This window comes from Paenarthrobacter sp. NPDC057355 (assembly GCF_042667405.1).
Lineage (GTDB): Bacteria > Actinomycetota > Actinomycetes > Actinomycetales > Micrococcaceae > Arthrobacter.
Genome location: NZ_JBHVAL010000004.1, coordinates 56,840 through 113,542, shown reverse-complemented (window position 1 = coordinate 113,542; position 56,703 = coordinate 56,840). Strand labels below are relative to the sequence as shown.

Below are 56,703 nucleotides of genomic sequence, written 5' to 3'. Positions count from 1 at the left end.
TGCGGCAACTTCAGCGAGGTCATCGAGCAGCTTTACAAAGCCCAGGACAGCATTGACCGAGCGTGTGGCCATGCCGGGCGCCTGGTCCGCTCGACGGGCAGCGGCCATGAAGGACGTGCGTTCGCGCTCGGCAAGGGCGGCAACGGCACCTTCGGCACGGTCACCGATTCCGCGTTTGGGTTCGTTCAGCACGCGGCGGAGGTTGACGTCGTCGTCCGGGTTCACCAGGACGCGCAGGTACGCCAAAGCGTCCTTGATTTCCTTGCGTTCGTAGAAGCGGGTGCCACCCACCACTTTGTACGGCAGGCCTACCCGGACCAGGACGTCTTCAATGGACCGCGACTGGGCGTTGGTCCGGTAGAAGATCGCAACGTCTCCCGGACGAAGGCCTTCCTCGTCCTGCAGCCGGTCGATTTCCTTGGCAATGAACTGGGCTTCGTCGTGCTCGTTCTCCCCGACGTAACCGATGATCTTTTCGCCATCGCCTTCGGCGGTCCACAACCGCTTTTCCTGGCGGTTGGGGTTGCGGGAGATCACGGAGTTCGCCGCGCTGAGGATGTTCTGGGTGGAGCGGTAGTTTTGCTCCAGCTTGATGGTCCGCGCGTTCGGGTAGTCGGCCTCGAACTCCACGATGTTCCTGATGTCCGCCCCGCGGAAGGCGTAAATGGACTGGTCGGAGTCGCCCACCACTGTGAGTTCGCTGGGCTGGACGTCCGTATCGGTACCGAGCCCGACAATTTCCCGGACCAGCGCGTACTGGGCGTGGTTGGTGTCCTGGTACTCGTCCACCAGGACATGGCGGAAGCGCCGGCGGTAAGACTCCGCGAGCGCCGGGAAGGCCCGGAACATGTAGACGGTTTCGGCGATGAGGTCATCGAAATCCATGGCGTTGGCTTGGCGCAGCCGCTGGGCGTAGCCCTTGAAGACCTCTGCCACGGCCTGCTCAAAGGGATCGTTGTAGTTCGCCGAAGATGAGTAGGAATCGGCGTCGATGAGCTCGTTCTTAAGCGCGGAGATCTTGTGCTGGATGGCCTTCGGGGCGAACTTCTTGGGGTCGAGGTCCAGGTTCTTCGCCACGAGCGTGATCAGGCGCAGGGAGTCGGCGGAGTCGTAGATGGAGAAGTTTGAATTCAACCCCACATTGGCGGCCTCGCGCCGAAGGATGCGCACGCAGGATGAGTGGAAGGTCGAGATCCACATGCCCTTGGCCCGTGCCCCCACCAAGGCTTCGATGCGCTCCCGCATCTCCGCTGCCGCTTTGTTGGTGAAGGTGATGGCCAGGATTTCGCCGTGGTGGGCACGCTTGGTGGCTATCAGGTAGGCGATCCGGTTACTGAGCACGCGGGTTTTGCCGGAGCCCGCACCGGCCACGATAAGCAGCGGACTTCCGGCGTGCTTGACGGCTTCTTCCTGCTGCGGGTTCAGCCCTTGAAGCAGGGCATCCGCGGAAGGGAGTCCGGACGTGTTCGGGTTGCCCCATCCCCCCGAGGCCGGAGAATCTTCCCCGCCCCCTTCCTGCAAACGGGCGCCCGAAGGACCGCCACCTGAGCGTGAAAACTCCGGGGCAGCCTTGACTGCGGCTTTGGTTCCAGCTTTGAAGGGTCCGTCTGCGTAGGGGTCAAACAACATATCCATGGTGCCTACCAGTCTAGGCGGTGCCCCCGACACTATAGGGCAGTGCGTCCACAGCCCGGCCTGCCAGCCGCGCCCCACAGCCCTGCTACCGCCGGGGCTCCTCCAGCAACCACCCGCCGGCGGTGAGCCGTTCACGCAGCCCCAACCTCGTCAGAGGCTCCGGACCGTCCTGGAACTTCCGCCGCACCGAGGCGAGGTGTTTCTTCACGCCGTCCACTGAAATGCCCAGCAATTGGGCGGTCTCAGCCATGGTCCCCGCCGCTCCCCCGAGGTACACCGACACCACTTGGTGTTCCCGCGCCGACAATTGCGGCTCCCCCAGCCCGGCGGCCATGGCCTCAGAGACTTCAGGGGTCACGTATTGCGTACCCTGCGCTGCACACCTGAGCGCATCCTCCACCACGCTGGCCGAGGCAGTTTTGGGAATGTAGGCCAAGGCACCGGCCGCCATGGCCTGGCGGATCACAGCCGGGTCCACGACAGAACTGCAGACCACAACCTGGGGGCCGGTCGAAAGGATCGCCTGGATTTTGGCCCGCAGCGGCACTTGGTCGCCAAGGAGGACATCGAGGATAACGACGTCGGACAAAGCGCCCAGGCGGGCGGCGGCTTCGGCCCACGACGTGTACCGGCCCACAACGCGGATACCCGTGGTGTTGTCCAGGAGCCACTGCGAGAGCCCTTCCAGCAGGACCGCATGGTCTTCCACGATGTCCACCTCAATAGTGGGTTGGGACACCGGGTATCGCATTTAAACTGGTCCTCCCCACATATGATGCTGCCTAAGTGGTCATCTTATTCCGATGACAGGTTTTGGGGAGACATTCATGGGGGCATGGATAACGAGGCTGGCAGGTTGCCGGGCGACCTTGGAGCGCTCGGATCTGCTGGCCCGGTCCGGGACAGTGGTGGGTTTTGTTTTCGTTGCGGCCTCGTGGCTGTACATGTTCCCGATCATGGATGGACCGTTGTGGCACCGGGCCTTGGCCTGGGCAATCGTAATTGTGCTGGTGCTTTGCTTCGTGCTGATGCTGGTGACCGATGTCTGGCCGCTTCGGCTGGTGATCGTAGCCGCGCTGATCATTTTGTCAGAGCTGCTGGCAGGTGTCAGTTACCGTCAGGATTCGGACTCGCTGCTCTTGGCGCACAGCCTGCTCATCGGTGCCAGCTCCACGGTCGCATTGTCCTTGCGCGGCACATGGCAGTCGGGGGTCTTTACCGGGCTGCTGGGCATCCTGGTTTTCGGGCATACCGTAGCGACATCAATGACCCACCGCCTCGGACCCACAACATTCTTGATCCTCCTTGGATTCTGGCTCATCATGCTCGCCATCCGGCATTCCGTCCCCAGGGCCTTGGATGTCTATCTGCGCGACCAGGCCGTAAAAGCGGAGTCCCTGGCTGCCCAGGCAGTTGCCCGGGACAGAATCCGCGCCGCGTCCCAGGATGCGCGGCATATCCATGACACCGTCCTCAGGGGACTGACCCTCCTGGCCAGAGGCGGTGCCGGTGTTGCGCCCCAAGACGTCCGGGGAATGATCACCACGGAGCCTTACGACGACGGCGGTCCGTCCAGCCGGAACGTCGGCAACGTTGGGACAACTTCTGCGGGGGACGCTGGGCAGGTGACGGCCCATGCCGGCGGCCGCCTGGCCGTCGTCGAGCCTTCCGCTGTCACCGAGGTGGCCTCCTTGCTGAAGGCGCGTGCCCGCCAATACAGCCGGGACGGCTTTTCTGTGGAGGTTTTCGGTGAGGGCGGGACGCTGCCCCCGGACATCGTGCTGGCTGTGGCCGACGCAGCCTGCGAATGCATGGTCAACGCTGCCCGGCACGCCGGAAGCGACCACGTGGATGTGCTTATCTCCCGAACCGGTCCCGTGGTGTCCGTACTGGTCAGCGATGCCGGGTGCGGCTTCGATTCCGAGTCCCTCCCACCGGAGAGTTTCGGGGTGAGGCATTCGGTGGTTGAGCGAATGGCCCAGGTAGGCGGAAGGGCCAGGCTGTTGTCGACGCCGGGACGTGGAACCACGGTGGTCCTCGAAGTAGAGGCAGCATGAGCCGCGTCTGCCCGGAGGCTCCCGGCGCTGTGACCGGGCCCCTTTTCCTGTCCCGGGGTGTCCTGGTAACGGCCAGCGTGACGCTGTGGATATTCTCGGCGGTGACGCAGGTGGGGTCCTTGGACGGGACCAATCTGGATGATTCACGGCTTGCAGCGGTCGCCTTCGACCTGGCCGGCTGCGTGCTGGCCGTCCTGGCATCGGCCCCCACAACCGCCCGGCGTAAGCTTCCGCTGTTGCGCTTGCTCTGGCTTGCTACCTCCATTGGCTCGGGCGTCATGACTGCCCACGTGGTGACGTTGTCCTCGGGCTACCTCGCGCTCGCCTTCAACGTCATGCTGGGCACTGCTTTGGTCTTCCTCGTGTGCCTGCGGTGGGACCTGCTGGGATTCATGCTTCTTTGCGCAGCCAACTCCCTGCTGAGCAGCACTTACTACGCCATCACCCCCAGATTGGGCTCCGGGGAGGGCTTGTTGATTTTCTTCATCACCATGGTCCCCGGACTCCTGGGAGTGTTGATCGTGGTTGGAATCCGGAGCCGGATGGAGGAACAGATGGCCCGGCATGTCTCCCAGGCCCTGGCAGCGCTGACGCATCAAGCGGACACCCTCGATTCGGCCCGCACCCGGGAGTTGTCAGCCACGCACCTGCAGATCCAGGAGCTCTTCGCCAAGGCGGCCCGAAGCGAAGCCCTTGGACTCTCGCCGGATCTGGCGGAGGAAGCACAACGGCTGGCATCGAGGTTGCGTTCACAGTTGATGGTTGTGCAGAGCAGCAACTGGTTCAAGGAGTCGTTGGTCTTGGCGGGTCTGGATTCCAGGATTTCAGTGGCTGCACAGCCGGACCTCCTGCAACGTATACCGCAGGCACAGCGCCCCGCGTTTCTCTCGGTGACCATGCTGCTCGCCACGCCCCTCCCCCGTCCTGGGCAAGAAGGCGCCGGGGAACCCGGCAGGCTGCACATCTATGTGGAGCCTGGCATGGGGGAACTGGTGCTGATCACGTGGAGAGTGACCAACCTCGATCCCGCGCGGTGCACCCCTGCCCTGTGGAGTGAGGTCGAGTCGCTGGGTGCACCGCGGGTACATACAGACCCGGGCGGAGCCAGCGTGATGGTCCACGTAAAGGCACCCAAGCTATGGTGACGAGGCTGGTGGTGGTGGAACGGCACCAATTGATGATTGACACCCTGGACGCGTGGCTGCGCCGCAATGCGCCCGACCTCGTGGTCGCGGCCAGCTTCACCGCTGTTCCAACCCATCTCCAGGAGGACGCATGGACCAGCCTTTCCGCGACCGTGGCGGTCCTGGGAACCCTTGACCACCGCGCGGACCTTGTCCCTGCAGTCCGTCATCTTGACCAGACGGGCTTACGGGTTGTGGTTCTGGCCACGGCCCTGGACCCCTGGGATGCCGACGCTGTCCGCTCCGCCGGAGCCTTGGGCTACATTCCGAAAACGGCAGGACCCGAGCACACGGAGTCGGCCGTCCGTGCGGCTGCATGCGGACAGGAGTACGTGCATCCTGATGCCGTGGGCAAGCTGGAGAACAGCGCCACGGAGCGCGTCAGGCTTTCACCGCGCGAGCAACGTCTCGCCGAACTCTACCTGGGTAGCGATCCCCTGCCCCTGCGCGGGGTGGCCGATGCCATGGGCATCAGCGAACAGACCGTTAAGGCCCATCTGCACAGAATAAGGCAGCGCTACACCACGGCTGGCGTCAAAGTCGGCAATGTGATCAGCCTCCGCAAGCAGCTAACCACCGACGGCTGGATCGGCTGAACCCCGCTCCGCCTTTGCCCGCCGGCCCCTGCGCTTGCCCGCGGACACCTTCCTTGGGTCGGAGGCAAGCAGGCTGATCACCGCAACCAACAGCGGGCCGCACAGTGCTGCCATGAACCCGGCGACAATCATGTTTTTGTAGATCTCCGACTGCCCACCGTTGAGCATGACAGCCCAGAACTGGAACCAGCATCCGAGCACCATGACCACAGCCAAGCGGCCCACGGCGCTCCGTTTCCGGAAGGCAACGGCCAGGCCCAGCAGCAGAGTCACCAGTTGCATCCCGACAAAGGCCACTGGCGCGGCTTTCACGGCGCTGAACAGACCCAGGACCACAGGGAAACGCCGTTCCTTTTCGTAGGGTCCATGGCCGGTTCCTTCAAGGTAGGAGCCAACGTAGCCCAGCTCAGGTGTCAGCATGGCGGCGATCCCCCGTTCACCCATGGTGATGAGCCGTTCGGGATGCGTCGCGTAGAAGCCGGCGATGGTGCCCAGGCTGATCTTCTCTTGGAACTGGTGGTAGAGCGGGTTGTGCACGGCCGAGCGCGTCGAGTCCACGGTAGTGTCCATGGCGTTGATGAAACTGCCGTCCAACCCCAGCCATTGGAGGTCGGCTTCGGGGGTGGGGCTGTACGGGAGAAGCTCCACGAAAACAGCGTTGTAAAGGTTCACCTCGGAGAACCTTTTGGGCTGGGCGTTGATGAAGCCTGCCGAGAACGCAGCGATGACCAGGATCGCCGTCGCGGGCAGCAACCATGTCCACCGGCGCGGACGCCGGGTGGGAGCCGGATGGGGCTCGACGGCGGTCGCGTCACCTTCAGCCGTGGCATCCCCATCTGTGGGGTCGCGCCGCAAGGGCTGCCAGAGAAGCGCCAAGGCTATGATGGGCAACCACGAGACCATCTCGGTTTTGGCCGCAACAGTGAACACTGTGGCAAGGACAACCAGCAGCACAGCCAGCCATCGCGGTCCACGTCCATTCCAGTAGTGGAGCAGTGCCACGGACACGGCCAGGATTCCCGGGAAGGCCGCGGCCTCGCTGTACGGCGAGATGAAAAAGTCAGCAAAGATGCCGTCCGCCATCACGGCCGTCACCAGTCCGGCGATCAGCACGCGGAACAAGGCCCGGCCCGGCAGTACGTTGACCAGGGCCGCGATCAGCAGCCCGAATACTGCACAGCAGACGATGCCCACAGCCCGGGTATCCAGCCCCTCCCCCCAGCCCAGCAAGGGGGTCAACAGCTTGCCCAGCCACAGGAAAAGCAGTTGGGAGGAATAGTAGCTTTCTCCGGTGCCGGTGGCCCCGCAGCCTTCGCCGTAGAACGTGTGGGGAACCCAGCTGGGGTAAAGGTATTTCGTGAACTCTGCGTAGTCCCAGGGCCGCTGGTTCATCACTCCCAGGGAGCACACCAGGCTGTGCCCGTCGCCTTGGTCGCCCATGCCTACGGGTTCCGGAATCAGCAGCCGCACCATCATGATGGCTGCCGACACCAGCCCCGCGATCAGGGCCACCCCGGGAAGGGGTCCCAGGTGCAAAGCCCCGGGTCCGAAGGTCCTGGCAAGATACCGGGCCGCACTGCTTACGGGCCGGGCTTTGCTCCGTTCCCGGCCTCGAACCGGGGCAGGGGCGAACACTTCCCGGGGTTCGGCCGTGCGCTCACGAAGCCCGGTCGCGTTTCCGTTTGCTTGCTCAACCATTGCTTGTCACTCCCCCGGTCCCGGGCACGCGCACAGGTGCCAGGCTTCCCGTCGTCAGGGCCACGGGCTGGCCGGGTGTTTGAAGGTCCGCAGGGGCCACCGCGCACCGGATGGTTCGGGCGGTGCCCACTGTACGGATGATGGGGTGGACGCTGACGCCTGCGGGCAGCTTGTCACTCTTGAGGAACTCCAGTGCGTAGGGAAGGCAGCGTGCTTCCCGGGCCTCGGGTGTTGCCAGCGAGGCGTCCTGCGCAACCCAGGCGCTGACGTCTTCAGCGGTGTGGGGTTCCGAGCACGGAACATCCGCTCCGTCCTCGGAAAGGACGCCATCTTTGAGTTCCTGCCGGTAGCAGAGCCGTACCACTGCGGAGTTCGGTCCAGCCAGCGCACCCGCGAGGTCAAGGCCCGTCTCCTGGGGTGTTCCGTGCTGGTCCGTCAGAGCGACGTCGCATCGAACCGACCGGGCACCTGCTGCCCATGCGTCACGGCTTGGGAAGTAGCTGGTGACCGTCAGTCGGGTGGTTGCATCCCGGGTGGACGCTGAGAGATAGCTACGCAGCTCCTCAGTGGTGCACACTCTCCTGCCGGCGGCCTTGAGCTGCTGCTGATTGGGGCGCGCTGCCTGGCTGGCCAGGGGTTCAGGGAACGTTGTGACCAGGAACGTCTGCGTGGTGTGCCGTTCGCTGCAGGGCACCGGCGGCCTGGATTCGCTGCCCGCGTCGTATTCCTCCGGTGATGGAACCACGTGGCACAGCCCGGTTTCCGGATTGGCCGTGTCCACGCCTGGTTGGGGTTGGTCACAGGCTGACAGCGTTGAAATCAGAACAACAGCGGCCATGATGGCCGCTTCGCGGAACGGGTTACGACGACGCACGCCGGCCCTTGCCTCGGGTGGCCGGGCGGCCCTTGCGGACGACGGCGGCCCGGACCAGGACGATGATGGCGGCCACGAACCCGAAAATCACCACGAAAGAACCCAGGAAGTGGTGCATGAGGTCAAAACCCTGCTGGCCCCAGCTTTGTTGGGCCGCTGCGATCATGAAATAGCGGGTGGCGTTGCTGATGCACACAATGGCCAGCGCAATGATTGCTGCAGGCATGAGCCGGGACACGGGGATGCGTCCCATCAGGAAAAAGATTCCGGCCAGGCCCGCGATCGGGGCGAGCAGGACCGCGCTGGAGCACAGTCCTGTCACTTGCAGGGCGAACGGCTGGCCACCGCCCACGTTGTGGAAAATGATGTCATCCACGCTGTAGGATGTGCCGCCGAGTACGCCGTCGAAAATTACGGACATAAGCCAGGCTTCGGCGGACCGGATGTGTTCCTGCTGCAGCATCGCTGCTGCTGCAGCAGCAAGGAAGACCAGCCCGATGAGGCCACCACCGCGTGCCTTCCGCACGGGGATTGCCCGGGGTCCTGAGGGGATGCTGATGTTGCCGGCTTCGGCGCTCATAACCACTACGCTTCCTTCGCTAGGAGTTTGACGTCGGCTTCCTGGTTGCGGCGGGTCTTGGCCCAGCCTTGCCGGCCTGTGATGAGGCGGTAGGTGGCCCTCAGCACCGTGATGTAGTTCTGGTACATGTAGAGCCAGTAGCCGAAGCCCCAGAGCACGCCGAGCATGAAGTTCTTCTCGGGCGCGACCTGCTTCCGGTACACCAGTCCCCACAACGCGAAGGGCAGTACGCCCGTGGCAAAGATCAAGGGAATGATGAACCAGGCCGCGCTGATCCACGCGCCGAAGCTGCCCATGGTCAGCGAACCCTGCGCCACCATGGTGATGAAGAGCGTGGGCCACAGGACCAGGCCAAGAATCTGGATGAACGGCTGGACCAGGAAGTAGCTGGATTCGATGGCGCCAACGTTGCTGAAGTAGGGCGATTCGAAGATCCGCTTCAGGTACACACTGCACTGCATGCCGCCGTGGCACCAACGGGTGCGCTGGGTCAGGAGGCGGCGCAGGTCCGGGAGCGCTTCCTGTGCCACATGCGTGTCATGCATGTAGACCGTCTTGTAGCCACCGAGCATGATGTGGATGGCGAGCTCGTAGTCTTCCAGCAATGCCCCATGCCATGGCTGTCCGGAGGTTTTGGCAATGACATCCAGGGCCGAAAGCCGCGTGAACTGGCCGTTGCCTCCCAGGCCGACCGTCAGCGTGTGGCGCCTTAGCGACTGCATGGCCGCGATGGTTGTACGGAATTCCATGTCCTGCATGAGGACCAGGTACCGCCCGAAGGACTTCTTGAGCCGCTGCAGGCCGGTGCCGCCCTCCAGCGAGGGGTCCTGCAGGTTGGACATCCAGACGGCGGTTTGGGCGGCCCCGACTTCAGGGTCGCCGAATGCAAGGGGACCAGCTGCCTGGCGGAACGCGTTGTCAGCCAGGTGACCATCGGCGTCGACCACCAGGACGATCACCGAAGAACGGTCGACGTCGGCCGGGAGCCAACCGTCCAGGGTGCGGTAGGCGGCGTTGAGTGCATCGCCTTTGCCGGTGCGTGCCAGCGGACGACGCCGGCGGACCAGGTGGATCATGGGATCCCGAAGTGAAGCGGTATCGACAATATCCGCGGTTGCGTCGTCGCTGTCGTCATCGACAACCCAGACGTGGGCTTCGGGAAATTGCTTCCGCAGCAATCCCAGTGTCTCGCCGATCACCACCTCTTCGTCCCGGCACGGAATGAACACGTGCCACGAGAAAGAGCCGGGATCACCTTCGGGATCGGGTTTGCGCCGGAGGAAGGGCACCAGAATCACCAGGATGTACGACAGAAAAACCACCAGGAGCACAAAAGCCAGCGCCTGTGCGGATTCGAGTACCGACATTTACTTCCGATGCTTGGGCGAGGGCGGGAAGGCCCGGGAAAAATGGGGGTGGCGGGACGGCCCGTGAAGAGCCGTCCCGCCGATGGTATTACGCGTTGGGATCGGTTCCCCGCTTTGCCGCTTTGAGCCTGCTGTTGCGCAGGACCACAAAGCCGGTGATCAGCAGGGCAACCCCCACCAGGATGACCCAACCGAGGGTTGGGGCACCGGTGACAGCCAGCGTGGTACCGCCTGCGGCCGTGCCGCCGGCAGTCCAGTTATTGCCGTACATTGACAGTTCTCCTTTCGCCGTTGCTTGGTCGCCGGAGCGATCAGGCAGCGGCAACCGCGGTGCGGCGGCGTGAGCGGACGAACAGCCAGCTGAGCAGTGCCAGGAGGGCCACGCCACCGGTGATCGCCATGGTGTCGGTGTTGACCAGCGGGATCGCCGCTGCGTCAAGGTTGGGGCCAACCGTTGCGTTTGCCAGGTTGACGGTGGCGATGGAGCCACCGGCGACTGCAACCTGCAGGGCGCGCTGGGTGAAGGCGCCTGACGGTGCGGTTTCCTGGACGTTGACCTTGGCCGAAACCAGGGCCGTCAGCGCGGTGCTCAAGGGAGCCACAATGCTGCTGGCGAGGGCGCCGGTGACGCCGTTCAAGGTTGTGGTCAAAGCGGCGAGGGCGGGTCCGGCGACGATCTGAGCGATCGGACCGAGGCCGTTCACGGCAGTCGTGGCGGTTGCCAGGGTGCTGCTAACAACGGAGGTCAGCTTGTTGGCAACAGCCTGCGGCAGGAAGGAGATCAGGTCTGTGCCGGCCGGCAGGGAGTTCAGGTCAGCGACGCCGGCAACAGCCAGGAGGTCAGCTTCCGTGATGGAGATGGTTCCACCTGCTACCGGGTTGGCCACCGTGACGCCCAAGGGGGTCAGGATGGCGTTGGCCGTGTTGATGGCGGTGCTGATGGTGCCGGCGACGCCGCCGATGACCGTGCCGCCAACTTCAGCGGAGACGCCGGCCACGGAGTATGCACCCTGGGGTGCTGCACCCTGGTCCTTCTTTGCTGCTGCCGCGAGGGTAGCCACCTGGAGGTTCACGTTGACCAGGTCCGTGCCACCCAGGATGCCGGCAGTGCCGACATTGATGCGGGCCGCGGGAATGGAAGGATCGCCGGAGGTCGGGAGGCCGCCGGGCAAGGTCACCAAGCCCGGGGCGCCGCTCACAGTACCGGAGAACGCTTCCGAAGAACCGTCGTTTACTGCCTTGCCATACTGGCTCACAGCCCCGACCTGGATGATGCCGTTGTTCTGGAGGAGCGGGATGTTGCCCGCGCCCACGTTGACGACGCCGAACACGGCGCTGAGGTCCAGCGGAGTGTTGTTTTCAATGACTGCCGGGCCGGACGGCGGGGTGCCGATCTGCTGGGCAGTTGCTGCTCCGTTGGATGCCAGGCTGGCAAAGTTCGGAAGCGTCAGGACGGACCCGTCGATGATCTGTCCGCTGCCCACCGAGATGACGTCGGTGGGTGCTGCGTTTGCCGCCGGTGCGGCCACGAGGCCGATGGCCAGGGCCGATACCGCTGTGACGCCCACGGCAGTGGGCCACAGCTTGCTCTTGCTGTTCAAGTATTCCCCCTTGCGAACGCTGCAGGACAGGGCTGTTCTGCAGCTGAGACTGTGGGGGCAAGCGCCCCCCGCTGCAAAATAACAAGCAGTTCGGGGGCTCAGCCGCGGGGGTACCCGAAGGGGTTAACGCCCCCTTCGGCTACTAAGCAAGCTGTTCAGCTACTAAGCAAACTGGGGAACCGAGGTGAGGGCAGCGCCCAACTCGCGGACCGCCGTCGGGCTTCCTGCAACGAACCAGTTCATCCCGTTGACCTTGACGACGGCGGTGTCCCCGCCTGCTGCACGCACGATCGCCTTGCCGGGGAGCCAGTCCCATTCGGGGCAGCTGTGCTGGAACCAGCAACCGAGTTCGCCGTCGGCCACCCGGCCGAGGTCGCACGAGCCGGAGCCGAACATCCGCAGGGACGCTGCGGTGATGGCGGCGGCGTGCCAGGGCATGGCTGTGCGGGGGTCCGCGAGCCAGGTGGGGTGGATGTAGGTGGCGGCAGAGATTTCGGCAACGGACACATCGCCGGAACCGGAGATCGGCTCGCCGTTGAGCGTGGCCGGCTGGTCTTCGCCGCCCAGCCACAGCTTATCCAGTTCGGGCTGGTAGATGGCGCCAAGCAGGACCGACGGATCCGCTACAGGGTTGCCGCCATGGTCTGCGTCATCCCGCTTCAAGGCGATGGCGGAGCACCAGTACGTGGAACCGTGCAGGAAGTTGTAGGTGCCGTCCACGGGGTCGATCACCCAGGTCCGTCCGCTGGTCCCGGCTACCGAGGCTCCCTCTTCGCCGAGGATCCCGTCCTCGGGCCTGCAGCGCCGCAACTGGTCCAGGACGTAGGCCTCCGCGGCGTGGTCCGCGGCGGTGACGACGTCGGAAATTGAGGTTTTGCGTTCGCCCTGCAGCCCGCCCATCCGCATGAGCAACGCCAGCTGCCCTGCTTCGCGGACCAGGGCGCTGGCCAGCTGGTAGTCATCGAGTGACGGATCGAGTTCAGTTGCGGTGTGCCTGCCGGTGGTCATGTGTCCAGCTTATGTGGCGGGATAATGAATGACATGGCCAAGACACCAGCGCAGCGCATCAAAAAGCACGGAGCAAAGGCAGTGGTTCCCGATCACTCGCTGCCTCCCGTCATCAACGCCACCACGCAGCGCACGCCGCAGAAGGCGCAAAGCAACTCCAAGTTGATCGTGATCGCGGGGGTCGTGGCCAGCTTGTTCCTCTTCTGGTACCTGCACCTGCTGACCCTGAACCAGATGACGCAGCTCTCCGGCGGCCTTGCAATGCCGGACTCCCTGATCGGCGGTTTCTCCCAGGACTACATCGCCCAACTGCACACTGCCATGGACGACTCCGCCCGCGGCCAGCTCAATTACGTCCACAAGACCGCAGGCACCCTGTTTCCCTTGATTTTTGGCTTCAGCTGGCTGCTGCTCATCGGCACCAACGTGGCCCGCAAGTCCTGGCGCTGGGCCATGTGGGCCGCTCCCCTGCTTTTTGCGGTGGCCCACTTGTGGTCAAACGTCGCCATCGACTCGGTGCTGGCAACGGAAACGCCCGACGCCGGCTCGGTCGCCGTGGCGTCTGCGGTCACCGTTGCGTCGTGGGTACTTTTCCTGGTGAGCCTGGTGTGCGGTGTGGTTGCCGTGTTCCTGGGAAAGAAGCGCGCCGCCTGATCACGGCTGTTTGAGCCGTCTCCCGCGCCCGGCCAGTCCGGGCACTTCTCCCCATTCCCCACCCGATCCCCCGCCGATACCGTGAGGCTTGGCGCCAGGTTCCGGGCGTGCGGAGTGAATTGGGGGAAATTCGTGGGAGAAATTCGAGCCGGTTCCAGGCTCAACGTCGTTGAGATCAGCGGTCTGGCTTGGGCAGCAACTGTCCGCAAGGCTGCCGAAGCGATGGACAGCGAGGACGCAGACCTTTCCGCCTACCAGGCTTCCCTGCAGGCGCAGGGTGACGTTACACCGGCAATTGCGGAGGAACTCCTCAGCACCGGCATTCTCGATGCCCGCGGGGTGATGTCACAGCAATGGGTGCTGGCGGTCTTCCTTGCGGCGTCGGCACCGCTGAAAGCGTCCAGCGTTGTTCAATTTGGGGACACGGCCCGGTTTGGGGACACGCTGGAGTCGGTCCACACAGACGTCGGCCTGGCCGGCGGGCGGGGCGTCGGCGTTTCCTATCGCCGCCGCTTCGGTACCGAAGCGGGACGTGTAGCGGCAACGGAAGTCCGCAACGCCGTCGAGGTTTCCTTCTTCCGGGAGGAAGACGCTTGGGCGTCCCTCAGCCGCCATTTTCCGGACCTGCCCCCGCCGTTTGACTCCCCTGACGACCATCCCCAGCCCACCGCAGCCGACGTCGGCTGCACTATCCACCTTGAGGTGACGGCGATTCCCCGCGCCACGGAACATGGTTCCCGGCCTTACCTGCGCCGGCAGATCTGGGGCGTGGCGGACCGGCTGTACTGCGTGCAAGCAACGAGCGCAGAAGGTCCCATGGCATCCTTGGTGCCGGTTCCAGCAACCGACATCGCAAGCGGGTTCGCGTGGTCCCTCCTGGGCGCCCGTGAATACCTTGCCAGCGTCGTCACAGGCAGCGGCAAAGGGATTGTGCGCGCATGAGCCTGTACGGAATGGATGTGGAGGATGGCCGGCGCCTAAGCAGGGAATTTGAGCACAGCAGCCAACGGTTGCTGGACCTGAGTGGCAGCCTCACGCCGCTCATTGCCACTGTGGAGTGGCACGGCGACGACGGGCAGCGGTTCACCCAGGATTGGAAGGCCTACCGCAGCCAACTCGTCGCCGCCGGACATGCGCTTGAAGCCGCCTCGCGCGCCGTGCAACGGAATATTGAGGAGCAACTGGCCGCCAGCACCACATCAGGCGGTACCGCTGGAACGTCAACCCTGGACCGGCTGCTGGATGCTGCTGCTGACGATGCGGGCGGGCTGTGGACCAGCTTTGGCCAGGTCACCAGCACTCTGGCCGGTACCGCCTCGAGCATGTGGCATCTCGCCCAGGACCTGGCACCGCTCCCAATCGGAAACCTGATGGATGCCGAAGAAAACCGTGTCACCCGCGTCGGTGACCTGGTGAACATGGGCTGGGGATGGCTGACATCGGGCGAACCACCATCGATCATCCAGCTGGCGTCCAACGGCGTGCTGTTCCTGGCGGCAACTTTGAACACCGCCGCGACGGTGACCAGTTTCGGTTTCCAGAACCCGCATCTGATGGATGACGGCCGGCCGGTGGCGGGGAACCCCGTTCCGCTCACGGTGGGCACGCCCGGCGAAACAGATGCCAACGGCAGAGCTGTCACGCCGGTTCCGTCAAGCGTCAGTGCCATCCTTGCGGCCACGGACGCCGCGTACTCCGACGCGGGCAAGGACGGTACGGAGGATACCGGCATCAGGATCACCACGGTTGAAAAACCAGGCAGCCCGCCAGCCTGCATCGTCAGCATTCCGGGCACCACGCGCTGGATGCCCGACGGCGCGGCCAACGCCACGGACCTCACCGGAAACCTTGAACTCGCTGGCGGGAATCTGTCGACGGCCGCCCAAGCCGTCAGCATGGCCATGGAGAAAGCCGGGATTCCGCCGGGAGCGCCGGTCATGCTGTCAGGACATTCCCAGGGCGGAATGATCGCCACGGCGTTGGCTTCGGACAGCGGCTTCACGGACAGGTTCAACGTGACCAACGTCGTCACGTACGGCTCGCCGGTGGACTCGGCCCCGATCCCGTCGTCCATCGATGTGCTGGCCTTGCAACACTCCGGCGATCCCGTTCCCAGGGTGGACCTGGCGGATGCCACCATGCTGCCCGGCGGTGTCTCGATGAGCCGGGACAACAACGCCTTGGTGGTCACTTTGCCCAATCCGGATATCGACCCCGGATTCGCGGGGATCGGCTACCACGATTCGAATAGCTACGTGGATTCAGTAACGCGCCAGGAGGGCGGCGGTCCCATCAACCAGTACAGTCATAAGGACTCCACCCAGCAGTTCCTGACCAACGACGCAAGCCAGGTGTCCTCAACCGTGTCCGGCATCTCCCGAAAGCAATGATCTTGAGCAAACTTCCCCGGCCGATTGCATCAGTACTGATCATTGGGTTGTTCCTGCTCGGCATCACAGCGTGCGGTGTGGGTGGCCCGTCCAAAGCGGAACGGCTCAGCAAGGAAATGCAGGATGCGGCGATGTCGGCGCCCGGAGTCAAGAGTGCACAGGTACACATAAACATGAACACGTCCGGAAACTTCATCACCGCAAAGCTGACAGGGGCAGGCTCCGACCAAGCCTCACTTGCCGAGGCTTTGGACAAAGCGTTGCCGGCGATGCTCGAAAAAACGACGACACTGGCCAACGGATCCTTCGCGATCAGTATCTTTTCACCGGATGACTCGGTGTCGGTGGGCTCCCGTGCCCTCGGCTACACAGGTGATTCCTCGCTGGAGGAATTCCGGGAGTACTTCCTCAACCGGCCCTGAGCGACTTGCGTTCCGTCCGCACGCGCTGGGCAATCACCAAGCCCGCGGCTGCCAGGCCTATGGTCACTGGATAGCCCATGAGGCGTTCCAGGGTCCCAGGCTGCGGCACGTCCATTCCAGTGACGCCGCCAATCACCAGCGCGCCCAGGCAGACCACCGCGCATGCAGCGAGGAACCAGCTGACGGGAGTTTGCCGGAGCCACAGTATGGCCAGCATCAGCAAAGCAAATCCTCCGCCGATGAAGAACATGAGGGCACCGGCGAAATGCCACGGTGAGCCCACGTCTTCCGGCACCAGGCCAACAATCACCGTTCCCAGCCCCGCCACTCCCGTCAGGATCCGGACAGCGACGGCCAGGATCCACGGCACCGTCAATACCCTGGCCCGGGCCGCACTGCCGTAAACCTCGCGGAAACGCCTCGCCTGGATCCCCGGCCTTGCCGCGACGCACAACAGCCCTGCTGTCAGGAAGAGCGCACCAAGGACCAAGGCCAGGCCCTGGACCACGAAGGACGCATTCATCAGCCAGTGCAACGGCGAACACACGGCCCGGTCCTCGTACACGCCGCAGGAAACAGCCCCCAGGTCGCTGATGAAACCGGTGGCCCTGCTGTAGGCCTCAGGACCGGCCCAGGCCTCGATCACGGCAGCCTCCGCCACGAAATACTGGACCACGCTCAACTGGGCCCATCCACCGATGTTCGCCCTGGTACTGCGGATGTCCGGGAGGAACCCCCCGGCCTGCGCAGGTGCAATCTGATGCCCTTCCATGACCGCCAGCCTAGCGGTGTTCGGGCAGCGCCCCGGCAGCTTGTATGCTTGTAGTCGTGTCCGGGCCCTCGAGCTCCAGCAGTGGGATTCCAAGCCGCGGACACAGGCCCTCGTAGCTCAGTGGATAGAGCACGGCTCTCCTAAAGCCGGTGTCGTTGGTTCGATTCCAATCGAGGGCACTTGAACCATCAGCAGCCCACCCCGGACCTGCGGGCCTACCTGGCCGGCAGCTGGGTGGTGGAGCGGACACTCCTGGACCGCGCCACGGGCACCAAAGGTTCCTTCACCGGCGTCGTGCGCTATCAAGAGAACCCCGACGGCGGGCTGGACTACCGCGAAGACGGAACCATGCACTGGCCCACCCACTCGGGACCCGCCTTCCGCGAATACCGCCTGAGGCCGGGCAGCAGCCCGGAGTCCATGGACGTGTTCTTTCCTGACGGCCGGCCCTTCCATGTCATGAGTTTCACGGAGCAGGGCCACCAGGACGAACACTGGTGCGATCCGGACGATTACCGCGTCAACTACCTGTGGGAGGGGCCGGACGCGTTCAGCTTCACCTGGGACGTCCGGGGCCCGGCGAAGGACCTGCTGCTGGAATCGCACCTGAGGAGGAATTCATGAACGTGATCGTGGTCAGCGCCGTCTGCGTCTACAACCAGGCAGGTCAGCTCCTCACCGTCCGAAAACGCGGCACGGAGAAGTTCATGCACCCCGGCGGAAAGCCCGAGACCGGAGAAACAGCTGCCCAGGCGGCGTCCCGGGAGCTCTTCGAGGAAGTCGGCATCGAGGTGGCCCCGGAGGATCTGGAACCCTTGGGCGTCTGGCATGCCATCGCCGCCAACGAGGACGAGACCACCATCGAGGCCACCGTTTTCACGGCCCCGGGGACGTGGGAGGCGCACCCTTCTGCGGAAATAGCCGAAATCCGCTGGCTCGACCTCGACGCACCCCTGCCCGCAGATTTGGCCCCGCTCCTGACGGACCACGTCCTGCCCGCCCTCGCAGCACCCAAGTAAGTAACAGCAAACGCTCCACTGAGGTGCCAGTGGAACGTTTGCTGTTACCCAGTTGGGTCTACAGCTCCGGGACCGCTTCCTGGGCCACTGCCGTAGCCTCCGCGAACTGGGTCCGGTACAGCTCAGAGTAACGGCCGTCCGCCGCGAGCAACCCGCTGTGGGTGCCGCGCTCGACGATCCTGCCATCCTCCACCACCAGGATCGCGTCCGCGGCACGGATGGTGGACAAGCGGTGCGCAATCACGACGGCGGTACGCCCCTCGAGCGCCTCGCCCAAGGCCGCCTGAACGGCAGCTTCGTTGGTGGAATCAAGCGCTGCCGTAGCCTCGTCCAGGATCACGACGCGGGGCTGCTTGATCAGCAAACGGGCAATGGTAAGCCGTTGGCGCTCGCCACCGGAGAGCCGGTAGCCGCGCTCCCCCACCACGGTCTCCAAACCATCGGGCAATGACCGGATCATGGGCTCCAGCCGCGCACGCCGGAGCACGTCCCACATGTCCTCGTCGGTGGCATCCGGCCGGGCGAGGCGCAGGTTCGAGGCGATCGTTTCGTGGAAGAGGTGGCCATCCTGGGTCACCATGCCCAGCGTGTCACGCAGCGAATCGAAGGTGATGTCCCGGACGTCGGTGCCCGTTTTCGGTCCGTGGCCGCCGAAGCGCACGGCTCCGGAATCGACGTCGTACAGGCGGGACAACAACTGGGCGATGGTCGACTTTCCGGCACCGGAGGAACCTACCAACGCCACAGTCTGGCCCGGTTCAACCCGGAAGCTGATCCCGTGCAGCACTTCCTCGCCCCCGCGGGTGTCCAGGGTGGACACTTCCTCCAAGGATGCCAAGGACACCTTGTCCGCCGACGGGTAGGAGAAGCGGACATCGTCAAACTCCACCGCAACCGGGCCGGGAGCAACCTCGACGGCGTCCGGCTTCTGCGTGATGAGTGGCTTCAGGTCCAGGATCTCGAAAACGCGCTCGAAGCTGACCAGCGCGCTCATGATCTCCACCCGGGCGTTGGAGAGTGCCGTCAAAGGGGCGTAGAGGCGGGTCAACAGGAGCGCCAGGACCACAACGTCGCCCGGAGCGAGCTGGCCGCTGAGGGCCAACCAACCACCGAGGCCGTACACAAGAGCCAATGCCAACGCCGAAACCAAGGTCAAAGCCGTGACAAACGTGAACTGAAGCATGGCGGTCCGGATACCAATGTCCCGTACGCGTCCGGCCCGGGCAGCGAACTCGCGCGATTCCTCGTCCGGCCGGCCAAAAAGCTTCACCAAGGTGGCACCGGGTGCGGAGAAGCGCTCCGTCATCTGGGTACCCATGGCTGCGTTGTGGGCGGCTGCCTCGCGTCGGAGATCGGCCAGTTTTGAACCCATGCGCCGTGCCGGGATCAGGAAGATAGGCAGCAGCACCATGGCGAGGACGGTGACCAGCCAGGAAGTATTGAGCATCACGGCAAGGGTCAACGCCAAAGCCACCACATTGCTGACCACCCCGGACAGGGTTCCCGCAAAGGCGGACTGGGCACCGATGACGTCGTTGTTCAAACGGCTCACCAAGGCACCGGTCCGTGTCCGGGTGAAGAACGCGATGGGCATGCGCTGCACGTGGTCGAACACCCGGGTGCGGAGGTCCACGATGACACCCTCGCCGATCGTGGAGGAGAGCCAGCGTGTCAGCAGTCCCACTCCTGCCTCACCAACAGCAACAATCGCGATGAGCACGGCCAACCAGACCACGGTTCCCACACCTGCATTGGCGATGATGGCGTCTACAACCTGGCCGGCCAGCACCGGCGTGGCCACGGCCAGTACGGCCCCGGCGATGGACGCGATCACAAAGGCAATGAGCTTGCCCTTGTGCGGGGCCGCGAAAGCCAGGACTCTCTTCAGGGTTTCCTTGGAGAACGGCTTGGAGCCGCTCTGCGCCCGGGTGATTTTGTAGAGCGAGCTCCAGGCCACGCCGTCCATGCTCATGCGTTACTTCTCCTGGTTTGTGGTGTGGTGGAGTTCCCGGACTTGTCCGTTGTCCAGGTGCCACCGCGAATCGAGTCGAACGTTTTCCAGCAGCCGGCGGTCGTGGGTAACCAGCAGGAGCGCGCCTTCGTAGCTCTCCAACGCCTCTTCGAGCTGTTCGATCGCGGGCAGGTCCAAGTGGTTGGTGGGTTCATCCAGGACGAGGAGGTTCACGCCGCGGGCTTGCAGCAAGGCGAGCGCAGCACGGGTCCGCTCACCCGGGGACAGCGAGTCCACGGTGCGGGAGGTGTGGTCCGCCTTGAGTCCGAACTTGGCCAGCAGGGTGCGGACGTCCGCGCTGTTCCAGTCCGCCAGCACAGCTTCCACGGCGTCACCGAGCTGCCGGCCGCCGTCGAGCAGTCCACGTGCCTGGTCGATTTCGCCGATGGCGACCGAAGCTCCCATGGAGGCCTCGCCGTCGTCCGGTTGTTGTGTCCCCAGCAGCAGGCGCAGCAGCGTGGACTTGCCCGCGCCGTTCGGTCCGGTGATGCCGATCCGTTCCCCGCCGTTGAGTTGGAGGTTGACCGGCCCCAGCGTGAAGTCGCCTTGCCGGGCGACGACGTCACGCAGGGTTGCGACGACGGCACTTGAGCGGGGTGCCTGGCCGATGCTGAACTGGAGCTGCCACTCCTTGCGGGGCTCTTCCACCTCGGTGAGCCGGGCGATACGGGACTCCATCTGGCGGACCTTCTGCGCCTGTTTCTCGGAGGATTCAGTACTGGCGGCGCGACGGATCTTGTCATTGTCCGGGTTTTTCTTCATGGCGTTCCGGACGCCCTGGGAGCTCCACTCACGCTGGGTGCGGGCGCGGGAGACGAGGTCGGCCTTGGTGTTGGCGTATTCCTCGTAGCGCTCACGGGCGTGCCGCTTGGCGACGGCGCGCTCTTCGAGGAAGGATTCGTAGCCGCCGTCGTAGACTGCCACCGAGTTTTGGGCCAGGTCCAGTTCCACAACGGTGGTGACACAGCGGGCCAGGAATTCGCGGTCGTGGGACACCAGGACCACTCCCCCACGCAAACCCTGAACGAAGGCTTCAAAGCGTGCCAGTCCGTCGAGGTCGAGATCGTTGGTGGGTTCGTCCAGGAGCACCACGTCGAAGCGGCTCAGCAGCAGCGCGGCCAGCGCCACGCGGGCCGCCTGCCCGCCGGAGAGGCCGGTCATCAGGGCGTCGGCTCCGACGTCGAGCCCGAGGTCCGCCAGTACAGCGGGAATGCGGTCTTCCAGGTCGGCAGCACCGGAGGCCATCCAACGGTCGAAGGCAAGGGAGTACGCATCATCTGCGCCGGGAGCCCCCGAACCGAGCGCTTCGGCGGTGGTTTCCATCTCCGACGTGGCCCGGGCGCAACCGGTGCGGCGCGCAATGTAGCCCGCGATGGACTCACCTTGCGTGCGCTCGTGTTCCTGCGGCAGCCATCCCACAAAGGCATCCGAGGGTGCCAGGCTGAGGCTGCCTTCCTGGGGCTGGTCCACGCCGGCCAGGATACGAAGCAGCGTTGATTTGCCGGCGCCGTTGGCCCCCACCACGCCCACTACGTCGCCGGGCGCCACTGTGAGGGAAAGCTTGGAAAAGAGTGTGCGGTGGCCGTGACCACCGGCAAGTTCCTTGGCCACCAAGGTTGCAGTCATTTGTCTATCCTCCAGCAATGGGAACGCAGATCATCCGGCCGCGATTCCCGCGGGCATGGAAAAACCCGCCGGTCCGGACTTGGGGGGTGTACGGACCAGCGGGTTCAATCATCAAGCATAATTCAATGTGGCGACGGCGTAAAATCGATCTGTACTCCCACTTACCGCATCTGCTGGTTTGCCGCGCGTCACATCACAGAGAGTTCCACATGCCCTTACAGTCCAAGGCGTTCCAGCGCTGGCTTCATGGCGTTGCGCCCGATGCCAGCACGGCGGACGTCTGCAGGATCGCCGGCATCAAGAGGACTACCTTGGCCCAGCAACTGGTCCGCGGCAAGGTGGCCGAATCCACGCTGGTCAGCATCAGTCGGGGCTTCAACATCAACCCGGTGCAGGCGCTGTCCACCTTTGACCTGTACGCCGATCTGCGCGGTGACCCCATCCCACCCACCCCCTGCGAGCTGGTGAGCCAGGTTGCAACCATCGACCTGTTGCGCGCGGTGGTCGAGCGCAGCGAGCCCGGGACTGGCCCCGCCGCTCCCCTTTCGGAGCCGCCGCACCCTACGTCGGTGCGCAACTGGGTGGACGCGATCGACGACGGCGAGTTGCGGCACCGGGTCAGCGGCACCACGGGCATCGCGCCCCAGAACTTCTCGGCCCACCTGACAGCCAACCGGCTTCCACCGGAACTGGCGATCGCCACCTCGCGGGCGGCCGGCGTCGGCCCGGCGGGCGGCCTGGTGGCAGGTGGGCTGATCACGGAGGCCGAAGCCGGGTGGGCACCGAATGCCCGCCGCGAAGCTTTGGACCGGATGAGCCAAAGTGCACTGGTGACCCTTGCCGGTGAACGGCTTTTGGCGTTGGGAAAGACTCTTCGACGACAAGAACAAGACCATGAACGTACTGAAAGAATTTGGGAGAACCTCGGATGACGGCTGTCCTGCCCTGGGTCACGCTGGTAGTTTGCCTTGCGATCACTGTCGCACGGATACCCAGCGCGCTGCGCGGGGAAAACCGCGTGGTGTTCTACATTTTTTCGTTGATCTCACTCAGTATCTTCATCAGTATCGAAGCTCCCTACCTGGTTATTGATGGTTGGTTGGGCGGGATGAACATCGGCAACCTGATTCTGCGCTTCCTGCTGTATGCCACGTTCTTCTTCATGGGCATCAAGATCGCCACGGCTTTCGGGTCGGAGTCTGCTTTGCGGGCCATCCGTGGCCCCATTGGCATCACCGTTGCAGCGATAGTGGGCGCGCTGACCATCTACTTTTTCCTGCTCACGGACACCCGGGGTTCGTCGGCCGGGATGAGCGGCCTGGTGTGGGGACCCTCCCTTGAGGCCTACGCGTTCATGGGCCGCTTCTATCCGGGGTTCGTCGCCGCCTGCCTGCTACCGGCCATTTGGCGCACGGTGGTGAGCCAGGCCCCGATGCTGCTGCGCGTGGCTTCGGGCTTGCTGCTGCTGGGTTTGTCGCTCCTTTTGCTGTCCCAGTTCTTCCCGCTGATCCCCTTTTCGGAGGCGTGGTTGCGGGTGCTGATCAACTACTCGGCAGCCCTGTTTACGTGCATCGGATTGGCCGGCATCTGGTTTTCTAAAGCCTTCGCGCGTCGTAAACAACGTCTCTCGACGTAAGACTTTCACAAAACCATTAGATCGTGGCACAATCATGAATGTGTGAATGCGGCAGCAGCCTGACACCGGAATCAGAGAACGGGTTTCCGGTGGATGTGGCGCCCATGTGAGCACAATTGGGGGGATGAGTGGTGGCGGGCTGTTGGGGACCGCCCCCACTCAGCCTTTTTAACGCCGGTTTTACCCCGTACCGGTGTCCACCGCAGAACCGTTCCCCTCCGGTGACTAAGATGGCTCCATGAACAGCCTCCGCACCCGTCGTTCCATCCTTGCCGCCACCTTGGCTTCCGCTGCCCTTGCCCTTTCGGCCTGCGGCGGAGGATCAACACCGGCACAGTCAGGCGGGGACACCTCCCTTTCCGATGTGAAGTCCAAGGGCGAACTGGTCATCGCCACTGAAGGCACCTACCGCCCGTTCAGCTTCCATGCCGAGGGCGCCGGCGACCTCACGGGATTCGATGTCGAAATCGCCAAGGCTGTCGCCGAGAAGCTCGGCGTCAAGGCAACCTTCCAGGAAACCCAGTTCGACGGCATCTTCGCTGGCCTCGATTCCAAGCGCTTCGACACGATCGCCAACCAGATCTCCATCAACGATGAGCGCAAGGCCAAGTACGATTTCTCCACCCCCTACACGATCTCCACGGGCGTAGTGGTCACCAAGTCGGACAACTCCAGCATCAACAGCTTCGCCGACCTCAAGGGCAAGACCACCGCACAGTCCCTCACCAGCAACTTCTACAAGATGGCCGTCGAGGCAGGCGCCAATGTCCAGGCCGTTGAAGGCTGGGCCCAGTCCGCAACCTTGGTTCAGCAAGGCCGGGTGGATGCCACGGTGAACGACAAACTCACCTACCTGGACTACGCCAAGACGACTCCCGATTCCGGCCTGAAGGTTGCCGCGGAAGCGCCGGACAAGACTGAGAGCGCGCTGGTCTTCCGCAAGGGTTCCACCGAGCTCACCAAGGCCGTGGACAAGGCTTTGGAAGACCTCCGTGCCGACGGAACACTGGCGAAAATCTCGGACAAGTACTTCGGCGCGGACGTCACCAAATAGATGAACTGGGACCTCGTCTGGAGTTCCTTCGGGCCACTCATCACCGGGGCCGTGACCGGAACCATTCCGCTCACTCTGATGTCCTTCGCCTTCGGGCTGGTGCTTGCATTGCTCGTGGCGTTGCTGCGGTTGAGTCCCAACGTCGTGCTCTCGGGAATCGGCCGCTTCTACGTTTCGGTGATCCGCGGTACTCCCCTGCTGGTTCAGCTCTTCGTGATCTTCTACGGTCTGCCCAGCGTGGGGGTAAAGCTTGATCCTTGGCCCAGTGCGGTCATCGCGTTCTCCCTGAACGTGGGCGGTTACGCTGCCGAGATCATCCGCGCAGCCATCCTGTCCGTGCCCAAGGGCCAGTGGGAAGCCGGGCACACCATCGGCATGTCCAACCGACAGACCCTGGTGCGGATCATCCTTCCGCAGGCAGCCCGCGTCTCCGTTCCACCGTTGTCCAACACCTTTATCTCTTTGGTGAAGGACACGTCCCTTGCATCACTGATCCTGGTCACCGAACTGTTCCGGAACGCCCAGCAGATCGCCGCTTTCAGCCAGGAGTTCATGGCCCTGTACCTGCAGGCAGCCCTGGTCTACTGGGTCATCTGCCTGGTTCTCTCCACAGCGCAATCCGCGGTGGAGAGAAGATTGGACCGCTATGTCGCCCACTGATCCCTCCAGCATGGTCCTGGAGGCACGGAACCTCGCCAAGGCCTTTGGCAGCAACACCGTGTTGCGGGATATCGATATCGATATACGCCGCGGACAGGTTGTGGCCTTGATCGGACCATCCGGCTCCGGCAAAACCACGGTGCTGCGTTCGCTCAATGGCCTGGAAATTCCCGACGCCGGTACGGTCACCTTCGGGAGCGGCGATGCCTCAAGCGGGCTTGCCATCGATTTCGGTGCCAAGGTGGGCAAGAAGGACATCGCCGCACTGCGCGATCGCAGTGCCATGGTCTTTCAGCACTACAACCTGTTCCCGCATATGACGGTGCTTAAGAACATCATCGAAGGGCCCGTGCAGGTACAGAAGCGCCCAAAGGCCGAAGCAATCGCTGAGGCCGGGCGCCTGCTGGAGCGGGTGGGCCTGGCGGACAAACGCGACGCTTATCCCTTTGAGCTCTCCGGCGGACAGCAGCAACGTGTGGGCATTGTCCGGGCGCTGGCCCTGAAGCCCCAGTTGCTGTTGTTCGACGAGCCCACCTCAGCCCTGGATCCTGAACTCGTGGGCGATGTCCTCGGCGTCATCAAGGAGCTGGCGGAAGAAGGCTGGACCATGGTGATCGTGACCCACGAGCTGGCGTTCGCCCGGCACGTGGCCGATGAGGTCATCTTCATGGATGGCGGCGTTGTGGTCGAACGCGGCCCTGCCGCCGAGGTGCTGCGGGCACCCCGTCAGGAACGGACCAAGCTTTTCGTGAAACGGCTTCAGCACGACGTCTAAGCTGGTTGGAAACATTGGGGGGTCTGATTTTGGACGAGACAAGCATTAAACCGGCGAACGGCAGTTCGCGGCGCACCACGCTCATCGTGATGATCGTGGCTCTCGCGTTGGTGGCAGGGGGCTTCGGCACGTGGTTCGCGCTGTTCCGTCCCAGCGGGGTCCAGCGGGCCGATGTTGAGCGCCTGGACAAACAACGCGGCATCGTGGACAACTCCATGAACCTGTACGATCCACTGCTCCAGGAGTTCACAGCCCGCTACACCAACGTGGTGGCAGAGGTGGACGACGACCAGGAAAAAGACCTGGTGCTGAATCAGGAAAGCGACCTGATCAAGCGCGAATCGGAAGCCAATACCGGAAGGCTGGACGCCATGGCCAACTCTCCGGTGGTGCAGGAGGACGGCGTCACTGCTGCCTTCCAAAAGTTCAAGGAAAACTACGGCGCCGTCATCGCCTACAGCGACCAGCAGCTCATTAACACGGCCAACATCACCGGCTCGGTAGGGGGCCCCTGCGCACCGCTCCATAGGGACCTTAACGTGTCCGGTGCGAACTACTCGGCGGACTACGTCAAGACAGCTGATGCATGCTTGGAAGCACTGGCCAGCGCCAAAGACAAGGCAGATGAGGAGACGGTGGCGCTTCTCACCGGGATCGAAGGCGTGGTCAAAGGACAACGCGACAAGCAGCAGGAGGTCCTGAACCAGACAGAGCCCCTGGCCCGTTTGGCCAAGAGCACCACGGCGGGAGTTGCCCTTCTCGATATCAACGACGCCCTGAACAAAGTTCGGACAACCTACGAGGACGCCGTCAAAGCGAAATCGACCAAATTGGTTGAGGACGCCAACTCATCCAATGCCGAGCTTGAACGCGTCCTGAAAACACGGCTGGAAAGTTTTGATGCCGCCGCTCGGGAGGGGAAGTAACCATGACGTTTGAAAACCCGGAGTCCACGGAGTCCAGCCCCGCCCCCGTCCGCACCCGCCGGCGGGCTCTTCTGGCGATCAGCATCATCGTTGCCGTGTTCGTGATCGCTGCCGCAGCCTTGGTGGCCGTTAGCCAGGTCGCCGGCCAGCAGAAGAAGGAAAGTCTGACTTCGCTGAAGGAGGACCGCTTGAACGCCTTGGGCGATGCCCGGGCCAAAGTCCAGCCCGCCCTGAATGCATACTTGGCGGCCTACAAGAAGGCCCGGAATACTCCCGCCTCCCGGGACCAGGCCGTGCAGGACAGCCAAAAGGAGAAAGAGGAATTCCAGCAGGCCACCACCTCTGCCCGCTCCGCCCTCCAGGACGTGAAGTCCAGCAACGGCTCCGGAGACGGACAGGTCGGGGTGGCGGTCCGGCAGTTGGTGGACTCCCATGAGCGCTACTTCGACTACATGGAGGGTCTGGTGGAGTCTTACCCGCAGTTTGAGGGCCTGTTCCGCGAGGACGACGCCGCCGGATGCAACGGCTTGTTTGTGGGCTCCAAAGCGGCCACACTGCGGGAACGCCAGACCCTCCTGGCCCAGGCTGCGGCTCCCTGCCGCAAGGCTGCCAGCGAGCTCAAGCAGTCAAAGAACAACGCATACGTCGAGTTCGCCCGCACCTTCGACAAGCACGTGGCTGATCTCGAGGCACGCGCCGAGGTCACGGCGGAAGGTGAAGAGAAATACGCAGAGTTCGTCCGTGCCAAGGATGACCTGGTCAAGAAGGCAGCCGATGCAGAGGTCCGGAACGCGTCCAGCGATGAGGTGCTGAAGATCGCCGACGAAGCCAAAGCTGTCAACGCCCAGATCCGCGCCAACAGGTCCGAGTTCGACTTCGCGGCAAAACGCTATCTTTCAGGCGTGAAGGAAATGCCCTCCCTGATTGAGAACGTTTTCTCGAAGGAAGTCGCCGCCGACATCAAACACTTCGACTCGGTCCTTCCCGCCCGGGTCCAGATCCTCAAAGACAGCATCGACGTTCAGCTGGTGGAGTAGCCTCCGAGCCTTACCGCGAAAAGCGCAACGTGACCAACTGGAACGGACGCAGCATCAAACTGACCGTCGAGCCCTCCTCCACAGCGACTCCTGCGGCCTCTGTCGGGCGCTCCAAGAGGTCCGTGGCAGTGACACCCGTGGCGTCAAAGCCGGGCTTCACCAGGGCAGCTGAGCGCTCACCCAGGGATTCATAGAGCCTCACCACAACGTCGCCGGAGCCGTCTTCGGCGAGCTTCACGGCTTCCACCACGATCGCCGGGTTGGATACCGAAACCAGCGGATCAACGGCATGCCCTCCAGTGACGAACCGGGGTTTCAGGTTGGTACGGTACCCCTCCTCCACAGCATCAGCTATGGCAGCCCCGGGCCTGATGGACAGCTCCAGGGTGTGCTCGCCCCGGTCAGCTTCGGGATCCGGGAACCGGGCCGAGCGCAGCAGCGAGGTGCGGACCGTCGTCGTGGTTCCGCCGTCTTCGCGCACCGACCGGGTGACGTCGTGTCCATAGCTGGAGGCGTTGCTGATGGCCACGCCGTAGCCGGGCTCAGCAACATGGATCCACCGGTGGGCACAGATCTCGAACTTCGCCGCTTCCCAGGACGTGTTGGTGTGGGTGGGCCGGAACACGTGCCCGAACTGCGTCTCCGACGCGGAGCGGTCCGCGCGGACATCCAGGGGAAAAGCGATCTTCAGCATCTTCTCGCGTTCCTGCCAGTCCACAGTGGTGGCGATCCCCAGGGAGGTTGCGCCGGCGTCGAGCGTCAGGCGTTGCGTGATGGTGGACGCGCCCACCACGCGTTTGACCAGCACGACGGCGCCGGTTGCGGTCCGTTCGAAATCGATGGCTTCCGCGTCGGTCAACGGGGTGACGTTGTGGCGGTAGAACTCTTCGATGTCCCAGGCGTCCCACTCGTTGGGGGTGTCCCGGAACAGCTCAAGAAGATTACCCGCCTGCCCGGGCGCGATGGCCTCCCTGCCACTGGCATGGTCCATCACCGAGGTCAGCAGGCCGTTCGTATCCACAACTACCCGGATCAGCCCGTTGTCCAGCACGAAACCGCCTTCTGACTGCTCCACTTGGACGCCCGCACCGGGTTGGGTGGTCTCGGCGACGCTCAGGGCAGGAACCCCGCCTCGCTGGTGCGGAGCGGCGTTCAGGAGGAATTCGGATTGTCCTTCCCCAACCAGCGCTTGGGCCGCCTGCGCAATGATGTGCTCGAGGTCGCGGGAGATAGCCTCGTAATTCCGCTCGGCATCCTGGTGGACCCAGGCGATGGAGCTGCCCGGAAGGATGTCGTGGAACTGTTGCAGGAGCACCAGCCGCCACAGCCGCTTCAGCTCATCCCGGGGATATGTGTAGTCGCTGCCCAGACGGACCGCCGCGGTGGAGCACCACAACTCTGCCTCGCGCAACAGGTGCTCGCTGCGCCGGTTGCCCTTCTTGGTCTTGGCTTGGCTCGTGTACGTGCCCCGATGCATTTCCAAGTACATCTCCCCCACCCAGACAGGCAGGTTGGTGTACTCGGCCTCGGCCTTGGTGAAGAAGTCCTTGGCGGTACCCATCCGTACCTTGGGCGAGCCCTCCAGGTCTGCGGTGCGGTGCGCGGCCGCCACCATTTCGCGCGTGGGTCCGCCACCGCCGTCGCCGTATCCGAACGGCACCAGGGACATGGTGCCCCGGCCGTGATCGCGGTAGTTCCGCTCTGCGTGCGCCAGCTCGCGGCCGTGAAGCTCAGCGTTGTACGTATCCACCGGCGGGAAGTGGGTGAACAACCGGGTGCCGTCTATGCCCTCCCACGAGAACGTGTGGTGCGGCATGCGGTTGACCTTGTTCCACGAAATCTTCTGGGTCAGGAACCACCGGGAACCGGCCTCCTTGACGATCTGCGGGATGGCCCCGGAATAGCCGAAGGAATCCGGCAGCCAGGCCTCCTGGCATTCGATGTCGAACTCCTTGAGGAAGAAGCTTTTGCCTTCGACGAACTGGCGGGCCATGGCTTCGCCGCCGGGCATGTTGGTATCCGATTCCACCCACATGCCGCCCACGGGAATGAACTGGCCGGCCTTGACCTTTTCCCGGATACGGACAAAAAGCTCCGGGAAAAATTCCTTCATCCACGCCATTTGCTGCGCGGATGAACAGGAGAAGACGAAGTCCGGGTCCTCATCCATGAGGGCCACGACGTTGGAGAAGGTCCTGGCGCACTTACGGATGGTTTCACGGACCGGCCAAAGCCAGGCGGAATCGATGTGGGCATGGCCTGTGGCCAGAAGTTTGTGGGCCGAGGCGTAGGCGGGGCGGCCCAGGACCTCCCTCAGCGCTTCGCGTCCGGCAGCGGCAGTACCCGCGACGTCGTCCGGGTCCATGATGTCCATCATGCGTTCGAGTGCACGGAGAATCTCATGACGCCGGGGCATTTCCATCGGCAGTTCATGCATCAAGCCACTGAGGGTCCAGATGTCCTGGTTGAGCTCCCAGACGGTCTCGTTCAGCTCGGCGATGGCGATCCGGCCCAGGCGGTAGCGTGGCTCGTCGCCGGAGGTAGCCTTGTCCCCCAACGCCGTGGGGGCAAAGGACCAACCCTGGGCAACGTCCGGGTTCGCCGCGGCTTCCACGTAGAAATCGACTGAGAGTCCACCCCCCAGAAGTTTGAGGGGAACGTGGTAGTTCCGGGGAGAAATAGCCTTGATGATGCTGCCATCGGCACGCCAGGCGGTTCCCTCGCACTGGAAGCCCGGCACGTCGCTGTTGAAGCCGAGGTCCACGATGATCTCCACGTCCGTGGAATCGGACATGCCCCAGTCCTGCGGAACCTCACCCTGCAGGCGCAACCACTTGGTGCTCCAGGCCTTGCCCCATAGCGCACCCGGCTCCTGCGGGGTGAACAACTGACGCATCGCCTCTGCGGCTGGGACGGGCTCGCCAGGAGCATCCCAACTGCTCAGTTGCAGCGGTATTGCCCTGCCGTAAATGGCCGGAAGAATGCGGTCGCGAACGAATCGATCGAGACGCTGTTCAGTGATCCGGCGGTCGTCGTGCAATTAAATCCCCTTTGGGCGTTGACTGGGTGGCAAGGCTTGATGACCGGGCTCCGGCATGCCGGGCGAGGACGGCGCTGTGGTTGTCACCGCGTTTCCATTCGATGGATAAAATCTACGGCGTTGACGGCCAATAGCCAAGTGACCGGGCGATATCGCTTCAACCACCAACCCTATCGGCCCTGCTCCGCGATCCTTTCCCGGCCGGCATACACATTGAGGCTTGCACCGCGGCTGAAGCCAACCAGCGTGATGCCGGATTCTGCAGCCAGCTCTGCCGCCAGGCTGGACGGCGCGCTGACGGCCGCCAGCACCGGAATTCCGGCCATGGCGGCCTTCTGGACCAGCTCGAACGATGCCCGTCCTGAAACCTGGAGTACCGTGCCACTCAACGGCAGCTTGCCTGACCGCAAGGCCCAGCCCACCACCTTGTCCACCGCGTTATGCCGGCCGACGTCTTCCCGGAGGCACAGCAGCTCGGTGCTGCCGTCGTCGTGAATCCTGAAAAGTCCGGCAGCGTGGACGCCGCCAGTCTTGTCGAAAACGGCCTGCGCTTCGCGGAGACGGTCCGGCAGTGCCGCCAGGGCGGCCACCGGAATGGTGACGTCGTCCTCGCCGGGGCTGTGGTGCGAAGACTTACGGACGGCCTCGATGGAATCCGTACCGCAGATGCCGCACGAACTGGACGTGTAGACGTTCCTGCCCGTGTCAGGGCGCACTACATCGGGGGGTAGCTGGGCGTCCACGACGTTGAAAGTCTGCACCCCATTCTCGTCCTCCCCCGAGCAAAAACGCTCCGAAATCAGCTGGGAAGGCTCCCAAATGATGCCTTCTGAGACCAGGAAGCCCGCCACCAAGTCAAAGTCGTCCCCCGGAGTCCTCATGGTCACCGAGAACGACATCTCGCCCAGCCGGATTTCCAAGGGCTCCTCCACCGCCAGTACGTCTTCCCTAAAGCGGACTGGATGCTCCAGTGCCTGGGGTGAGCCATCCAGGACAAATTTGTGCACCTTGCGGCGCTGCGTCACACGTCCCATGTCAGGAACCGACCTCCTCGTGCCTCACAAATCGGACAGTCATTGCCTTATATCCGGGGGTGTTGGATTCCCGGGCCACGAGCTCACGGTGAACCAACGCATTGGCTTCGGGGAAGTACGCCGCGGCGCATCCCTTGGCTGTCGGATACCCGATCAGCCGGAACTTGTCGGCGCGCCGCTCCGATCCGGAGAACGTGGAGACAACATCCACCAGTTCACGGTCCTGGAATCCGAGTTCCAACAGGTCCTCGGGATGGACGAGGATCACGCGGCGACCGTCCGAGACCCCTCGGTACCGGTCATCCAAGCCGTAGAACGTGGTGTTGTACTGGTCATGGCTGCGCATCGTCTGCAAGATCAAATGACCTTCGGGAGCTTCAAGATACTCAAGGGGCCGCACGGAGAAGCGGCCCTTGCCAATATCCGTTGCGAAAGTGCGGGTATCCCGGGGCGGGTTGGGCAGTACGAATCCGTTCTTGGTACGGATCCGGGCATTGAAGTCCTCAAAACCGGGAATGACGCGCGAGATATGATCCCGGATCACGTCATAGTCTTCGGCCATGGCCCGCCAGTCCACGCCGTGGTCGTCGCCCAGCGTCGCCTGCGCCATGCGGGCAACGATCACCGGTTCACTGAGCAGGTGCTCGGACACCGGTTCCAGCCTGCCCTGTGTCTTGTGGATGACGGACATTGAGTCCTCCACCGAGAGGAACTGCTTGCCCTCGGGGTGTTTGTCGTCCATGTCCGTGCGGCCAAGGGTTGGCAGGATCAGCGAGGTTTTGCCATGGACAATGTGGGCACGGTTGGGTTTGGTGGAGATGTGAACGGTCAGGCCCGCCTTCTTCAGGCCCTCCTCCAACGCGGCCGTGTCCGAGCCTGCGGCTGCGAAGTTTCCGCCCATGGACACGAACACATCCACCTCGCCTTTTTCCAGGGCGTGCTGGGTTTCCACTGAGTCGTAGCCGTGGTCGCGCGGCATCGTGAAGCCGAATTCCTTGTCCAGTGCGGCAAGGAAGGATTCCTTCGGCTTCTCCCAGATCCCCATGGTCCGGTCGCCCTGCACATTCGAGTGTCCGCGGACCGGACAGGCGCCGGCGCCGCGCTTGCCGAAGTTGCCCTGCAGCAACAGCAGGTTGATGATCTCCCGGAGCGTGTCCACCGAGTGCGGCTGCTGGGTCAATCCGAGCGCCCAGCAGATGATGGTGGCTTTCGAGGCCGCCATCATTGAGGCCACCTTGGTGATCTCTGCACGCGACAGGCCCGTGGCCTTCTCCGTTTGCCCCCAGTCCAGCACCGAACGTGCTTGCCGGTACGCGGCAAAACCTTCGGTCTGGTTTTCGATAAAGGAATGGTCGACGACGGTACCGGGGTTGAGTTTCTCCTCCTCCAGGAGCAGGTGGCCAAGTGCCTGGAACAGCGCCAGGTCACCCCCGACCTTGATCTGCAGGAACTCATCGGCAATGGTGGTCCCGCCCCCGATCACGCCATTGAGGGACTGGGGGTCCTTGAAGTTCAGCAGTCCGGCCTCGGGCAGCGGATTTACGGCAACCACTTTGCCGCCGTTGTTCTTGCAATCGCGCAGGGCGGACAGCATGCGCGGGTGGTTGGTTCCCGGGTTCTGGCCCACCACCAGCACCAGCTGGGAGTGGTGGATGTCCTCCAGGGACACGGTGCCCTTGCCAATTCCGATGGTGGGGTTCAGCGCACTGCCCGAGGATTCATGGCACATGTTGGAGCAGTCCGGCAGGTTGTTGGTGCCCAAGCTGCGCGCGAACAACTGGTACATGAAGGCGGTCTCATTGGCTGTCCTGCCGGAGGTGTAGAAAACGCACTTATCCGGGGTGGTCGCGTTGATGTGCTCCCCTATCAGAGCGAAAGCGTCCGTCCAGCTGATCGGTGAATAGTGCGTCTCGCCCGGCCGGATCACCACAGGCTCCGAGATACGGCCCTGGCTGCCCAGCCAGTATTCAGTCTTGCCCTCAAGCTCTGCGATGGAGTGCCGGGCCCAGAAATCCGCGCCCACCGTCCGAGTAGTGCTCTCTTCTGCTATTGCCTTGGCACCGTTCTCGCAGAACTCCGCCGGGCTTCGCCGTCCAGTGATCGACTCCGGCCACGCGCAGCCGGGGCAGTCGAAGCCGTCGCGTTGGTTGACCCTCAGCATGGATCGGACCGTGCGGGCCACACCGGCCTGGGAGTATCCGCGTTTGAGGGCCACCGTTACGGCTTTGACCCCTGCTGCGGCTCGTTTGGGCGGGTGGATCTGCAGGTCATCTTCATTGATGTCCTGTTCGGGAGCATGCCTGTTCATGAGTCCATCATTGCACCTCGCAGCCGGCGGTTTCCGCCACAAGTAACACTGCAGCGCACTCGCACTCAGGCGTCCAGTCCGCTCCAGTCCACAGGCCCCGACGACGTCTTCCGCTGCGGGCGCGCTGCCGTCTTCCGGGTCTTGTCCCCGGGTGCTTTGGGCACAGGCAGCGCCCGAGCCCACGGCAAGGGAAAAGCAGGGACAGGTTCGCCCAGCTGGACTCCATGCGGTGGAACCACCATCACTCCGTCCGCACCGGCGAGCCCACGCATCATTCCCGGTCCCGAATGCTGGGCAGGCGATGCCAGGCCGTAGACAAGCTTGAATGGCATCAGCCTTGTCCGCCCCGGCTCCGCATCGATGGTGGTACCGCAGGGCACCTCTCCAACGTCGTCCAGGTGACTGTGCCCAAGCGCCGCAAGCAGGGGTGCCCCGATGGTGAACAAGGCCATCATCGCCGCCAAAGGATTCCCTGGCAGCCCCACGACGAAACGGCCATCCGGCAACTCTGCCAATACGGCAGGGTGCCCCGGCCGCATCGCGATGCCGTCAATCAGCAGTTGGCCCCCGAGTTCGGCCACAGCCCGCCGGAAATGGTCCGTGCCGGAACGTCCGGTCCCGCCCGTGGAAATAACGACGTCGGCAGGCGGCTCTGCTTCTGCGTCCGGATCACCGGGTGCAGGCTCTGTGTCCTGGAGCGCGGCCAGCCACTCCTCGTAGCTGTCGCCCACCCTGAGCTGCTCCCCAGCGATACCGCCCAGGAGTTCCACCACGGGACCAAGCTGTGGCCCGAAGGTGTCCCGTACTTGGCCAGGCTGTGGAACCCCACGCTCAACTACCTCGGATCCGGTCAGGAGGAACCGGACCAAGGGTTTGCCCACAACGTCCAGGTGGTCGAGGCCCGCGAGGGCCGCCAGGGCGATGTGGGCGGGATTTACCACCGTTCCGGCTTTGAGCAGGACGTCCCCGGCTGCGGCCTCTTCCGCGGCTTTACGGATGTGTTGGCCGTTGCGCGGTTCCCCGGGCTTGGCGGTGCCGCCAAGCCCGAGAAGCGGCAGGCCGTCGTCGTCCGTGGTGATGACACCACTCTCACTCCGAAGCACCGCCTTGGCACCGGGAGGTACCAGGCCTCCCGTGACAATCGGGCTTGCTTGGTGGGGCGCCAGTCTTTGGCCAGGTTCGCTCAGGATCCACGGAGCGCTTCCGTTAACTGCCCAGCCGTCCATGGCGGAGGACGCGTAGTGCGGCATGTCCTGGACCGCCAAGGCGTCCGACGCCAGGGTACGGCCCAGCGCGGCCTTCAGCGGGACCGGACCCGAGGGAATGGGCGTGGCGACATCGAACGCGCGTTGCCGGGCTTCCTGCCATGTGTGAGCCGCGTGATGGCCCCCGCCCGGGGCCTCCGTCATTCGGCGTCAGTCCCGGACTCCGAGTACTCCTTGGCTATTTTGCGGGCCAGGTCCAGAGCGGCGTTCATGGAGGCATCATCGCTGGCCTGGCCAATGCCACGGGCCATGCCTGCGGCGTAGCCTGCAATGAAGGTAGTGAGCGGGGCAGCCGGGCGGACCACGGAGTGCGCGGCCACTCCTGCCACAGCGAGCACCTCATTAATGTCCACTTCCACGCCCTCGAGCTCAAAGGCCTGCAGCAAAGTGCGGCACCAATCCTCGAGCGTCTCTTCCTGGCTCTTCACGTCCGCCTCCACATCGTAGTCAATACCCAAGGCCGCGGCGTCCTCCCACGTATCCACGTCATCGGTAGACCCTGCGGGGACGCCAACATCCAGCAGGTTCAGCCTAGCAAGCAGCTTGAACACAGGTGAGTTGCTTAACCCGGAACCGTGCGACGCCGCGTCCACTTCCCGTTCCAGGGCAGCGGTGCTGTAGACCCCCAACAAAGGCTGCTTGCGGCCGTCAACGGATACCGCCATCGCCCCTTCAACCGAGGGATTCGCCTCGAGTGCCTCCCATAGCCTGCCTAGGCCCTCCGAGGCTTTGGGCATATCGCAGGCCAGAACCAGAGTCCATTTGGAGGCCGGGCCTTCCTCCAAGGCAGCCAACCCTGCTGCAATCGCAGCCGCGGGGCCGGCAAAGGCCGGCTCCTCGCGCGCAACAAGGACCGATTCCGGCAGCGATTCACCGTTGGCATCAGGTCCCACCACAACCACGGCCGCCGCACCCCGCACAGCCTCGAGGGCATGCGAAAGGAGGGTGCCGCCGTCGTACTTCAACGATGGCTTGGGCACGCCCCCGAGGCGGGTGGCCCTGCCACCCGCCAGAATCACGGCGTTGAACTCCATCCGCCCAGAGTACCCGGGCGGCCGGAGCTCAGCAGAAATCGATCAGGCAGCGGATTCCGGAAGCAGGAACGGGTCCCAGTCCGGCGCAGGTTTCTCGAGTTCTTTGATCTGCCACATGGTCCCCTGGGGCACACCGGGTTTGAAACGGAGTTTCCATCCCATTTCAGCCAGTGTGTGGTCGCTCTTGGCGTTATTGCATTTCAAGCACGCCGCAACCAGGTTTTCCCAGGAATCCGCGCCGCCCCTGGATTTGGGGTGGACGTGGTCTATGGTGTGGGCTGTTTTCCCGCAATAGGCGCAACGATGGCCATCGCGGCGAAGAACTCCGCGACGGCTCACGGCAGTGATCCTGTTGTACTTGGGACGGATGTAGCGGTTCAGGAGGATCACGGAGGGGCGTCCGAGAATCTCCTGTGGCCCGACGACAGGCTCGTCGCCTTCGGCCACAACGCTAGCTTTCCCAGTGAGCACAAGGACCAGCGCCCGGCGGAAGGTAATAACCGCCAGCGGTTCATATCCAGCATTCAGAACGAGTGTGCGCATGCACGTACCTCTTCACGGCCGCACCCGTCAGGGGCACGAGGGCCGGCTGCCCTCTGCATGTACGGGCTGTGGATCGACAACACAAGGGTAAGCACTTATATGCCGTATCAACGAATTTATTTGTCGATCCGCTCACAGTGTCTGCAAAAATTCATGCGCGGTTAAAGCAGAACACCCCGCCGGCAATTGCCTGCGGGGTGTTCCTGGGAGTCTGTGGCTAGCCGTTGACGCGGATGAATACCGGTCCGGAGCCGACGTTGACGCTGAACAGTGCCGTGGTGGATCCGTTCCATCCACCGTGGACTGCCATGCCGTTGCCAACGTAAACAGCGATGTGTGCCTGTCCGGCCAGACCGCCGTTGGCGTAGTAGGCGAGGTCGCCGGGTTGCGCTTCCGCTGCGCTGACGGTACGGCCCAGGGAGAGGTAGCCGGCGGGCCAGTCGTGGAAGTGGATGCCAACAGCAGCGAGCGAGTTGGTGACCAGCATGGTGCAATCCTGCGTGACGCCGAGCTGGGCGTAGGCGGCAGCGGCAATGGCTGCGCCAAGCCCGCTGGAGGCTGCCGGAGCGGCAGGTGCCGGGGTTGCGGCGTTGACTGCAACTGTGGCGTTGGTAGCCGGAGCCGTGGCGGTCTTGGGCGCCTTGGCCTCAACCTTCGCGGGAGCTTCCTCCACCACGGGAGCCGGAGCTTCCACCGTGGTGACAACAGGGCGCTCATAAGAGATGGCGACCGTGGAGTCCGCGGCGATCGTAGCCTGGGCAACCGACTGGACATCGAGGGCGGTGGTCGCCGTGGACTCGCGGTCCACGCTCGATTCAGCAGCGTTGGCAGCGATACCGCTGGTCAGGACCAAACCTGAAGCTGCGGCGATGACTGCTGCCTGACGGCCGACGCCACCGGCGTTGACGCTTACGGCCTTGGCGATCACGGCAAGCGAGCTGGTCTTGGGGGCCTCAGCGCGGTGCCGTGCAACTTTGTTTGCACTGGTCATTGTTTTTCTCTTTCGTATCCGCAGGCAGTTGGGGTACCTGCGGGTAGCGGGCCGACCGGCAGGGGTACGCCAGCCAACCCCGAATCGGGTTTTAGCGGAGGGTAAAGAACGAGGACGTGCCCGTGGAGGCCACGGAATGCAGCAGGGTGCCCTGGCCGGGGTTCAAAGCGCTGATCATCATGCCGTTGCCGACGTAGATGCCCACGTGGGCTCCGCCGTTCTGCATGACAAGGTCACCAGGCTGGGGGGTGCTGGTGGCCTTCATGGCCGTCCAGGCGTTCACGCGGGGGATGCTGATGCCGGCCTGCGCGTAGACCCACTGGGTGAAGCCGGAGCAGTCCCAGCCGGCGGGGGTGGTACCGCCCCACACGTAGGGGGAGCCGATTCCGGTGTAGGCGATGGCGGCAAGCCCTGATGCAGCCGCGCTTGCAGCAGAATCCTTGGTTTCGAAGGACTTGGCGGTGACGGCCGTGGCGTCATCGGCGGTGCGCTCGGTCACCTGGGCTGCCCGCTGGACGACCTTGGGAGCTTCCTTGGTTGCCACGACCGGGCTCTCGAAGGAAACGGTGGCTGTGGGCTCTGCCGTGACCACCGCGGTGGCAGCCAGCTGCTGGGCGCTGGAAACTTCCGATGTGGTGACATCGGTGTCAGCGGCGTTGGCCGGCAGTCCGACGGTGAGGACGAGGCCTGAGGCTGCTGCCAGAACGGCGGCCTGGCGGCCCATGGTACCGGCGTTGGATGAAACAGCCTTCGAAAGGGTGTTCAACGGGTTCGAACGAACCGTTTCAGCGCGGTGGCGCGCAGGGGTAGTGCGTGATGACACGTAGGTAGCCTCTCCCAATGCCTGCGAGGTGAGCTGTCGGATTCGGATGGGAGTCATCCGGCCGCGTTGCTTCCTGGGAAGCTTTGCGACTTAACCCCAAGGCCTTCAATCGAAGACCAAAAGTGGTTCCCCCGCCCCTGCCAGACGATTTTTGCGAACGGACCTCGAGTGGTGGCAGAGCTAGGCAATCCACTCAAGTGCACCGGCCCCCTAAAAAGCCGATGCGCTCTGAAGGTTATAACAATTGAAAGCGAATGTCACATTCAGGTCACGAGACGTGTCATCAATGCGAGAGAGGACCATCAGGTGGCTTAGAGCCAGCCCATGGGGTCGACGACTTCGCCGTTGACCTGGACCTCGAAGTGGAGGTGGCAGCCGGTGGAAGCGCCCGTTGTGCCGCTGAGGGCTACGGTGTCGCCACGGTTGACCGTCTGGCCCACCTGCACGCTGAACGAAGACAGATGGTTGTACGTGGTCTCCAGGCCGTTGCCGTGGTCCACTACGACGCGATTGCCTCCGCCATACTCGTGCCATCCCGCAAAGGTCACTTTGCCCGCAGCCGCCGCATGCACGGCCGTACCGCACTGGGCCACGAAGTCCTGGCCGCGGTGGAAGTCGCCGGCTCCGCCGGTCAGGGGGCTGACCCGGTAACCGAAGGGCGAAGCCGTGGCCAGGGAGTCAAGGGGGCTGCCAAGGGTGCCCGCGGAAGAGGCGCGCTGGATGCTGCCGACAGACTGGGCGCTGAGCAGTTGCTTCAGCTTTCCGTCGGGGTCCGCCGCGGTGGCAACGGCCGCACGGCTGAAGTCGATTTTGGCTGATGCTGCCGCGGAAACCTCAGGTTGGCTGCCCACGGGGCCGCCAACTGCGAGAGCCGACTCGGTCTGGCCTGATTCCGAAGTAGCCAATACGGGGCTGGTAGCCGGCAGGCCGACAGTCAGGGCAAGTCCGGTGGCGGCAAGCGCGACTCCGGCCTTCTGCCCGACGCCACTGGCTGCGGCGAAGTCGGCAACCTGGCGCAACGGGCTCTTACGGCGGCGCACCTGGCGGTCGGTGTCGCGGGGCCGGATCTCCGATACGACGCGGGCTGGCCGCAGCTCAGTAGCGGGGCCGGACGCACGACGGCGGCCCCTGACGTTCTGCGATGTCAAACTCTGTTCCTCTCTCAAAAGCCTGCGAAGTTAGCTGTCGGATTCGGGTCAGAGAGTTCAAAGACCCGGTCCGCACGAAGCACTCATGGCACGCAGGTATCCCAAAGGGGACTTGCGTTAGTGGGTACTTCTGCTGCGGACTTCACCCCAAGGCTGCTTCTCTAGACAGCCGCTTGTGGTTCCCCCGCCTCTGCCAGTGGTGGTGGTTCACCCAATCCGCTGGCAGAGCTCGGCTCCGGATCAGGTAACGCTTTGGTATCAGCGCTAGTAGATAACTATAGGGGATTAAGCCCCTTGGTAATAAATTCGTTATCAACGGAAAACGCGCCTGCAGCGATGGGCCCTTATCACTCTTTCCCAAAAAGTGCAGGTCACACGCTCGCGGGCCGCCCAAAAGTGAGGTTTGTCACCAGGCGTTCGGCCTTGGAAAGCGACCGGTCAGTTCAGTGACACGAAGACGTGCGCGGCAACTTCCGGAGGAAGTTCCAGTGCGCCCTCAATGCCGGGCACCCGGACGGAGATGTACTCGCCAACCCGTTCAAGGGAAACAGGGGCCCCGGGACGGATGCCGCCTTCGTCCAATTGGGTCAGCAGCTCGGGCTCAACCTGGATGGGTTCCGCCAGCCGGGTGATGACCACCCGGGAATCCGAAGCGTAGCCGTCCATGGCCTGGAGGAGGTTGACATCGATCCGGGGGAACTGCTGACCGGTGAGACCACCGAGCGCCTCGAGTCCGGGAATCGGATTGCCGTAGGGAGACTCCGTGGGGTGTTCAAGGAGTTCGTAGAGGCGGCGTTCGACGCGCTCGCTCATCACATGCTCCCAGCGGCACGCTTCATCGTGCACGTAGGCCCAGTCGAGACCGATGACGTCTGCCAGGAGACGCTCGGCCAAACGGTGTTTGCGCATGACTTCAGTGGCGCGCTTGCGTCCAACCTCGGTCAGTTCAAGGTGGCGGTCGTTTGAGACGATCACCAGGCCATCGCGCTCCATCCGTCCGATGGTCTGGGAGACCGTGGGGCCGGAGTGCCGCAGGCGTTCGGCAATGCGGGCCCTGAGCGCCACAATGTTCTCTTCTTCAAGCTCCAAAATGGTCCGAAGATACATCTCAGTGGTATCGATCAGATCCGTCATCCAGCTCAGCTCTCCTCGAACGCAGTTTTGTTGCGTAATCTCCACCGTACCGCGTCCCATGCCAGGGCAGGCGGTGCCACCGCCACCCTATGAACGCCAGCTCCCAGCTTAGCTTATTTGGAATTACTCCGGATAATTTTGCCCGCATCCTGGTCGCATTCCAGTCGCATTCCAGTCGCATCCGGTTGGTCCTCGTTCCACGTGGCGGACTATAACGACCGCAGGTTCCCGCACGCGCGCCTCGTCAGGCAGAATTGGGGAGTCGAAGGGGCAGTTGATGCCACCTGCCACCTCCCATCTTTGACCGATACACATTGGAGCCACCGTGAGCGACAACAGCATCACCATTCCCGCCGACCTGCTGCCCAAGGACGGCCGCTTCGGCGCCGGGCCGTCAAAGGTCCGCCCGGAGCAAGTCGAGGCCTTGTCCGCTGCTTCCAGGACCATCCTTGGCACCTCCCACCGCCAGGCCCCGGTCAAGAACCTGGTGGGTTCGGTCCGCGAGGGCCTCAGCCAATTCTTCCGTGCTCCCGAGGGCTACGAAGTCGTGCTCGGCGTTGGTGGTTCCACCGCGTTCTGGGACGTCGCAGCATTCGGCCTGGTGGAGAAGAAGGCCCAGCACCTCTCCTTCGGCGAATTCGGTTCCAAGTTTGCTGCGGCCACCAACAAGGCCCCCTTCCTTGAGGCCTCGTCCGTCATCAAGGCAGAACCGGGCACCCGCCCCGTGGCTCAGGCAGAGGCAGGCGTTGACACCTACGCGTGGCCGCAGAACGAAACGTCCACGGGTGTCGCCGCTCCCGTGAAGCGCGTCGCAGGCGCCGATGAAGGTTCGCTCGTCCTGGTGGACGCGACCTCCGCAGCCGGCGGCCTGGACGTGGATGTTGCAGAGGCGGACGTCTACTACTTCGCCCCGCAGAAGAACTTCGCGTCCGACGGCGGCCTGTGGCTCGGCCTCTTCTCCCCCGCCGCGCTGGAGCGCGCCGCGCGCATCAATGCAAGCGACCGCTGGATCCCGGACTTCCTGAACCTGCAGACCGCCATCGACAACTCCAAGCTGAACCAGACGTACAACACCCCGTCACTGTCCACGCTGGTGACCCTGGACGCCCAGGTGCAGTGGCTGAACAGCAACGGTGGTCTGGACTTTGCCAGCAAGCGCACAGCCGATTCAGCCAGCCGCATCTACTCCTGGGCCGAAGCATCCGAATACGCCACGCCGTTCGTCGCCAAGGCTGAGGACCGCTCCAACGTCATTGCGACCATCGACTTCGATGATTCAATCGACGCCGCCACCATCGCAAAGGTCCTGCGGGCCAACGGCGTGGTGGACACCGAGCCGTACCGCAAGCTCGGCCGCAACCAGTTGCGCATCGCCACGTTCGTGGCCATCGAGCCGGACGATGTTTCCGCCCTGCTGGCCAGCATCGACTACGTCGTGGGCGAACTGAAGAAGTAGTCCCCGCAAGGTTTGAACGGAGCCGCCTGGGTCATCCCCGGGCGGCTCCCCCGTTTAAGGTGCGCTCAGCGAACCGGCGCCGGGCCGCGGTCGCCTTACTGGGCCCCGGCTTCGTCGTTGTCCGCGGCGTCGTCCGGTTCGTCGTCGTCCGGTTCGTCGTCGTCTTCGTTTTCGGCGGGGCCGATGGCCTCATCCTCGGCAGCCTGCACGGACTCCTCCGAGACATCGCCTTCGGTCTCCTCCACCAATGGAGTCTCGTCTTCAGGACGGACGCGTTTGGCCCACGGCACCCACTCCGGCGCCAGGATGGAATCCTCGGAGGGCAGCAGTCCGAGCTCGCTCACCGTGACGATCTTGGAGCGCGAGTTGCGCGTCACCACGGCGTACCACTGCCAGCCGCCGTAGCCGGCCAGCTTGGACTCGAACAGGTGGGTGACCACGCGGTCGCCCTCCGACTTGGCGCCAAGGTGCGCCCCCACTTCGCCTGGCTTGGCGATGCCCTGCACTGCCGTGCGGGCAGTGTCGACGGCGGCAGCCAGGAAAGCATCCGGCTTGCCTGTGCGCCACACGGGCAAACCGGCACGCGGCTTGGCGGCCACGGGCTTCCGCGCGGGAGCTTCGCCGGTGGCAGGAGTGCGGGCACCACGAGGACCAGCCCCGGTGTTACCCAGGGCATCCGTGGCCGGTGTAGTTTCCTGTGCGGATTCCGAGGTCATGGCGATCTTAGGCTTCCAGCTCGTCGGCAACCTTGCGCAGCGCCATGCTGATGGCCTTGGCCTTGTTGCCATCGGGGTACTTGCCCGAAGACAGCGAACCGGACAGGTTGTCCAAGACGGTGACCAGATCCTGCACCATCGGAGCAAGGTCCTTGGCGTTCATGCGCTTGGCCTTGGCAATGGACGGGGTCTTTTCCAGCACGCGAAGGCCCAGCGCCTGTGCGCCGCGGCGGCCGTCCGCCACACCGAACTCCACCCGGGTACCGGCCTTGAGCTCGGTTACGCCCGCGGGCAGGGACGTCTTGGGCAGGAAAACTTCCTGGCCGTCTTCAGCTGCGAGGAAGCCGAAGCCCTTTTCCTTGTCATACCACTTGACCTTGCCGGTAGGCACGTAATCAACCTTCTTCGTTCTTGCGTGGGAGACACGCCGGGCCGCTACCGCATCCGCAGGTTGCTGCGGGATCGAGGGTGACAACCCGGTCCGTGTTGGTCTGTTCCTTCAAGGTTATCCTGCCCGACCCCCTATTCCCGCTTTGTCCCGCCCTGCGCCGGCAACGTACAGCGTCATTTGCATGCCCGCTCCACTTGCGGCGCGCTGCTGCTAGCGTTGAGGGCATGACTTCCCCGGGTTACCGCCGCCCCCTCATGATGGTGGCCGTTGCCATTGCCGTCCTCTCCCTGGCCGCTGTTGCCGCCGTCATCACAGTGGCCTACAACGGCGGTATCGCACCCGTTTGGGTGACTTCCACTGCCCTCTACGGCTTGCCTGTGGCCTTCATGCTTGCGGTGGTTCTGGTCCTGGACGCGCTCCGTCAACGCCGCCGGCAGTAGCGCCGTCCTCCCTTGGACGGGCAGGAGCGGCCTTGGGGCGGTAACGTTGGATTGATGTCCCTTATTCGCGCGCTCAGCAAGGAACTGGAAGCGCGCAGCGACAACTCGCTGCGGGCTTTGTTTGCCGCGCGGCCGGACCTTATATCCCCCATGGCGCCGGACTTCCCTGCCTTGGCTGCCCGGGCAAGCGCGCGGGTCAGTGTCCAGCGGGCGCTGGAACGCCTGAACAAGCCGGAAATGCAGGTGCTCGAAACCCTGCACCTGTGCACGAATGCTGATACCGGGCACAGCATATCGGCGGCCGGTTTGAAGAAGGTCATCACGGGCTCCACTCTTTCGGCCCTGGACCCTGTCCTCGCCAAACTGCAGGAACTGGCCCTGATCCACCGGGCAGACCCACCCCAGGGTTCGCCACCGGCTACGTCGCGACAACGCTTTTATCTTCCGGTGGGCAGCCTCAAGGACGTCATCGGCATCTACCCTGCGGGCTTGGGCCGGAGCTACACCGAGCTCGTCCGGACTCAGCCGGCGTTCGCCCAGCGCGTGGTCCAGCTGGTGGCCGAGCTGCACCAAAGCGGCGCGGGAATCCATCCGGCCAGCACGCCCATGGATGCTGCCCTGGCCCTCCAACGCTGGACCTCCACTCCGGAGAACCTTCGCGCCATCCTGTCCACTGCTCCGGAGAGGACGGTTGGCCTGCTGGACAAGTTCGGCAGCTGGGCCATGGGCGCAGTACCCCAGGCCCAAAGGCGGGCGTCCGTGAGTCACGAAAGCCACGACGTCGGGCCTATCGACTGGCTGTTGGCGCGCGGCTTGTTGGTGCCCCTGGATGCCGGCCACGTGGAACTGCCCCACAGCGTGGGTCTTGCGCTGCGCGGCGGCGCCATCATTGACGACTTCACTTTGTCGCCACCCGTTCCGGAACTGGGCCACACCAGTGCGGCACTGCGCCGCAATGCTGCCATGGGCGCCATCGCCGAAACGTTACGGTTGGCCAATGAGCTCCTGTTCGCTGTTCGCGAGCAACCCCTGTCTACGCTGAGGAGCGGTGGGGTGGGCGTGCGGGAGCTGAGGCGCCTTGCTGAGTCAATCCGCCTGGGAGTGCACGAGACGGCGGTCCTGCTGGAGCTTTGTGCCTTGTCCGGTCTCCTGCGGCTGGATGTGGACAGTTCCACCTGGATCCAGCCGCCATCACTGGAGTGGCTCACGTTGCCCCGGCAAGAGCAGTGGCTGTGGCTGGTCAATGCCTGGCTGGCCAGCGAGCGCGCGCCTTCGCTGGTAGGTCAGCCGCTGACGGGTCCCGCGACCTCGGCCACCCATCATGGTGCGGCCGGAACCACCATCAACGCTTTGTCCGCGGAGGCCCAGCGGCCCGACGCACCCGTGGTCCGGCGCAGGGTCCTTGAGATCCTGAACGAGCTGACGCTTGAGGCAGCGGCTCCGGACGGCAAGGCCCCTGTGCTGGATGCCCGCGCCGTCCTGCAGCGGGCTGAATGGGCGCAGCCGAGGATGTCGCGACGATTCAGCTCCCTGGTGCGCGGGATTCTCGAAGAGGCAGCATTGCTGGGCCTGATGGGTTCCGGTGCACTGACCCAGCTGGGCTCTGCCATCGCCGCTTCCCAGCCGGAAACGGCCATGAACATCCTCGGCGAACACCTGCCGGCTGCTGTGAACCACATCCTGTTGCAGGCTGACCTGACGGCTGTCGCCCCCGGCTACCTGTCACCGGAGCTGAGCGGGACGCTGCTGCTGATGGCCGACGCCGAAGGGCAGGGTCCGGCGTCGATCTACCGCTTCTCTGCCACCACCATCCGCAGGGCCCTCGACGCCGGGCAAAATGCGGAATCGCTGTTGGCGTTTCTCCGTGAGCACTCAGCGACGGACGTGCCCCAACCCCTGGCGTACCTGATCCAGGACACGGCGTCCCGGCACGGCCGGCTGCGCGTGGGTACCAGTGCAAGCTTTATTCAAAGCGACGATGAATCAGCCATTTCCGAGCTCCTGGAGGAAGCCCGGACCTCGGTCCTGAGCCTGGTACGCATCGCCCCCACTGTGCTCACTTCCTCGGCCAGCCCCCGGGAAACCGCCCGGGTCCTGCGCGAGCTGGGACTTTCGCCCGCCGTGCAGGAGGCCGAGCCCGCCGTCGTGCGTTTCAAACGGACCACGGCGGTTCCTGGCAGCGCCCGCCCTGTCTACACGGCGCCGCGGACGGCTCCGCCGGACGACGACGTCGAGGCGCAGCTTGTGGTTCTTCGGCAGCATCGTTCCGTCCCGGCCGAGGCGACGGGCGAAGCTTCCACGCAACTGGGCCTGGAAACGCTGCAGACGGCGATCCGGCTCAAGCAGCCAGTCACCATGAACGTGGTGGACAGCCTTGGGAATGCCAACACCGAAACGGTTGTTCCTGTATCCGTCTCCGGTGGACGCGTGCGGGTGTTCGACCCCGCCAAAGATACCGAACGGGTGTTGTCCATCCATCGGATCATCGATGTGGAACCCGCGGGTGAACTGCGTTCATGACAACAGCGCTGTCCACCAAACCGCGCCTGGGGGTACCCAAGTGAGGATTAAACTGTGACCGTGAGGATTAGGTTGTGAACGACGGTCCGCTGATCGTGCAAAGTGACAAGACCATACTGCTGGAAGTCGACCACGAGCTCGCCACCGAAGCCCGGCACGCCATTGCCGCTTTCGCCGAATTGGAACGCGCGCCCGAACACATGCACAGCTACCGGCTCACGCCGCTGGGCCTGTGGAATGCGCGCGCCGCCGGGCTGGACGCCGAGCAGGTGCTGGACACCCTGCTGAAGTACTCACGGTTCCCCGTACCGCACGCCTTGCTGATCGACATCGAAGAGACAATGTCCCGCTACGGCCGCCTGCGGTTGGAGAAAGACCCCCAGCACGGCCTGGTGATGCGCACCGACGACTATCCCGTCCTGGAGGAAGTCATTCGCGCCAAGAAGATCGCGCCCCTGCTCGGGCCACGGATCGACGGCGAAACCGTAGTTGTGCACTCCTCGCAGCGGGGGCAACTGAAGCAGCTGCTCCTCAAGCTCGGATGGCCCGCAGAAGACCTGGCCGGGTACGTCGATGGGCAACCGCACCTCATCATGCTCGACGAAAGCGGCTGGCAATTGCGGCCGTACCAAAAGCTGGCCACGGAGAACTTCTGGGCCGGCGGCAGCGGCGTCGTCGTGCTTCCCTGTGGTGCCGGAAAGACCCTGGTGGGCGCGGCAGCCATGGCGACGTCCTCCACCACCACCCTGATCCTTGTGACCAACACTGTTTCCGCCCGGCAGTGGAAGGACGAGCTCCTCAAGAGGACCTCCCTGACGGAGGACGAGATCGGCGAGTACTCCGGTTCCGTCAAAGAAGTCCGGCCGGTCACGATCGCCACCTACCAGGTCCTGACCACCAAGCGTGGCGGACTCTATCCGCACCTGGAACTCGTGGACGGGCACGATTGGGGACTTATCATCTATGACGAAGTCCACCTGTTGCCCGCCCCGATCTTCCGCATGACAGCGGATCTGCAGGCCAGGCGTCGACTTGGCCTGACAGCCACACTGGTGCGCGAGGACGGCCGGGAGGGCGAGGTCTTCAGCCTGATCGGGCCCAAGCGGTACGACGCTCCCTGGAAGGACATCGAGGCCCAGGGCTACATCGCGCCAGCGGACTGCGTCGAGGTGCGCGTGGACCTGCCCCGGGACGAACGCGTGGCGTACGCGATGGCCGATGACGCCGACAAGTACCGTCTCTGCGCCACGTCCGAAACCAAGACCAAGCTGGTGGAGGCCCTGGTTGCCGTGCATCAAGGCGAGCAGTTGCTGGTGATCGGACAGTACATCGACCAGCTGGATGAGATTGCCGAGCGATTGGGCGCGCCCCTCATCAAGGGCGAAACCAGCGTCAAGGCCCGGCAGAAGCTGTTCGACGCCTTCCGCAAGGGAGAGATCCAGACCCTGGTGGTGTCCAAGGTGGCCAACTTTTCCATCGACCTTCCCGAAGCCTCCGTAGCCATCCAGGTGTCGGGTTCCTTCGGCTCACGCCAGGAAGAAGCCCAACGGCTGGGACGTTTGCTCCGCCCGAAGCAGGACGGCCGCGCGGCCAGGTTCTACTCCTTGGTGGCCAGGGACACGCTCGACCAGGACTTTGCGGCCAAACGCCAACGCTTCCTGGCAGAACAGGGCTACGCCTACCGGATCATGGACGCCAAGGACATCGGCAAGGACGTGGGTCAGGAGCAGTAGCTTCGCGCGGAATGCACCTGCTGGGCCTTGCTATTGGCCTCCAACGAATTTACGATTCCTAGTGAAGCTCTCCGCCCAAATGCGGCTGCCCCTGGTCCAGGCAGTCCGGCGGCCAGCCGCCGGCAGTGGGGGAAGCCCGCAGCCAGGGCGCCGACGGTTCACAGGCCTAAAAGAATCCGAGAATTTTTCCCAGAGGATTCCCCATGCGTAAAGCCCTTTTGGTCATTTCCGCAATCGTCCTGTTATCAGCGCTCGCACAGCTGTTTTTCGCAGGATACTTCCACTTCCAGAACACCATCGAAGCCCAGCGTGAAGCGGGCGTCTTCCACGTGATGAACGGCCAGTATGTACTGCGCTACTCCGCACTGCTCGCCGCCATTGTGGCCGCCATTGCCAGGATGGGTGCCCGGACGATCTGGCTCGCCGCCGGAATCTTCCTTCTCTCCTGGGTCCAGTTGTTCATCTTCATCATTGGAGGCATGCTCACCGGCTCTTCCGAAGACTTCATCACTCCTTCGGGTTCGTGGGTGGCTTCCATCCACCCCCTCACCGGACTGCTGATGATCTTCATGTCCTACTGGCTCTTCACCCGGGCCCGCGCCGCGGCACTCAATCCGCAGCCGCTGCCTCCCAAGGCTTCGGATGCTTCTGCCACGCCCAGGACAGCCTGAATCCGGGCAGCTGTGAACACCTCGCAGCTGCTGGCAGTGGATTTGGTGTTATCCGTCCTTTCGGCTGCAGCGTGGATTGCTGCCGTATGGATGACCTTGGTTTCAAGCACTGACCGCAAGCCGGGACCGCGCCGCGGTACCGATCTGGCCTTGCTGTTGGTGGGTGCCGCCGTCGCCATGACGGTGGCACGCTATGCCTTGCTTCCAGCTTTGGTGGCCGGCAGTTGGTGGTTTGCCAGCGAACGCATCGCCATCAACCTGCCTCTGACCGCCATCCCCGCGGCTTGGGCCGCGATGGCCGGTGTTCCGTTCTTGCTGAGGAGGCGGAACACCGGCACCGAACCTTCCAGGGCTGCTCCCAGGCCTCTGGGACGAACCCGTAGGGCTGCGGTGATGTCCCTGGTGGCTGCAGCCGCGGCGGCCGTGGCCTCACTGGCATTGGCGCTGGTCCTGGGTCCGTTCCCTGCGCCATGGAGCGTCGCAGTGCTTCTGTTCATGGTGGCCGGGACGGTACTGATTGCCGGCCTCGTCGTGGCGAAGCCTGCAGCTTCCGGCCGCACGCGCGCCAGACGCCCGGCTTCTGCCATAGCGGCGCTCATGGTGTGCACTGTGGTGGGTTCCGGGGTTTTCGCCTGGCTTGGGAGCCGTTCCGGTAACGGCGCGGTGATCGCGACCGCCGTCGGACGTCACCACGGTGCCGGCGCCGGCACGGTGACGGATACGACGCCGGTGACCAGCCTGACAGGGACCACTCCCACTGACGCTGTGGTCCGGCACTATGAACTGACTGCGCGCGTTGAACAGGTAACGTTGCCGTCCGGCCGGACCACGGAAGCGTGGACATTCGGGAGCCTTCCCGGTCCCCCGGTCGAAGCGACGTTGGGCGAAGTAGTGGAGGTGGTTCTCAAAAACCGGGACGTGGCCGCCGGGGTTACGCTGCATTGGCATGGATACGACGTTCCCAATGCCATGGATGGAGTAGCCGGGGCAACGCAGGACGCCGTGATGCCCGGGCAGTCCAAGACGTATCGCTTCACTGCGGCGCAAACTGGTACGTACTGGTACCACACACATCAGGATTCAGCCGAGGGGGTCCGCAAGGGTCTCTACGGCGCATTCGTCGTGCACCATCCCGCGGAAGTCCGTGCCGGCACGGACATTGTGGTGGCGGGGCACGACCTCGGCGGTCTGGGGTTGCTGGGCTCCTCAGACCGCGGCAGTGGCTACCAGGCCGCCCCAGGCAGCAGCGTGCGGGTGCGGCTGGTCAACACTGATTCCTTGCCGCAGCGTTACTTGGTGGAGGGGACTTCGTTCAAGGCTGTGGCCGTGGATGGGACGGACGTCAACGAACCTCAGGAAGTCGCGGGGAAGCTGGTGCGGCTGGGAGCCGGCGGGCGGCTGGACCTCGCATTCACCATGCCTGACTCCCCCGTGACCCTGCGCTCCGACGCCGCTGCCGATGCCGTGGTGGTCATCGCGCCGGCGGAATCTCCTCCAGTAACCGATGCGAAGGCATCCTCAAGCCTGTTTGCCACACTGCCTGTGCTGGATTTGCTGGACTACGGAGAACCCCTGTCCGCGGGGAAGGTGGCCACCGGCAACGTGCCCTCAGGGGAAACTCTGCCTGCTTCGGTGGCCGTCACCAGGGATGAAGTCGTGGTGCTGGACCGGCAGTTCCGTTTTGTGGATGGAGTGCCACGGTACGCATTCACCGTGAATGGTGCCGCCTACCCGCTGGTGCCGTCCATGGAGGTGGCGGAGGGTGACACGGTGAAGGTGACGGTGGTGAACCGGACCGCCGAACCCCATCCCATGCACCCGCATGGCCATCATGTAGAGGTTCTCAGCAGGAACGGCGTGGCCCCGCGCGGATCACCCCTGGTTCTGGACACCGTGGAGGTGCTGCCCGGTGAAGTGTGGGAAGTGCTGCTCGTCGCTGACAACCCGGGCATTTGGATGGATCATTGCCACAACCTCGATCACGCGGCCGAGGGCATGATGATGATGCTCAAATACGAAGGTGTGTCATCCCCGTTCGTTCACGGCGGGCACGCCGGGAATCGACCGGAGTAAGCCTGGATTCAGGCAACCATCCGGTTGGTGGACGTGGAGCTCACCTGGTCCACTACTGCCCAGGCGTCGGCGTCACGGAGTTGTGCGCTGGCGAAACGTTCGGCTGACGGAAGGTCGTGGAAATCTTCGCGGCGAACGCGACCGGTGTCGGTGTCCAGGTAGGTGACGTGGAATTCGACATCAGAATTCTGATGCTGGTGGATGCTGACTGGGGCTGCTGTTTTTGCCATGTTTTAAGTGTGGAACCGGGCACTGACATTTTTGGAAGCATCGGTGGGCGTGTTCGGATTTCGGGTTCCTATGGCGTCCTCAGATACTGTGCCGATACCTCGCGGACGGTATCGCTGAGAGTGGCCAGCACCGACGAGGCGGTACGCCAGCGCTGCCAATAGAGCGGCACGTCGAAAGGCTGCTCCGGGGCCAGTTCGATAAGCCGCCCATCCGCGATGTCCGGACCGCACTGGACCTCCGGGATGAGGCCCCAGCCAAGTCCCAGCCGGATGGCGTCGCCAGAATCCTGCGATGCAGGCACATAGTGTCGCGGGCCCTTCCTCTCCGGAAGGGGCTTCCCCTCCGCTTGGAGGCAGGACTGCACGAATGCCCATTGGTAGGTGTCTTTGCGATCGAAGTCCACTGTCGGAGCACTATTGAGCGCCGCGCCATCGAGCCCTTCCGGGAAGTTCGGAAACCAGCGGTCCACAAAACGGGGTGCCGCAACCGGCAGGTACCTCATGGTGCCGAGGCTTTCCACCCGGCAACCTTGGACGGGTTCCGGGGTTGCCGTGACAGCCGCCATGACGGTTCCGGACCTCAGCAGGGACGTGGAGTGCTGCTCGTCGTCGCGGTGGAGGTCGAAAGTGACGTTGAGGCTGCTGGGAACCCGAGCCAGGGCCTTGAGGAACCACACCGCCAAAGAGTCCGCGTTCACCACGATCGGCACAGCCAGCCGTGGCCTGTCCCCGTCCAGGCCCAGTTCCTTCCCAGCATCGGCTTCCAGCTGCGCCACCTGCCTGGCCAGCCGCAGCACCACCTCCCCGGCCTCCGTCGCCAGGGCAGGGTTGCTGCGTTGAAGGAGCACGCGGCCCGTGGATTGTTCCAGGGCTTTCAGCCGCTGGGATACAGCCGACGGCGTGATGTGCAGCATGCGGGCGGCGGCATCCAACGTGCCCTCGGAGAGGACCGTGGCGAACGTCAGCAATTGCTCGGAGGAAAACTGCGTCATAAGCACAGCTTACGCAGCATCAGAATCTTTAGCTGGTCTAAGGTGCTGGACGTCCGTAATTTCGAAGAGTGACTTCCCTTGATTTCTTTCATTCCGCAGGCCTCGGCCTGGCCACAGGTTTAGCCCTCATCGTTGCCATCGGCGCCCAGAACGCCTTCGTCCTCCGCCAGGGCATTCGCGGCGAGCACATCGTGCCCATCGTCGCCGTTTGCGCACTCTCCGACGCCGTCCTGATCGCGGCTGGAGTCCTTGGCACCGGCGCGCTCATCACGGCAGCCCCTGCCGCCGTCGTCGTCCTCCGCTATGTGGGAGCGGCGTTTCTGGTGACGTACGGCCTCATGGCAGCCAGGCGTGCCGTGCGCCCGCAATCCTTGATGGCCAGTGATGGTGAAGGAAGGACACGCGGCAAAGGAGGCGCCGCAGCAGCAGTCACGACGGTACTGGCCCTCACCTGGCTCAACCCGCACGTCTATCTGGACATCGCGCTCATTGGTTCGCTGGCCAGCGCCCAAGGCAGCCCGCTGCAGTGGTGGTTCGGAGCCGGGGCCATGGCTGGAAGCATTCTGTGGTTTTGTTCCCTGGGGTTCGGCGCCCGCTTCCTCCGCGGATTCTTCGCGCGTCCGTTGTCCTGGCGGTTTCTGGACGGTGGAATTGCGGTGACCATGGTGGCACTGGGCCTCGGTTTGGTCCTGGGAGCATGAGCTGCGTCGGCGTATCGGCGGCACGCAGTAGGCTCACATGCAGCTTCCAGATAACTCACAGTTTCTGGGAGCACTATGGGTGTCATGAAAAAGAACGGTCCTGAAGCCAAGCTCCTTGTGGTTGACGACGAACCCAACATCCGCGAGCTTCTGTCCACGTCGCTGCGATTCGCCGGTTTCGAGGTGGTGGCCGCAGCCAACGGTCGCGAAGCCCTCGCAGCAGCCGACCTTCATGCCCCGGACCTGGCAGTCCTGGATGTCATGCTTCCGGACATGGACGGTTTTACCGTTACCCGACGCCTTCGTGCGGCCGGCAAGCATTTCCCCGTCCTCTTCCTGACCGCTAAGGACGATACCGAGGACAAGGTCACGGGCCTCACGGTTGGCGGCGATGACTACGTCACCAAGCCGTTCAGCCTGGACGAAGTGGTGGCACGCATCCGCGCCGTTCTTCGCCGTACCCAGCCACTTGAGGATGACGACGCGGTGATCCGCGTTGACGATCTCGAACTCGACGACGACGCACACGAAGTACGCCGTGGCGGCACCGTCATCGAACTCTCTCCCACCGAATTCAAGCTCCTCCGCTACCTTATGCTCAACCCCAACCGGGTGTTGTCCAAGGCCCAGATCCTTGACCACGTGTGGGAGTACGACTTCAACGGCGATGCCTCAATCGTGGAGTCCTACATTTCCTACCTGCGCCGCAAGGTGGACATCGACCCCGATGCCGCAGCCCTCATCCAGACCAAGCGCGGCGTGGGCTACGTGCTTCGGACGGCAGAGAAGCGCTGACCTTGGTGCAACGCTGGAAGTCGGCATCACTGCGGTCGCAGCTGGTTGCCATCATCATGTGCCTGCTTCTGCTTGCCCTGGCGGCAACCGGTGCCGGTACCCTGACGCTCGTCAAGAGCTATCTGCAGGGCCAAGTGGATGACAAGCTCAAGGCCGCCGTGGCCCTGGCCCAGGACCGCCAGTCTTTTGACAGGCTGACCGAACCCAACAGTGCCGCACCGGCGGATACCGCTGTTCCCACGGACTATTCACTGACGCTGTACGTCCCGAACCTCGCTCCGTACCCGTTCGGCGGCAGCCAGAGCGACCGGCCCGCGATCGCCAACATCACCCCGCTGGAAGCCAAGCAGCGCGCCAATGCGCCGTTCCAGGTCAAGGGCACTGCCGGCACAAACTGGCGGGTTGTTGCCGTGGGCGTCGTCGCCAACGGGCAAAACGGCGTCGTGATCATCGGCCTGCCACTGACGCCGGTGGACAAGGTCATGGAGCATGCCGTTCTGGTGGTGGTGGGCGTTGGCCTCCTGACCCTGGTGCTGGCCTTCTTCATCGCCACCTGGACGGTGGCGCGGTCCTTCCGGCCACTGGCAAAGGTGGAAAAGACCGCGGCGGCCATCGCAGCAGGTGATCTCTCGCGTCGTGTGGAAGTGGACAATCCCCACACGGAAGTCGGCCGGCTCGGCGGTTCACTCAACGCCATGCTCGCCCATATTGAAGCCTCCTTTGCTGCGCGAGCTGCGTCCGAAGGCCGGATGCGCCGCTTCGCAGCTGACGCCTCCCATGAGCTGCGGACCCCCCTGGTGACCATCCGTGGCTTCTCCGAGCTCTACCGGCACGGCGCCCTCTCAACCGAAGAAGACGTGGCCATGGCCATGGGGAGGATCGAGAGCGAAGCCAAACGAATGGGATCCATGGTGGAGGACCTCCTCCTGCTGGCCCGGCTTGACGAACAGCGGCCGCTTCAGCTCAAGCCCGTAGACCTTCAGCTCCTGGCGCACGACGCCATGGTGGATACCCGGGCCTCTTCCGGGGACCGCACCATCACGCTAACAGGTCTCGACGGCGGCTCCCCCTCCGCTGCGCCCGTACAGGGAGATGAAGCGAAACTTCGCCAGGTCATTGGGAACCTCGTGGGAAATGCCTTGCGCTACACGCCTGAGGGAACACCGATCGAGCTCGCCGTGGGTGTCCGCGATACCCCTGCCGGCAGGGACTCGGTGATCGAGATCCGCGATCACGGGGCCGGCATTCCGGAGGCGGAAACCAACAAGATCTTTGAACGCTTTTACCGGGCGGACACGTCACGCACCCGGGAAACCGGTGGCAGTGGCCTGGGCTTGGCAATCGTTTCAGCGATTGTGGGCTCGCACGGTGGTTCCGTTCAGGTGAAAGAGACCGACGGCGGCGGGGCCACGCTGGTGGTAAGGCTTCCGTTCCACGATGAGCCCGCTGAGGTGCCCTCCCCCTAGCGGCTTTTTCACCTCGCGCTGTTATCCATCTGGCGCTGTTATCCGTCCGGCACTGTTACCCACATATCGCCGTTATCCACATACCGACGAAGAGCCATTCCTGGCGCCAAACACGGTGCTTAGGCTGAATGCACTGGTCACTCATCCCCCGCATTCAGCGGTACATCTTCGTCGAAAGGCAATACCCATGAGCGTCATCTCCGTTGATACCGAGCTGCTCCAGCTCAAGTCGGCAAACGTCAAAGGAACTGTAGACCGCATCAGTTCGGACGTTCATGCCATGACACGTGGCCTGGAGGAACTGCAAGCAACGTGGAGAGGTTCTGCAGCAACGAACTTTCAGGCACTGGTAGTGGAATGGGCCCTCACCCAGAGCAAGGTTGAAGCATCCTTGGCTTCCATCACCATGGCCCTGTCCTCGGCAGCCACAAGCTACTCAGAGGTTGAGCAGGGTAATACGCAGCGCTTCATGTATTAGGTCCGTGTGAACTCCTGCAGGACTTATTGAACTCCTGTGGGGCCGGCTGCCTTCCCCCTGTGCTGTCCGGCCCTACAGGTCAATCCCAGGGCTCCTTAAGCCCAGCGGTCCGTTCACTACTTCTCCAGCGTCCCTTGGTGGAAACGGAGCCGCCATTGGCCTCGGTCCAGCGACCACAAGGAACTCCTGAGTGCTGAACCCGTGTGGGTGAGGCTGCGGTACGTGAGCAAGATGGTGTTTTCGCTGAGGCGGTCGGCACTCAGCAGTTCGAGTTCGGTGGCTTCCCCCGGGTCTTCCTCGAGGGCCATCATCATGGCGTCGCGGGTCCAGTAACGGCCCGAACTGCCGATCTCCGCGAAGTCCGGGTGGAGCAGCACTCCGATCCTGCCGATGTCGGCCCTGACATCCGGCCGCAGCAGTTCGCGTTCCAGAGCCACCACAGTGTCCTCCGCCGAAAGCTCCGGGGCCGAGGTGTCATCGCCGAGCTCGCTGAATAGGTCGGGCTGGCCGAAGATGCCCGATTCACCAAAAAGGGTAGGTTCAAAGTGTGGCCGTATGCCGCGGTCCGGGCGGACGGGTGCCGGTACTGTTTCAGGGATCCGGACTGAGGTTTGGGCAGCAGGCGTGCCCAGCAGAGCTTCCGGTTCCGCGCGGGCTGACCCCTCGAGGGCACCCGGGAAACCTGGGCCTGTCCGTGGAGCTACGCCCTGCTGGTAAGCCAAAGCCACGGCGCGTGCACGCTCGTCCGCGGCTTCGTTGAGATCGTGGCCAGCGTGGCCCTTGACCCACTCAAAGGTGTACTTGCGTCCCACGATCGCTTGGTCGATGTCCTTGAGGATGTCAACGTTCAGGACGGGCTTCCCGTCAGCTTTCCGCCATCCCTTGCGCTTCCAGCCCGCCATCCACTTGGTAACGCAGTTGATGACGTATTGGCTGTCGCAAAGAATCAGCAGTTCCTCATGAGGTACGTGGGCTGTCGACCGAAAAAGGTCCAGGACAGCCATCAACTCACCCTGGTTGTTGGTCCCATGGGGCCATCCTCCCGCGCGCCAGCAGGAATCATCAACGTACCAGGCCCATCCGGCCGGTCCAGGATTACCGAGGGCGGACCCATCGGCGGCAGCAATAATCGTCATACG

At 63.8% G+C, this 56,703-nt stretch carries 53 protein-coding genes, 1 tRNA gene and 2 riboswitches (1 of these 56 running past the window's edge); of the genes, 27 read left to right on the top strand and 27 right to left on the bottom strand.

Translation table 11 applies throughout. The features are described 5' to 3' along the window. Together pcrA and ACFUOZ_RS07195 are read right to left on the bottom strand one after the other, a co-directional pair. Positions 1-1,635, bottom strand: the 5' portion of a protein-coding gene (pcrA, locus tag ACFUOZ_RS07200; RefSeq protein WP_377546196.1) for a DNA helicase PcrA. 894 nt of this gene lie to the left of the window's left edge; only the first 1,635 of its 2,529 coding nucleotides appear in the window; it begins with the start codon at positions 1,633-1,635; the stop codon falls past the left edge of the window. An 85-nt stretch (positions 1,636-1,720) separates the two neighbouring features. Beyond that, complete coding sequence (locus ACFUOZ_RS07195; RefSeq protein WP_377546194.1) at positions 1,721-2,374, bottom strand: response regulator; 654 nt, start codon at positions 2,372-2,374, stop codon at positions 1,721-1,723. Positions 2,375-2,462: 88 nt separating this feature from the next. On the opposite strand from ACFUOZ_RS07195, the gene ACFUOZ_RS07190 reads away from it, so the two are divergent. Genes ACFUOZ_RS07190 through ACFUOZ_RS07180 form a run of 3 tightly spaced genes read left to right on the top strand, consistent with a single transcriptional unit; the run spans position 2,463 to position 5,472 of the window. Then, the gene (locus tag ACFUOZ_RS07190) at positions 2,463-3,692 is read left to right on the top strand and encodes a sensor histidine kinase (protein ID WP_377546192.1); all 1,230 of its coding nucleotides are present in this window, start codon (positions 2,463-2,465) and stop codon (positions 3,690-3,692) included. After that, a complete protein-coding gene (locus ACFUOZ_RS07185; protein WP_377546190.1) occupies positions 3,689-4,837 on the top strand; it encodes a hypothetical protein in 1,149 nt (382 codons plus the stop codon). Before ACFUOZ_RS07190 ends, ACFUOZ_RS07185 begins: the two co-directional genes overlap by 4 nt. Next, positions 4,831-5,472 (top strand): hypothetical protein, encoded by a 642-nt coding sequence (locus ACFUOZ_RS07180; protein ID WP_377546188.1) that lies wholly within the window; start codon positions 4,831-4,833, stop codon positions 5,470-5,472. Before ACFUOZ_RS07185 ends, ACFUOZ_RS07180 begins: the two co-directional genes overlap by 7 nt. On the opposite strand, the gene ACFUOZ_RS07175 is transcribed toward ACFUOZ_RS07180, so the two are convergent. From ACFUOZ_RS07175 to ACFUOZ_RS07145, 7 genes are all read right to left on the bottom strand, one after another. After that, positions 5,446-7,170 carry a hypothetical protein gene (locus tag ACFUOZ_RS07175; RefSeq protein WP_377546186.1) on the bottom strand — a complete coding sequence of 575 codons (1,725 nt, stop codon included), beginning with the start codon at positions 7,168-7,170 and terminating at the stop codon, positions 5,446-5,448. The genes ACFUOZ_RS07180 and ACFUOZ_RS07175 overlap by 27 nt on opposite strands. Next, complete coding sequence (locus tag ACFUOZ_RS07170) at positions 7,163-8,044, bottom strand: septum formation family protein (protein ID WP_377546184.1); 882 nt, start codon at positions 8,042-8,044, stop codon at positions 7,163-7,165. Before ACFUOZ_RS07170 ends, ACFUOZ_RS07175 begins: the two co-directional genes overlap by 8 nt. Then, the gene (xrtS, locus tag ACFUOZ_RS07165; RefSeq protein WP_377546182.1) at positions 8,031-8,624 is read right to left on the bottom strand and encodes an exosortase S; all 594 of its coding nucleotides are present in this window, start codon (positions 8,622-8,624) and stop codon (positions 8,031-8,033) included. Before xrtS ends, ACFUOZ_RS07170 begins: the two co-directional genes overlap by 14 nt. A 5-nt stretch (positions 8,625-8,629) precedes the next feature. Then, the gene (locus ACFUOZ_RS07160; RefSeq protein ID WP_377546180.1) at positions 8,630-9,991 is read right to left on the bottom strand and encodes a glycosyltransferase; all 1,362 of its coding nucleotides are present in this window, start codon (positions 9,989-9,991) and stop codon (positions 8,630-8,632) included. 88 nt (positions 9,992-10,079) lie between these two features. Beyond that, entirely contained in the window at positions 10,080-10,262 is a 183-nt protein-coding gene (locus tag ACFUOZ_RS07155; protein ID WP_144662665.1) for a peptidase, read from the bottom strand. Positions 10,263-10,302: 40 nt separating this feature from the next. Then, entirely contained in the window at positions 10,303-11,592 is a 1,290-nt protein-coding gene (locus ACFUOZ_RS07150; protein WP_377546178.1) for a choice-of-anchor G family protein, read from the bottom strand. 162 nt (positions 11,593-11,754) lie between these two features. Continuing rightward, positions 11,755-12,600, bottom strand: coding sequence for an inositol monophosphatase family protein (locus tag ACFUOZ_RS07145; protein WP_377546176.1), 846 nt, complete (start codon positions 12,598-12,600; stop codon positions 11,755-11,757). A 33-nt stretch (positions 12,601-12,633) separates the two neighbouring features. Here ACFUOZ_RS07145 and ACFUOZ_RS07140 point away from each other — a divergent pair, with 33 nt between their 5' ends. The 4 genes from ACFUOZ_RS07140 (at position 12,634) to ACFUOZ_RS07125 (ending at position 16,066) form a co-directional block, all read left to right on the top strand. Beyond that, positions 12,634-13,254, top strand: coding sequence for a hypothetical protein (locus ACFUOZ_RS07140; RefSeq protein WP_377546174.1), 621 nt, complete (start codon positions 12,634-12,636; stop codon positions 13,252-13,254). Positions 13,255-13,386: 132 nt separating this feature from the next. Beyond that, the gene (locus ACFUOZ_RS07135) at positions 13,387-14,196 is read left to right on the top strand and encodes a hypothetical protein (protein WP_377546172.1); all 810 of its coding nucleotides are present in this window, start codon (positions 13,387-13,389) and stop codon (positions 14,194-14,196) included. Further along, positions 14,193-15,644 carry a hypothetical protein gene (locus ACFUOZ_RS07130; protein ID WP_377546170.1) on the top strand — a complete coding sequence of 484 codons (1,452 nt, stop codon included), beginning with the start codon at positions 14,193-14,195 and terminating at the stop codon, positions 15,642-15,644. Before ACFUOZ_RS07135 ends, ACFUOZ_RS07130 begins: the two co-directional genes overlap by 4 nt. After that, positions 15,641-16,066: a hypothetical protein gene (locus ACFUOZ_RS07125; RefSeq protein WP_377546168.1), complete on the top strand. Its 426-nt coding sequence runs from the start codon at positions 15,641-15,643 to the stop codon at positions 16,064-16,066. Before ACFUOZ_RS07130 ends, ACFUOZ_RS07125 begins: the two co-directional genes overlap by 4 nt. Here ACFUOZ_RS07125 and ACFUOZ_RS07120 read toward each other — a convergent pair. Next, positions 16,053-16,838 carry a hypothetical protein gene (locus ACFUOZ_RS07120; protein WP_377546166.1) on the bottom strand — a complete coding sequence of 262 codons (786 nt, stop codon included), beginning with the start codon at positions 16,836-16,838 and terminating at the stop codon, positions 16,053-16,055. The two genes, ACFUOZ_RS07125 and ACFUOZ_RS07120, sit on opposite strands and share 14 nt — an antisense overlap. A gap of 106 nt (positions 16,839-16,944) precedes the next feature. Between ACFUOZ_RS07120 and ACFUOZ_RS07115 the strand changes: the two genes are divergently transcribed. The 3 genes from ACFUOZ_RS07115 to ACFUOZ_RS07105 all read left to right on the top strand — a co-directional run bounded on the left by ACFUOZ_RS07115 (position 16,945) and on the right by ACFUOZ_RS07105 (position 17,857). Then, positions 16,945-17,017 (top strand) — tRNA-Arg (locus ACFUOZ_RS07115). A 1-nt stretch (position 17,018) separates the two neighbouring features. Further along, the gene (locus ACFUOZ_RS07110) at positions 17,019-17,462 is read left to right on the top strand and encodes a DUF6314 family protein (RefSeq protein WP_377546164.1); all 444 of its coding nucleotides are present in this window, start codon (positions 17,019-17,021) and stop codon (positions 17,460-17,462) included. Then, complete coding sequence (locus tag ACFUOZ_RS07105; protein ID WP_377546162.1) at positions 17,459-17,857, top strand: NUDIX domain-containing protein; 399 nt, start codon at positions 17,459-17,461, stop codon at positions 17,855-17,857. Before ACFUOZ_RS07110 ends, ACFUOZ_RS07105 begins: the two co-directional genes overlap by 4 nt. A gap of 58 nt (positions 17,858-17,915) precedes the next feature. Here ACFUOZ_RS07105 and ACFUOZ_RS07100 read toward each other — a convergent pair whose 3' ends face one another. Further along, entirely contained in the window at positions 17,916-19,829 is a 1,914-nt protein-coding gene (locus ACFUOZ_RS07100) for an ABC transporter ATP-binding protein (protein ID WP_377546160.1), read from the bottom strand. A gap of 3 nt (positions 19,830-19,832) precedes the next feature. Then, on the bottom strand, positions 19,833-21,494 hold the full coding sequence (locus ACFUOZ_RS07095; protein WP_377546158.1) for an ABC-F family ATP-binding cassette domain-containing protein: 1,662 nt from the start codon (positions 21,492-21,494) through the stop codon (positions 19,833-19,835). A 209-nt stretch (positions 21,495-21,703) separates the two neighbouring features. On the opposite strand from ACFUOZ_RS07095, the gene ACFUOZ_RS07090 reads away from it, so the two are divergent. The 7 genes from ACFUOZ_RS07090 (at position 21,704) to ACFUOZ_RS07060 (ending at position 27,582) form a co-directional block, all read left to right on the top strand. Beyond that, on the top strand, positions 21,704-22,426 hold the full coding sequence (locus ACFUOZ_RS07090) for a hypothetical protein (protein ID WP_377546156.1): 723 nt from the start codon (positions 21,704-21,706) through the stop codon (positions 22,424-22,426). Beyond that, entirely contained in the window at positions 22,423-23,130 is a 708-nt protein-coding gene (locus ACFUOZ_RS07085; RefSeq protein WP_377546154.1) for a hypothetical protein, read from the top strand. Before ACFUOZ_RS07090 ends, ACFUOZ_RS07085 begins: the two co-directional genes overlap by 4 nt. 238 nt (positions 23,131-23,368) lie before the next feature. After that, positions 23,369-24,184, top strand: coding sequence for an amino acid ABC transporter substrate-binding protein (locus tag ACFUOZ_RS07080; RefSeq protein WP_377546152.1), 816 nt, complete (start codon positions 23,369-23,371; stop codon positions 24,182-24,184). Further along, a complete protein-coding gene (locus ACFUOZ_RS07075) occupies positions 24,185-24,844 on the top strand; it encodes an amino acid ABC transporter permease (RefSeq protein ID WP_281450963.1) in 660 nt (219 codons plus the stop codon). It abuts the gene before it with no gap. Beyond that, positions 24,831-25,619, top strand: a complete 789-nt coding sequence (locus ACFUOZ_RS07070) for an amino acid ABC transporter ATP-binding protein (protein WP_377546150.1) — start codon at positions 24,831-24,833, stop codon at positions 25,617-25,619. The genes ACFUOZ_RS07075 and ACFUOZ_RS07070 overlap by 14 nt, the downstream gene beginning before the upstream one ends. 29 nt (positions 25,620-25,648) lie before the next feature. Further along, entirely contained in the window at positions 25,649-26,545 is an 897-nt protein-coding gene (locus tag ACFUOZ_RS07065; RefSeq protein ID WP_377546148.1) for a hypothetical protein, read from the top strand. Between the two features lie 2 nt (positions 26,546-26,547). Further along, positions 26,548-27,582, top strand: a complete 1,035-nt coding sequence (locus ACFUOZ_RS07060) for a hypothetical protein (protein WP_377546146.1) — start codon at positions 26,548-26,550, stop codon at positions 27,580-27,582. A 10-nt stretch (positions 27,583-27,592) separates the two neighbouring features. Here ACFUOZ_RS07060 and ACFUOZ_RS07055 read toward each other — a convergent pair whose 3' ends face one another. The 10 genes from ACFUOZ_RS07055 to ACFUOZ_RS07010 form a co-directional block, all read right to left on the bottom strand. Beyond that, complete coding sequence (locus ACFUOZ_RS07055; RefSeq protein ID WP_377546144.1) at positions 27,593-30,622, bottom strand: alpha-mannosidase; 3,030 nt, start codon at positions 30,620-30,622, stop codon at positions 27,593-27,595. Positions 30,623-30,792: 170 nt separating this feature from the next. Further along, positions 30,793-31,656 (bottom strand): formate dehydrogenase accessory sulfurtransferase FdhD, encoded by an 864-nt coding sequence (gene fdhD / locus ACFUOZ_RS07050; RefSeq protein ID WP_377546142.1) that lies wholly within the window; start codon positions 31,654-31,656, stop codon positions 30,793-30,795. 1 nt (position 31,657) lies between these two features. Beyond that, positions 31,658-33,964, bottom strand: coding sequence for an FdhF/YdeP family oxidoreductase (locus tag ACFUOZ_RS07045; RefSeq protein ID WP_377546140.1), 2,307 nt, complete (start codon positions 33,962-33,964; stop codon positions 31,658-31,660). Positions 33,965-34,029: 65 nt separating this feature from the next. After that, the gene (locus ACFUOZ_RS07040; RefSeq protein ID WP_377546138.1) at positions 34,030-35,373 is read right to left on the bottom strand and encodes a molybdopterin molybdotransferase MoeA; all 1,344 of its coding nucleotides are present in this window, start codon (positions 35,371-35,373) and stop codon (positions 34,030-34,032) included. Then, positions 35,370-36,263, bottom strand: coding sequence for an NTP transferase domain-containing protein (locus tag ACFUOZ_RS07035; RefSeq protein WP_377546136.1), 894 nt, complete (start codon positions 36,261-36,263; stop codon positions 35,370-35,372). Before ACFUOZ_RS07035 ends, ACFUOZ_RS07040 begins: the two co-directional genes overlap by 4 nt. A gap of 42 nt (positions 36,264-36,305) precedes the next feature. Continuing rightward, positions 36,306-36,806: an HNH endonuclease gene (locus ACFUOZ_RS07030; RefSeq protein WP_144662688.1), complete on the bottom strand. Its 501-nt coding sequence runs from the start codon at positions 36,804-36,806 to the stop codon at positions 36,306-36,308. A 217-nt stretch (positions 36,807-37,023) separates the two neighbouring features. Continuing rightward, the gene (locus ACFUOZ_RS07025; protein ID WP_377546134.1) at positions 37,024-37,797 is read right to left on the bottom strand and encodes an NlpC/P60 family protein; all 774 of its coding nucleotides are present in this window, start codon (positions 37,795-37,797) and stop codon (positions 37,024-37,026) included. 91 nt (positions 37,798-37,888) lie between these two features. Continuing rightward, positions 37,889-38,620, bottom strand: coding sequence for a C40 family peptidase (locus tag ACFUOZ_RS07020; protein ID WP_377546132.1), 732 nt, complete (start codon positions 38,618-38,620; stop codon positions 37,889-37,891). Positions 38,621-38,624: 4 nt separating this feature from the next. Continuing rightward, positions 38,625-38,807, bottom strand: a riboswitch (cyclic di-AMP (ydaO/yuaA leader). A gap of 124 nt (positions 38,808-38,931) precedes the next feature. Further along, on the bottom strand, positions 38,932-39,768 hold the full coding sequence (locus ACFUOZ_RS07015; RefSeq protein ID WP_377546130.1) for a M23 family metallopeptidase: 837 nt from the start codon (positions 39,766-39,768) through the stop codon (positions 38,932-38,934). Between the two features lie 4 nt (positions 39,769-39,772). Beyond that, a riboswitch (cyclic di-AMP (ydaO/yuaA leader) is annotated at positions 39,773-40,013 on the bottom strand. Between the two features lie 193 nt (positions 40,014-40,206). Further along, the gene (locus ACFUOZ_RS07010) at positions 40,207-40,902 is read right to left on the bottom strand and encodes a metal-dependent transcriptional regulator (RefSeq protein WP_274262668.1); all 696 of its coding nucleotides are present in this window, start codon (positions 40,900-40,902) and stop codon (positions 40,207-40,209) included. A 325-nt stretch (positions 40,903-41,227) separates the two neighbouring features. On the opposite strand from ACFUOZ_RS07010, the gene serC reads away from it, so the two are divergent. Further along, positions 41,228-42,358 carry a phosphoserine transaminase gene (serC, locus tag ACFUOZ_RS07005; RefSeq protein WP_377546127.1) on the top strand — a complete coding sequence of 377 codons (1,131 nt, stop codon included), beginning with the start codon at positions 41,228-41,230 and terminating at the stop codon, positions 42,356-42,358. 95 nt (positions 42,359-42,453) lie between these two features. On the opposite strand, the gene ACFUOZ_RS07000 is transcribed toward serC, so the two are convergent. Then, positions 42,454-43,074: a DUF3027 domain-containing protein gene (locus ACFUOZ_RS07000; RefSeq protein ID WP_377546125.1), complete on the bottom strand. Its 621-nt coding sequence runs from the start codon at positions 43,072-43,074 to the stop codon at positions 42,454-42,456. A gap of 7 nt (positions 43,075-43,081) precedes the next feature. Beyond that, positions 43,082-43,465 (bottom strand): cold-shock protein, encoded by a 384-nt coding sequence (locus tag ACFUOZ_RS06995; protein ID WP_090820714.1) that lies wholly within the window; start codon positions 43,463-43,465, stop codon positions 43,082-43,084. Between the two features lie 224 nt (positions 43,466-43,689). On the opposite strand from ACFUOZ_RS06995, the gene ACFUOZ_RS06990 reads away from it, so the two are divergent. The 5 genes from ACFUOZ_RS06990 to ACFUOZ_RS06970 all read left to right on the top strand — a co-directional run bounded on the left by ACFUOZ_RS06990 (position 43,690) and on the right by ACFUOZ_RS06970 (position 50,902). Beyond that, positions 43,690-43,905, top strand: coding sequence for a hypothetical protein (locus ACFUOZ_RS06990; RefSeq protein WP_377546123.1), 216 nt, complete (start codon positions 43,690-43,692; stop codon positions 43,903-43,905). Positions 43,906-43,959: 54 nt separating this feature from the next. After that, a complete protein-coding gene (locus tag ACFUOZ_RS06985) occupies positions 43,960-46,425 on the top strand; it encodes a helicase-associated domain-containing protein (RefSeq protein ID WP_377546121.1) in 2,466 nt (821 codons plus the stop codon). Between the two features lie 74 nt (positions 46,426-46,499). Further along, on the top strand, positions 46,500-48,158 hold the full coding sequence (locus ACFUOZ_RS06980; protein ID WP_377546119.1) for a DNA repair helicase XPB: 1,659 nt from the start codon (positions 46,500-46,502) through the stop codon (positions 48,156-48,158). Between the two features lie 203 nt (positions 48,159-48,361). Continuing rightward, complete coding sequence (locus ACFUOZ_RS06975) at positions 48,362-48,829, top strand: hypothetical protein (RefSeq protein WP_377546117.1); 468 nt, start codon at positions 48,362-48,364, stop codon at positions 48,827-48,829. A 12-nt stretch (positions 48,830-48,841) separates the two neighbouring features. Further along, positions 48,842-50,902: a multicopper oxidase family protein gene (locus ACFUOZ_RS06970; RefSeq protein ID WP_377546115.1), complete on the top strand. Its 2,061-nt coding sequence runs from the start codon at positions 48,842-48,844 to the stop codon at positions 50,900-50,902. Positions 50,903-50,910: 8 nt separating this feature from the next. Here the strand turns inward: ACFUOZ_RS06970 and ACFUOZ_RS06965 are convergent, their stop codons facing one another. Next, entirely contained in the window at positions 50,911-51,132 is a 222-nt protein-coding gene (locus tag ACFUOZ_RS06965) for a hypothetical protein (RefSeq protein ID WP_377546113.1), read from the bottom strand. 68 nt (positions 51,133-51,200) lie between these two features. Further along, a complete protein-coding gene (locus tag ACFUOZ_RS06960; protein ID WP_377546111.1) occupies positions 51,201-52,124 on the bottom strand; it encodes a LysR family transcriptional regulator ArgP in 924 nt (307 codons plus the stop codon). Positions 52,125-52,192: 68 nt separating this feature from the next. Here ACFUOZ_RS06960 and ACFUOZ_RS06955 point away from each other — a divergent pair, with 68 nt between their 5' ends. The 4 genes from ACFUOZ_RS06955 to ACFUOZ_RS06940 all read left to right on the top strand — a co-directional run bounded on the left by ACFUOZ_RS06955 (position 52,193) and on the right by ACFUOZ_RS06940 (position 55,564). Continuing rightward, positions 52,193-52,825 carry a LysE/ArgO family amino acid transporter gene (locus tag ACFUOZ_RS06955; RefSeq protein WP_377546109.1) on the top strand — a complete coding sequence of 211 codons (633 nt, stop codon included), beginning with the start codon at positions 52,193-52,195 and terminating at the stop codon, positions 52,823-52,825. 84 nt (positions 52,826-52,909) lie between these two features. Continuing rightward, positions 52,910-53,620: a response regulator transcription factor gene (locus ACFUOZ_RS06950; protein WP_026267426.1), complete on the top strand. Its 711-nt coding sequence runs from the start codon at positions 52,910-52,912 to the stop codon at positions 53,618-53,620. A gap of 2 nt (positions 53,621-53,622) precedes the next feature. Further along, a complete protein-coding gene (locus tag ACFUOZ_RS06945; protein WP_377546107.1) occupies positions 53,623-55,086 on the top strand; it encodes a sensor histidine kinase in 1,464 nt (487 codons plus the stop codon). A 187-nt stretch (positions 55,087-55,273) separates the two neighbouring features. Then, positions 55,274-55,564 carry a WXG100 family type VII secretion target gene (locus ACFUOZ_RS06940; protein WP_377546105.1) on the top strand — a complete coding sequence of 97 codons (291 nt, stop codon included), beginning with the start codon at positions 55,274-55,276 and terminating at the stop codon, positions 55,562-55,564. Between the two features lie 116 nt (positions 55,565-55,680). On the opposite strand, the gene ACFUOZ_RS06935 is transcribed toward ACFUOZ_RS06940, so the two are convergent. Beyond that, entirely contained in the window at positions 55,681-56,700 is a 1,020-nt protein-coding gene (locus ACFUOZ_RS06935) for an RNase H family protein (protein ID WP_377546103.1), read from the bottom strand. Between the last annotated feature and the right edge of the window lie 3 nt (positions 56,701-56,703).

Bases quoted from the DNA above. Each gene is read 5' to 3' on its own strand.
- ACFUOZ_RS07190 (WP_377546192.1), top strand. From the start codon at position 2,463: ATGGGGGCATGGATAACGAGGCTGGCAGGTTGCCGGGCGACCTTGGAG.
- ACFUOZ_RS07185 (WP_377546190.1), top strand. From the start codon at position 3,689: ATGAGCCGCGTCTGCCCGGAGGCTCCCGGCGCTGTGACCGGGCCCCTT.
- ACFUOZ_RS07180 (WP_377546188.1), top strand. From the start codon at position 4,831: ATGGTGACGAGGCTGGTGGTGGTGGAACGGCACCAATTGATGATTGAC.
- ACFUOZ_RS07175 (WP_377546186.1), bottom strand. From the start codon at position 7,170: ATGGTTGAGCAAGCAAACGGAAACGCGACCGGGCTTCGTGAGCGCACG.
- xrtS (WP_377546182.1), bottom strand. From the start codon at position 8,624: ATGAGCGCCGAAGCCGGCAACATCAGCATCCCCTCAGGACCCCGGGCA.
- ACFUOZ_RS07160 (WP_377546180.1), bottom strand. From the start codon at position 9,991: ATGTCGGTACTCGAATCCGCACAGGCGCTGGCTTTTGTGCTCCTGGTG.
- ACFUOZ_RS07155 (WP_144662665.1), bottom strand. From the start codon at position 10,262: ATGTACGGCAATAACTGGACTGCCGGCGGCACGGCCGCAGGCGGTACC.
- ACFUOZ_RS07145 (WP_377546176.1), bottom strand. From the start codon at position 12,600: ATGACCACCGGCAGGCACACCGCAACTGAACTCGATCCGTCACTCGAT.
- ACFUOZ_RS07140 (WP_377546174.1), top strand. From the start codon at position 12,634: ATGGCCAAGACACCAGCGCAGCGCATCAAAAAGCACGGAGCAAAGGCA.
- ACFUOZ_RS07130 (WP_377546170.1), top strand. From the start codon at position 14,193: ATGAGCCTGTACGGAATGGATGTGGAGGATGGCCGGCGCCTAAGCAGG.
- ACFUOZ_RS07125 (WP_377546168.1), top strand. From the start codon at position 15,641: ATGATCTTGAGCAAACTTCCCCGGCCGATTGCATCAGTACTGATCATT.
- ACFUOZ_RS07120 (WP_377546166.1), bottom strand. From the start codon at position 16,838: ATGGAAGGGCATCAGATTGCACCTGCGCAGGCCGGGGGGTTCCTCCCG.
- ACFUOZ_RS07105 (WP_377546162.1), top strand. From the start codon at position 17,459: ATGAACGTGATCGTGGTCAGCGCCGTCTGCGTCTACAACCAGGCAGGT.
- ACFUOZ_RS07100 (WP_377546160.1), bottom strand. From the start codon at position 19,829: ATGAGCATGGACGGCGTGGCCTGGAGCTCGCTCTACAAAATCACCCGG.
- ACFUOZ_RS07095 (WP_377546158.1), bottom strand. From the start codon at position 21,494: ATGACTGCAACCTTGGTGGCCAAGGAACTTGCCGGTGGTCACGGCCAC.
- ACFUOZ_RS07090 (WP_377546156.1), top strand. From the start codon at position 21,704: ATGCCCTTACAGTCCAAGGCGTTCCAGCGCTGGCTTCATGGCGTTGCG.
- ACFUOZ_RS07085 (WP_377546154.1), top strand. From the start codon at position 22,423: ATGACGGCTGTCCTGCCCTGGGTCACGCTGGTAGTTTGCCTTGCGATC.
- ACFUOZ_RS07080 (WP_377546152.1), top strand. From the start codon at position 23,369: ATGAACAGCCTCCGCACCCGTCGTTCCATCCTTGCCGCCACCTTGGCT.
- ACFUOZ_RS07075 (WP_281450963.1), top strand. From the start codon at position 24,185: ATGAACTGGGACCTCGTCTGGAGTTCCTTCGGGCCACTCATCACCGGG.
- ACFUOZ_RS07070 (WP_377546150.1), top strand. From the start codon at position 24,831: ATGTCGCCCACTGATCCCTCCAGCATGGTCCTGGAGGCACGGAACCTC.
- ACFUOZ_RS07060 (WP_377546146.1), top strand. From the start codon at position 26,548: ATGACGTTTGAAAACCCGGAGTCCACGGAGTCCAGCCCCGCCCCCGTC.
- fdhD (WP_377546142.1), bottom strand. From the start codon at position 31,656: ATGGGACGTGTGACGCAGCGCCGCAAGGTGCACAAATTTGTCCTGGAT.
- ACFUOZ_RS07045 (WP_377546140.1), bottom strand. From the start codon at position 33,964: ATGAACAGGCATGCTCCCGAACAGGACATCAATGAAGATGACCTGCAG.
- ACFUOZ_RS07040 (WP_377546138.1), bottom strand. From the start codon at position 35,373: ATGACGGAGGCCCCGGGCGGGGGCCATCACGCGGCTCACACATGGCAG.
- ACFUOZ_RS07035 (WP_377546136.1), bottom strand. From the start codon at position 36,263: ATGGAGTTCAACGCCGTGATTCTGGCGGGTGGCAGGGCCACCCGCCTC.
- ACFUOZ_RS07030 (WP_144662688.1), bottom strand. From the start codon at position 36,806: ATGCGCACACTCGTTCTGAATGCTGGATATGAACCGCTGGCGGTTATT.
- ACFUOZ_RS07025 (WP_377546134.1), bottom strand. From the start codon at position 37,797: ATGACCAGTGCAAACAAAGTTGCACGGCACCGCGCTGAGGCCCCCAAG.
- ACFUOZ_RS07010 (WP_274262668.1), bottom strand. From the start codon at position 40,902: ATGACGGATCTGATCGATACCACTGAGATGTATCTTCGGACCATTTTG.
- ACFUOZ_RS07000 (WP_377546125.1), bottom strand. From the start codon at position 43,074: ATGACCTCGGAATCCGCACAGGAAACTACACCGGCCACGGATGCCCTG.
- ACFUOZ_RS06990 (WP_377546123.1), top strand. From the start codon at position 43,690: ATGACTTCCCCGGGTTACCGCCGCCCCCTCATGATGGTGGCCGTTGCC.
- ACFUOZ_RS06985 (WP_377546121.1), top strand. From the start codon at position 43,960: ATGTCCCTTATTCGCGCGCTCAGCAAGGAACTGGAAGCGCGCAGCGAC.
- ACFUOZ_RS06975 (WP_377546117.1), top strand. From the start codon at position 48,362: ATGCGTAAAGCCCTTTTGGTCATTTCCGCAATCGTCCTGTTATCAGCG.
- ACFUOZ_RS06965 (WP_377546113.1), bottom strand. From the start codon at position 51,132: ATGGCAAAAACAGCAGCCCCAGTCAGCATCCACCAGCATCAGAATTCT.
- ACFUOZ_RS06960 (WP_377546111.1), bottom strand. From the start codon at position 52,124: ATGACGCAGTTTTCCTCCGAGCAATTGCTGACGTTCGCCACGGTCCTC.
- ACFUOZ_RS06950 (WP_026267426.1), top strand. From the start codon at position 52,910: ATGAAAAAGAACGGTCCTGAAGCCAAGCTCCTTGTGGTTGACGACGAA.
- ACFUOZ_RS06940 (WP_377546105.1), top strand. From the start codon at position 55,274: ATGAGCGTCATCTCCGTTGATACCGAGCTGCTCCAGCTCAAGTCGGCA.
- ACFUOZ_RS06935 (WP_377546103.1), bottom strand. From the start codon at position 56,700: ATGACGATTATTGCTGCCGCCGATGGGTCCGCCCTCGGTAATCCTGGA.